A 43,277-nucleotide genomic window follows, 5' to 3' on the forward strand; every position below is an offset into this window, starting at 1 on the left:
CCCCCCCCCCCCCCCCCCCCGGCGGCGGGGCCCGCCGCACACGGCGCGGCACCCGCCGCCTGAGTGTCTCCCTGTATATCCAGACCTCAGCACGAAGTGGGGCTAGTTGATCGCGAAGCCGCCGATGCCGACCGAGATGCGGCCGGTGTAGGTGGAGTACGAGAGGGTGACGTCGCGCTCACCGAACATGCGGCTGAGGGAGAGCTCCAGGTCCTGGTACTCGCTGCTGGAGAAGTCATAGTAGGTGGCCAGCAGGCCGGTACGCCACTGCTTGCTGAGGAAATAGTCGAAGTTGAAGCAGCCGTACAGGTCGCTCTCGGTGAGGTCATAGGTGGCCGTGAAGTAGCTGGCCCACCGCTCCGCCTGGCTCGCGCGGGCATTGAAGCCGACGCTGTGGTCGAAGCCATCGCCACCGGAGTTGCCCTGCTGCCACTCGGCGCTGTAGTCCAGCCCCAGCGTGAACGCCTGCTTGACTTCGTGATCCAGTCGCAGTTGGGCCCGCAGGCTGTTCTCGTGGTAGCCGCCGCTGTCCCAGGCGTAGACGTTGGTCAGCACCGGGGAGAAGCGCGTCTTCTTGCTCCACGCGCGGGTCCCCAGGTCGAGTTCCGAGTACAGCTCGTTCACGAACAGTGGTCCGTCGGTGTCGCTCGCGTAGTCGCGGACCCCCAGCGAGGTCCCGACGCGATAGGTCAGATGGCCGCCGCGGCCGAGGGGATGCGGGTCGCGCAGCCAGTCCCCCACCAGTCCGAAGTCCTCATTCGAGGCCTTCGGGTCATCGAAGTAGGCCTGCAGATTCAGGCGCCCCCCGGCCATCTCACTATACGTGCTGCTGTCCATGAACATGCTCTGGTGGTCGGGCATGTCGAAGCTGAAGTAGCCATAGCCGCGGCCCATGACCGGCCGGGCGTCGCGCCACTCAAAGCCCCAGTCGTCGCGCGGCAGCCCGGCGACGACGATCGAGCCCTCCGTCCCCGCGCCGTCGCGGTACTCCTCCGACACCGCCAGCGACCAACCCCGGCGCGACATGACGCCGCCCGCCATGGTGCCGTGCTGGATGCGGATGGCTCCGGTGCTGCGGTCGGTGACGCGGTAGAAGAAGGGGAAGTCCAGCGCCAGGCCCCCATCCGAGGTCATGCCCAACGCCTGCGAGTTCGTGGCGCCGCTGTAGCCCGGCAGCCCGATGATCCAGTACGGCGGGAAGCTGAAGAGCTTCTGCTCCTGCATCCACAGCGAGGCCTGGCGCAGCACGATCTTCTCGTGCACGAAGAGGCTGATGCTGCGCGCCACCATCCACCCATCCGCTTCTCGCTTGTCGAGCTTGAAGGCATCCTCGGGCACGTCCCACTGGCTGTCCAGCGGCCGAAGCCCCACGGCGTCGAAGAACACGCGCTCGAGGTGCTCCTCGCCGAAACGGCGGAGCACGCCGCGCTTGGCCAGCAGGTCGAAGTACAGGTCTTCACCGGTCAGCTTCGTGTCGCCCCGGCGGATGACCACGTCCTGCGCCCGGATCGTCATGTTCTGGACATTGACCTGGGCGACCGTGCCGCACTCAATGACGAGCTTGCCGAACTTCAGGCGGGCGCGGTCACGGGCCTCGATCAGCCCCAACTCCATGCAGTACCCCACCCAGCCCCCGGTCACGTCCAGTACGCGCGCCTCGGGCGTGGCGGCCTCACCCTCGGGCAGGAAGTCCACGTACGCCAGGCTGCGGCTGCCGCCCACCTGCACGGTGATCGTGGCCGTACCGGCGTCGGCACTGCTGGCGTAGAGCAGTGCGAAGCCCCCGGAGGTCCGCACGGTCAGGGCCGCCTGCTGCCCGGTGCTGCCGATGCTCAGCAGTCCCAGATCCGTGTGCACGACGACCTGCGTGCCCTCCGGAGCCGCAGAGCCGTTGGAGGCCTTCACTTCCACGCGCAGGCGGGCTTGGCTCTTGCCGTCCGCCGGCACCTGTCGCGGCGTGATCGACACCTGTACGCGGTAGGTGCCGACGCGCTCGGACTGTGCCAGGAGCAACTGACAGGGAAAGGCAACGAGGGCGAGGATGAGCAGCCGTCGCATCATCGGCGTGTAACACACCAGGATAATGGTGCAGCGCCCTCGCCGGCGAGACGACGAGGGCGCATGACGCACATCACGAGCAACCGGGCGCTGGCAGCGACAGCCCGGGACACGTCACACCGTCTAGTCGAAGTCCACGGTCAGCGTGCCGGACAGCGTGTACGCCGAAACGTCCCCGTTCCGGTAGATCACACGGATCCGGTACTGGTACGTACCGCTGCTCACGTCGTAGTCGGAGTAGGTATAGTGCGTCTGGCCCGTCGTGCCGCTGATCCGGATCAGCCGCTGGAACGTACCGCCGTTGAGCGACCGGTCAATCTGGTAGCGCAGCACGTCGAGGGTGGTGTCGGGAACATTCCACGAGAGGCCGATGTAGTCAGCGCCCTGCGACATACCCAGGGACGTGACCGGCTTGGCCTCCGGACTCGGGGTCCCGCCACCGTTGTCATCGCTGCCGCCACCGATCGCCATGGCTGCTCCGGCGATGATGAGTCCCAGCAGCAACCACTTGTAGCCGGAAGTCGTCTTCTTCTTGGCGCGCGCCTGGGTCAGGTCGGTGCGCCCGGAAAGGGTCTGCGCGGCCTTGTCAGCGGCATCCCGCAAGGCCTCCTGGGTCAGCACATCTTCGCGCCCGGTGAACTTCGCCCGCGCGCTGCTGGCGCCTGACACACCGAAGGCGCGGAACACCTTCGGCTCGGCCACCGGCTCGCCGGTGGTGGGGTTGATGTTGCTGCCCACCTCATACATCCGGCCCGACAGGATCAACTCCACATGCGCGGGGCTCGGGGTGTAGGTGTATGACTGGATGGTGGCAAGGACGATGTAGTCGGCGCCCAGGGCCGAGCCCATACTCAGCGCCGTACCCAGGTCCTTGACGCCCTCCTGCACATCCACCTGCCGGATGCGCCCTTCGCTCACAGCCCGACGCACGCTGGGCGAGGTCGGGGTGAACTGCATGCCGTCGAACTCGCGGGCTCCATCGAGCGCCATGGTCAGGACGCCGCTGGCGCGATCGGCCATTGCGGCCGGGGCGTTCTCCGAGGCGTTGGTCACGGGGAACACCAGGACCGTCTTGGCCGCGGAATCGGCCCAGGCGACCGAGAGACACGGGGTGATCAGCCCCATCACCAGCACCATAATCAGGCCCCAGGAGGTGCTACGACACAGGTAGTGCGATCGGATGGCCTTCATGACGGGTTACTCCCTCCACAAACACAGGGCTAGTGCCCCTCGGTTGCTGCACGACACACGACCACGCCCCGAGCAGGCGTCGCGGCGGACGGCTAGCGTTTCAGCGTTAGCGGCTGTACCACACTCAACGACTGGCCGGTCAGCGGCGACCGCGCCGTGATCTCGCACAGGTACCGTCCCGTCGGCACCAGGGTGCCGTGGGTGCTGCGACCGTTCCACAGCACCGTGTTCTGTCCGGCGGCCGCCACCTGGCCCGAAGCGACTTCGCTGACTACTCGGCCAGCGATGTTGCGCACGCGTACATCCACCGCGGCGTCGGCGCTCAAGGTGTAGCTGAGCATGACGCCCTGGGCTGTCTGCGCTGCATGCACGCCCGAAACGTTCAGCATGACGTCTGAGCGCGGCTGCACCAGCAACTTCAGCACGCGCTCGGTCACGGCCTCACCCGTGCGGAAGGTGTAACTCGTCGTCGTGCGCATGTACCGCCGCTGGCCGGCGACCTCATCCACCAGGGTCGCCACCAGGTTCGAGGGCAGCGACTGCAGGGATGGCCACGTGACCGTGATGGGCGTGTTGATCGCGTTGGTCTTGACCACCAGGTTCCACTGCTGGCTGGTCTGGCTGGCGTCGCGCGTGTCCACCAGGTAGGGCATGCCCAGCGCGCTCTCACCGGGATAGAACGCTGAGCGCAGGTAGGTGGCCTCGTCCTTGAGGCCGGCGGGGGGTTGGGGCACGTCATACTCGTCCAGCCCGCGTGTGGCGCTGGCCCGCGCGGCGATGGACTGCGTCGTCGCGTTCAGCCCCGGCGCCGCCACGTGCAGGTCCACCTTCCAGTTGCCCGGCCCGCCGGTCTGCGACGAGGCGACGGTCTTCGTCTTCACCGCCGCCGGCGTATACGTGGTCGGCGGCGTGAACATCATGGTCAGGTCCTGGCGCACCAGGATCCAGTAGCCCATATACGGATCGAGGAAGCTCTCCTCGGGGGTCAGTTGCCAGGTGTACTCCCCAGCGGCCGTGTCGTACGCATAGACGGTCGGCAGGAGCATCTTGCGCGAGACCGCCTCGTCGAGCGTCCAGTCGCCACCGTCCGGAGCCGATATCCGCACATCCGCCATGCACAGCGACGTGCCGAAGGGATTGCCGATCTGGTTCCAGCCTGTCTTCAGTTCGACCGCGTAGGTCTGGGTGATGTCCGTCGGCACGGCGTCGTCGGGTAGCGTGATGGTCTCCCGGTTGCGGTTCAGCAGCCAGTAGCCCTTGCCGGGGGCGATATTCGTCACCGCGGCGTCCGGGAACCATCGGTAGTCGGTGATGGTCGGGTCATAGCGGATCAGCGCGGCCGATCCACCGGGGATCAGCGACCCGAGGCTGCCAAACACCCACTCGGCGTCGTTGTTGTCGAACTCGTACGGGACGGAGACCATCTCCAGGCCTCTGAGGCTGTCGGGCCAGGGGTTGAGCACCGGCACCGCCGGGATGCTGATGGTGCGGGTGAGGATCTTCCCTTGCGGCCCCGTGAACCTGATCTGGGCCCGCCCGGGCCGCGCGCTGGTGGCCAGTACGTCCCACGACAGGCTGTCAATCTCGTTGCGGGTGATGTCGCCAGCCGTCTTGGTCGTCGTCTGGCCCGACGCGAGCTCCAGGCCGGTCGGCATCCGCACGCGCCCCGTCGCGTCGTACATGGTGCTCGTGCCGAAGTTGTCCATGAACATGGACACCTTGAACGGCGAGTTGCCGTTCTCGTCGGCCAGGTAGTAGCTCTCGACGGTGTCCGGCGTGGCCGGGTCGTCTCCGTTGCGCTGCACCAACTGGAACGGCGCGTACGCCATCAGCGCATACGGCGGCTCATAGTCGCCAGCGGAGCTGCCCAGACCGAAGTAGGTCACATAGCGACGCGACTCCCCGGCGTTAAGCTGCTCCGGCTTCCAGTACACTGCGTAGGCCCAGTCCTCACCGAGGATCGAGGCCCGCGAGTTCGTGGACGGGTAGTACTGCAGGTCGGCCCCGATGTTGCGCATCTGCCCCCACGAGACGGCGTCCGGCATCCCTCCGGAGGAGTCCGCGATGCCTGGGTCCGTCACCTCGCTGGTGTTCAGCACGCCGCGCACCGCGACGTTCGGCGAAGAGGGATCGTCGTACGCGACCCACCGGTCCGGAAGCGTGTCATCCGCAACCGAGGCGTCGGGGATGGTTCGCTCGGTGTCGAAGGTAGAGCCGTCCGGCAAAACGATAGCCTGCCCATCGAGCGACGAACCGCCGCCAAAGGTCGCGTCAATGAGCACCCGCAGGCCGACGGTGTGCCGCGTGGTGTCCTCGTTGGTGACGATGTACTCGAACTGCACCACGTCGCCGACCACGGTGAGAACCTGCCGCACCCGGATCCACTGGTCGGTCGTGGTGTCGAAGTCCTCCACCGCCGGCACCTGGAACTCGCCGGAGATGTCCCGCACCCCGACCGTCGGTACCAGGGGCCAGAAGCTGATGAGGTCGGCCCGGTCCGCTTCGTCACCCAGGTCCGCTGCCAGGTAGTGCGGATCGTAGAAGAGCCCCACCGTCTCATCCGCCGGGTCCGCGTCTACCGCCACCGTCACTTTGCTGCTGTACTCGTAACCCCAGTCGTCGTCGCTATACTGGTTGGCCACACTCGCGAGCAGCCTGTTCTCGTCCCCGGTCCGGGTCGGGTTGCCGCCGTACGGAGCCAGGCTTGAAGTCTGGATCTGGAACCGGCCCGCTGGCTGGTACATGTACGTGCGCGACGTGGTGCCGAACGTCATCAGCGTCGGCAACTCCATGCGCAGCTTGATCATCGCATGGCTGATCGTCGGCACATCCGACGTCACGAACGTCGGTTGGTTGCCCACCTGCCCCCAGGCGCCCGTGAGCGCACACAGACCTCCGAGCATGAGCGCAAGAGCCGGACGGATCGGGCAGCGGTTTCGGTTGCGGTACACAGCTTCAGCTCCTCTCGGCGCTCAACGCCTAGCGGCTCACGCTAAAGGGACGGATGGTCTGGACGCTCTGGCCGTCCGTCGCACGAGCCGTGATGCGAGCCAGATATCTCCCCGCGGGCACCCGCGTTCCCCTCTCGCTCTGGCCGTTCCACAGCAACGTCTGTGTCGTCCCGGGCGCCGCCGTCCGCTCCCCCAGGTTGCGGATCAGGACACCCGATATGTTGCGGATCTCCACCGCGACGTTGGCCTCGCGGCTGACGGTGTAGGCGAACACCGTCTGACCCGAGGTCATCGCCGCCGCCGATACGCCGCTCACCACGAGTGCGTTGCTGGCCGCCGCATCCGCGACGACCTGTAGGTGGCGCACGCCCGCTTCTGCCATCGTGAAGGTATACCCCGTGGTTGTCCGCATGTAGACGCTGCTCCCACTGTCCTGGTCCACCAGGCGCAGGCTCACGTCCCGCGGCACGCTGGAGTTCAGAGACGGCCACGAGACCGTGACCGGCGTGTCCGCCAGCCGGCACGACACGGACACATCCCATGTCTGTCGGGTGGACACGGCGCTGCGCACGTCCTTGGCCAGGTTGCCCTCGCTCGCCGGCATGTACAGGCGCAGCGTGTCCACCAGCGCCGGCGGCTCAGCGACATCCAGGCCGACGTCGTAGCCGGCCGTGGCCGCGGCGGCCACGCCGAGGTAGTTGGCGGGATCCTCATACTTGCCCGCGACGGCCTTCAACTGCAGCGTCCACCGGCTCGCGCTGGGCGCCGACGACTGCGCTGACGTCTTGGCCGAAGACTGCCGCTTCGTCTTCGTGCTCGCCGTTGTGCTGCCGGTGTTGTAGACGATCAGCGTGGCGTCCTTCAGCACGTGCACCCAGTAGCCGGTCAGCGGGTCCATCGTGGACTGCGTCGGGTCGGAGTCGAAGCTGTAGTAGCCGCCGCCCGTGGTGCTCACGTAGTCGAAGAGCACACCGTCAGTCACCGGGTCCCCGTCGGGGTCTATGGCCTCGCTCAGGTCCTGTCGCCCACTGTCACTGAGGAACTCGACACTCCCCCAGTCTACGTAGCTCCCGTAGGGGTTGCCGATCAGGTTCCAGCCGCGGGGGGCGCCGGTGCCGTAGACCAGCGAGATGTTGTAGCTATCGGCGGTGACACCCTTGCCACTGGCCGACAGCGTGCCGGTGGAAGCCAGACTCAGGAAGTACCCCAGGCCAGCCGGGGGATCCGACACCAATTCGTCCGGCGGCTCGAAGCTGGCGTACTCGTCCGGCCAGATGTGATACTTGCTGGTGCGGCTGTCGCTCGGCACCCATCGCACCAGTGCCACCTGCTCAACGGTGACCCCGAAGACCGTGCTGGGCCAGTCATCAATCGTCAGGTCGGGGTACGGCAGCGCGATGATGTGCAGCCCGGTGCTGACGGTCTGCGTGGTGATGCGGAAGTTTGAGACCGCGATCTCCGAAGCGTTCCCCGCCAGATCGCTCCCCTGGATCTGCAGCCTATGGAGCGTGCGCGTCAGCCCGCTCAAGCCGAAGGTCAAGTCACCGGTGCTACTGTCGAAGGTGTAGTTCGTCACCAGCGTGGTGTCCCCCGGCACACCGTCGGTCACGATCTGAGTCCCATCCAGCCACACCTGGATCGTGTCCGGATCCACGCCGTTGGCGTCCTCGACGGTGGCCACGACGCTCGGCGAGGCCATCGTGATCGTCGAGTTGTTGACCGGGTACTCGATGGTTACCACCGGCGCCTCGCCATCCGAGCTGGCCCCCACCCGCAGGGAGACGCGGCCCAGCCCGTACCCATTCACATCCGTCGCGGGGATGTCGCCTGGCACGCTGTACGTCCGCGCCATCTGCTTGAGCAGCATCCGCACCGTCGTCGCGCTGCGGCTGTCATCCTCCGAAATGAGCAGAGCGGCAGCCCCCGCCACGTGCGGCGCAGCGGCCGAGGTCCCGGTAAACGGCACATAGCCGGCGAGCGACGTGGTCACGGCGTCCGGGCCCACAATGTTCGGCTTGTCGCTGCTGCCCAGCGAACCGCGGGAGCTGTACGGCTCCAACTCGTCAATCGCGATGCCCGTGTAGCCCGTCACGACCAGATTGCTGCCGCGCGTGGCGCCCACTGCGTACGCACCGCTCGCCTCGGCCGGAATGGCCAGGCTGTCCTCCGAGTGCTGCAGCGAGGTCTCGATGTCATACTCGGGGGTGTAGAGCTGGAACCTGTCAGGCGTGCTGCCCGCTAGGGTAGACATCCGCTGCAGCTTGAGCCGGTATGTGCCCGCTGTGCCGATGTAGGCTACCAACTCCTCTTCCGGCACATCGTCCCCGTTCTGCGTGACGGCCGAGCGCGCGATGATGGCGCCGCTGCTATCGAGCAGCACCAGGTCGTAGTCGTTCGACGTCTGTGTGCCGGCGTTCTCGTACCACGACAGATACACGTCGAACACGCCGGCGTTCAGGGCGAAGCTCATCGTGTCCTTGGTGCCGCTGAACTCCAGGTATGTGTCGCTGTTGGTGTCCGTCCAACTGCCCTGCCAGTGGCGCTGGGCCCAGTTCCCCGCTGAGTTCACCCACAACACGCCGGCAGCGTTAGCGTCGTTGACCGCCTGCGACACCTCGTGCGTGCCGTCGAAGGGGCCGGTCGCGATCCCCAGTGACATGTTGGCGACATCGAAGCCCTGGGCCGCAACATACTGCGCCGCATCCACCACGGACTCGACGGTGTCCACGAGGATGAGCGTCATGTCGCACTCTTCAGCCATGTCGGCAACGATCTCGGCCACCGCGGCGCCATGGCTGCCGCTGCCCAGAGCCGCACCAGTGGTCCCCAGGCGGAGGTCCACCAGATCGGTCGTCGTATCAACCGGCACTTCTGTTGTGCTCAGGCTGTTGAACCCCGTATCAATGATGGCGACCTTCGCGCCATTGCCATAGATGCCCGCGAGGTGGAAGGCCGTCGCGTTCGTCAACTGCACGCCCTCGCTGTCTGCTGCCCCGTACCCCTGCATCGGGAACACTCGCTGGGTGGGCCGCACCTGCGCAACCTGCGCGAGCGACGCGATCGCGGCCAACTGGTCGACCGGTACCATCGCCTCGACACAGCGCCCGTGGCGGCTGTGGGGAGTGATCCCAAAGCGGCTCAGGCCCGTGGCGGCGGCGGCGGCCTCGCTGCGGAACATGATGTCCACGCCAACTTCGTTACCGCGCGTGATGAGCCCGAGCCGACTGACAGCCGAAGTGCTGACGCTGCCCACCGTCGCGCCCGCGGCCAGTGACCGCAGCGGCCCGGCCAGGTCCTGAACGGCCTTCGACTGCGGCCATGCTCCCGCGGCCAGGACCAGTGCGACGATACTGAGGGCGAGCCGGCTGCAGGTTGATCCTCGATGATGGCTCACGCGAACGCCTCCTCCCGAAACGGGGCCACTGGCCCTCCCCCTCCACACCGATGCGCCGAACTGGATGTGCTTCACGTCCACACTCCATGTTACCCCGGGTAGGCTTCCCCGGTGACCCGCGATGCGACCCATTCCCAGTATGCCCGCAAGAACCCGTACCAATCGCTGTCAGCGGCGAACGTCAGCCGCTCGTAGGCGGGTGGGACCGCCTCCACGGTGCGCGGGAAGTAGATACCCACGCCGCTGAGGCTCTCCACTGTCGGGGTCACGCCCGACCAGCGCCCGATGATGCTTGACTTCACGGCTTCCTGCAGTCTCACGGCGCCGGCCTGCAGGCTCTCATCGGGCGCGTGCCGCGCCAGTCCCGCGGCAAACTCACCCAGATCGCACAACTCCTGGCGACGCCCCCACGTGTGCGCCTGGCTACGGGCCAGGGTGACTACATGCCCATCCCGTGCCATCTGTGCGCGCCACTGGGCAGCCACACCCCGCAACTCCTCCACAACCGCCGTCAGCCTCGATGTCTCCAGGGACACCAGCGCCGCCTCGCGGCTGCCCCCTGTCATCCCCAGCCGTGCCGCCTCAGCCGCCACCGCCCGGGGCCCGTCGTGCCCGCGTCTGCTCAGGGCCTCATCCCACCTCAGGCCGGGGCTATACACGAGCCCTGGCGCGGCCGAGATGTACCGCGCGCACTGCCGCAAGTCCCACAACTTCTCAAGGGCGCCGCTGAAACACATGTCCAGTCCCAGCACATCCAGCGGCTGCCCGCGCTCCTGCACACTGGCCGCCAGTGTCTTCCCCAGCTCGCCGCTGTCCATCCCCAGGCCCTGGTCGCCGTCCAGAACTCCCCCGCCATGCTTCACGATAAGGAGCATGGCGTACCGCGCGGGATGCAGACGGAGAGCGGTCGTTGCCGCTCGCCCGATCGCCTCCGCCGCCCCGTCGGTGGCGCGTCGCCCGCCCTCACGCCAGCCCTGCTTGTCAAGCATCAGGAGGCGGCTCGTCACTCGTCCCGGGCGCCCCGCCTCATCCTCCAGCCGCAGCACCGCCAACGGCACACCCGACCGACGACACACGACCGCCATACGGTGCTGATACCCATCCGCCGCCACCGTCAACCCGCCCCGTGTGTCCAGGCAGACCAGCACCGTCCATTGTGGCTGCGCCTCGGCGCCGGAGGGAGACACCCCCGCGGCCACCGAGGCTAACAGCGCCAGGCCCCAGCAAAGTACACGTACGGCGATTAGCGCTTTCTCCTGTCACTACCCCACCACGACGGGTGGCGCGACGGCACCTTGATCGTCCCGGACCCGGAGGACTTCGTCGTGGCACCCGATCCCTTGGCGCCGTTGGTGGTCCTCACGGCATCCGGCTCGGTCGGCGGGGTCTCCGCGGTCGTGAAGCTGCGCATGCTGCTATACAGCCACTGCCGCACACCCGTCAGCAGGCTCAGCGGCATGATCGGGTCGCTCGACTGGTGCGCGCCGACCCGCCACCAGTAGGTCGTGGTTCCCTCGAAGTCCTTGATGTCTGCGCTGAGGATGGTCGAGCCCGTGTCGCGCACCAGGGTGCTCTGGTACAGCGGGGTGCCGACACCGCTGGCGTCGTCACTGCCGAACACCTGCACACGGTACTCGTTGGCGCCCTCCGACGGCTTCCACGCGAAGGTGACCTTGTCGGTCGGCTGGCTACTCGAGCCATTCGCCGGGGTCGAGAGTATCGGCGACGTGAAGAAGGTGACCGGGCCGCCCGTGTTGCTCGGCTCGCTCAGGATGCTGTCATCCGGATCGGTCTCAATGTCGGGCTCGGTCAACTCCTGCGACGTGTCGGCTGCGGGCGGGTTATAGCCCGGGTCTGTCAGTGGCTCGATGACCCGCTGGACACGGTAGTAGTATGCCGTACCCTCCTCCAGCGCCTCGTCGTTGTAGGACACCGTGACGCTGCCGTCGGTCTCATCATCGTCCTCAGGGTACGTAAATGTGATCTCGTAGTCCTCGACCACCCGCGTCTCGAAGGGTTCGTCATCCCACGAAGTCAGGTTGGTGGCCTTGATGGCCTCAACCAGGTTCGCCGCGATACACGAGAAGCCGGCACTCATGGCTCGGAAAATCAGCCAGCCATGCGTCTTGGCCTTCGAGGTGCTGTTGGTGCTGATCGTCAGCCGCACCGAGGGGTCGTCGCCCGGGGTTCTCTGCACCAGGCCGCACTTGACGTTGGAGCCGCTGGCCGTCGTCGGTCCGGTCGCCACGGCGACCAGGCCCAACAGCAGCAGTGCGGCCGCGACCAACTGCACCCCCGACTTGATCTTCTTCTCCCGCGCTACCGCCTGCTGCGCGGATACCGGCTTGTAGATGCGGTACAGACGGTCGCCGGTGCTCGGCGCCGCCCCCTCCACCGTCCGCGCCACCGCCATGTCGGACTCGATGTCCGTCAGGCGAATGATGCCGATACGGCGCATGATGACCTGCTCGACATCCGGCTGCCACGTCGGCCGCATCACCAGCAACTCGCTGCCGACCAATAGCCCGTCGTCCGTACCCAGGTTGATGTTCACGGTCCCCTGGTCGTCCACCAACTGCACCGTCCCCCGGCGCACCGTGCTGCTGAGCATCTTGCCCACGGCGTCCTCGGCCGCCGCGCGTAGCGCCTCATGCGTCACTGCCGCCACATCACCGGTGAAGCCCGGCACCGTCTTCGTCTCGATGGATGAGTTCGCACCATCCAGGTACTCGCCGATGCCTACATCCAGCAGCATCAGGTGCAAGCTTGCGCGGGCCCGTCCGCTCTTGGCGTCTACGGCTAGCGAGGACAAAGTGCCGACCAGCACCTTGTCAGCATGCAGCCGCTGCCCAAGACGCGCCTGCTCGGCGGTGGACAGCGGCGGGGTCAGGCGGAGCGCCGCCAGTTCCCGCTCCAGGTCAGTCGTCGAGATGACGACGTATTCCTTGGAGTCTTCCAGGGCGAGAGCCGCCGCCGCCGTCGCCTCACGCATCAGCGCTGTGCCCGCGCGTCCCGTCCCATCCTGGAACGGTACCACGGCCACGGCAGGGACGTTCTGCCCGGCCGTCTGCGCTTGCGCCGGCATCAGGAAGAAGCTCTGCGGGGCGAGCATCACCGTCACCAGAATGTACGATATCGCTCGGCTCACCGTGTTCCGACGTAGCTGCTGCATTGGGGCTGCTCTCCCTCCGACAGATCTCGTGCGCCTAGGCGCTGGCTGTGCGGCTGCACGGCCGCAGTATAGCACAGACTCTTGCGGGGCCGCAAAGCTCTGACGCCCGCCGAGTCCAAAGGTCCCGAAGCTACCGGCTCTGTATGCTCAAGGGCAAGACTGCCCGGCACTCCTGCCCGCTCTCGGTGCGGGCGGTCACCGTCACCAGATACCGCCCGGACGGCACGCGCAGGCCCCGCTTGTCCCGGCCATCCCACAGCAGCGTGTTGACCCCGGCGGTCTGCGCTGCCGCAGTCGTGATCTGCCGGATCTGGCGCCCCGCGATGTTCGTGATGTTCGCCTCCACGCTGGCCGGGCGCGACAGCGTGTAGCTGATCGCTACGCCGGCCGACGTCTGAGCCGCGACCTGCGGGCTGATCGTCAGTTGCCCCACTCCGGCGGCCGACACCGTCAGGGTCAGCTTCCGCGGCTGGTTCGAGGCCTCAAACACGAAGCCCGTGCTCGTCCGCATGTACACCCGACGCCCCGTCAGCGTATCGGTCAGCACGGGTCGCACCGTGTTCGGCAGGGACGACAAGTCATCCCAGGTCAGGGCCACGCGCGCGCCCACCTGATTGGTGTACACCGTCAGGTCCCAGGTCGAGGAGATGCCGGACGGACGCACGTCCACTGCATAGTCACCGGGGTTCTTCGTCCAGTCCCGGTTGTCAATGGCCGTGTACACGTACGGTCCCATTGTCGGTGCCGGCGGCTTGAACTCGTCGAGAGCGAAGTCACAGCCGTCAGTCGCCCCGCTCGCCCACCCGAGATAGGTGGCCGTGTCCTGCATCTCGCCCACCTTGGTCTTCAGGCGCAGCAGCCACCCGCTGGACACCTCGGGCGTCGTCTGCGCGACCTTGGTCCCGGCCGCGAGGGCTCCCGACGACTCGCTGAGGATCAGCGAGCACGGCGCGTTCGTCTTCAGCCAGTAGCCCGTGTACGGTGACAGCACGCCGACCGTCTGGTAGCCGCCCAGCACATACACATACAGCGAGGACCCGACGATACCCTCGGACAGGGCCTGCTGCAGCGTGTAGGTCGTCCCGCCTTCCTTGACCTTCGCTGTGTAGATGTCAATCTGCTTCTGGTACGGGCAGCCGATGAGGTTCCAACCCGAGTCCAGCGGGAGAGTTACCGGATCTTCCGCCGCCAGCCCCTCCTGCGACAACTCCGCCTTGGCGCTCAGGTTCATCCAGTAGCCCGTGCCGATGCGGAAGTGGTCGGCCGGAGCCTCCGGGTACATCGCGTAGCTCTGCAGTCCGGTCTGCCACGTCGCCATCTTCCACGTGCTGCTCGTGAGGCCCAGCAGGTCCTGCGGGTCCTCGCCGCTGTAGTCCCACGGGAACGACACGAGCTGCAGGCCCGTCGGGAACGTGTGCAGGCTGTCCATGGCGAAGTTGACGCCCGTTGCCGTCACGCCGCTCTCGATCTGCACCGTGCGTGAAGCCGGCGTCGGGGTGAACCCGCTGGCCTCGGCCGTAACCGTGACCGTTCCGGTGTCCACGTCGGCGATCTCGTAGTTGTACTGGACACCGCTGATGGTCTTCACGACGCTGCCACTGGTGGTTGTGGACGCGATCTCCTCTTCGCCGAAGAACACGTGGATGGTCACACCGCTGACGAACGACCCGCTGCCGGAGGTGACGACCCGCCCGACGATGCTCCCGCCCGGCTGCGGCTGCAGCGCGAAGGCCAACGTCTCGGTGGCCGCCGGCGCGATCGTGACGGTCTGCGACGCCGAAGCCTGGTAGCCGGACGCCGAGGCCGTGACCGTGTAGGTGCCCGGCGCCAGGTCCTGGCTGGCGAACCCGGCGTCGTCGGTGTAGATCGTCGTGGTCTCGCTGGCCGCGCTCACAATCGCCACGGCGGCATTGCGGATCTTGTCCGTGGTCTCGGCGTCGGTGACAGTCACTTCGAGCTTGCCATCGGCGGCATCGAGCTGGAAATCAGCCGTCGTCGTATCACCCGCGTTGACCGTGACATCCTGGCTCTTCTTGCCATACAGAATGGCCGTGCCATCGGCAGTGACAACGTAGTTGCCCTCGGGTATCGAGCCCAGCGTGTAGCTGCCATCCGCACCGGTCTTGACCGAAGACGGCAGCGTCGGCACGGTCCCGGTGTAGTCATCCGGCACGGCGATGGCCACCGTGACACCGGCGAGCGGGTCGCCGGTGGCGGCCGAAGTCACCTTCCCGGTGACAGCCCCCGGCTGCGCGCGCTTGGTGGTGAAGTCCACGGTCCTGGGAATCTGGCCACCGTGGACGTACTGTGCGTCATGGTGGTCAATCTCATACCCCGGTCGCGTGGCCTCCAGCACATAGTGCCCCGGCGCCAGGCCCTGCATGATGTACGTGCCATCCGTCTGGCAGCGCACTGCGTATACGACCTCGCCGTTGTCCAGCGCCGACACGATCGGCGCCGGGTCGTTGATGGGCTGCCCGCCATCGCTGATGGACAGAACCTTCCCCTGGAAGCCGCCCGTCCGCGCCCAGCACAGCGCGTTGTGCATCAGGTGGCTGCGCGCGTTGCGGCAGTGCGCGCCCGTGACTTGCGAGCTGGTGTGGTACCCCCGGTTGAACTGCTCGAACCCCGCCGAGAGGTACACCACCGTACCGCCATTGATGCTCGCGTCGGCATACCGTACGCCTACCGTGAGGCCGTTGAAGTTGCTGGTGTTGTTGCCCGCCGTGGCGCCATATATCTTGATCGAGCCATTCGCCTCGATGGCATCGGGCCGCATGGACCAGTCCGAGCAGTCGTGGAAGTCCGACTGCGGCGTCCCCGACGGCGGCGGCATGAAGTTCCAGGAACTGTTGATGGGTATGGGGTCATCGCAGGAGGCGAGCCAGTTACCCAGCTCCTCCAGGTCGCCGGCATGGCCCCCGGCGGCGCCCCAGGCGTCCTGGGCCACCACGTCATTGGCGAGGCCGGTCAGCCCGAACCCCAGTGAGGTGTTCTGAATGCGCCACGTCTTCCCCAGGAAGTTCAGCCACAGGCTGACGTTGCCGCTGATGTTGTCCGAGACGAAGTTGGCCCGGAGCGTGTTGGCCAGGAAGGTGTTGGTGCGTGTGCCGTTCATCGTGAGCGCCCACGCCAGGTCCTCGCCGCAGATAAACAGACGCCCCCCGCGTTGCACGAACGAGGCCACGGCCGCCTGCGTTGAGGCGTCCATGATGCCCCCGTCAGCGATCCAGACGTCGCCGGTGTGCGGGGTGGCCCACACGACGGCGCGGTCCGCCACCGGCACGGCGCGATCCGCCGTCACGCCCAGGCTGCCCTCTTCGTCGAGCTTGGCGGGGTCGAGTTGGTACTCGATCGTCGGCAGGTAGTACTGGTAGACGCTCGCGGGCACCGCCCCCCGGCACAGGATGCGCCAGGTGTCATATTCACAGTTGGCGTAGCAGTCACTGATGGTGTCGTAGTCAATCATGCCCGCCATCGTCGGGTACGTGCTGGGGTTGTACGTGTAGTAGCTCTCTACCGGGTACGCGGCGCAGTAGTCGTTGTTCCAGCCCAACAGGGCCAGGAAGCTCTGCCCCTCGCAGTAGTCGTCCACGAACAGGATGTTATGCGTGGGCGAGAACATGTGCGTTGAGAAGCCGTAGACATCGTCGTAGGTCAGCGAGTTGCCGGAGTCATCCGTCACCATGATGTCAATGATGTAGTCTTTGCCACCCGCGACCGCCTCGGTCGTCCACGTGCCCTCGAACGTTCCGTCCCCGTTGTCGTCAAACAACTCGCACTGCCCCACCCGCGTGCAGTCGGTCTCCAGCCAGCGCTCGCCGTCGTTGTAGTTGACGTCGAAGGACTCGTCCGACGTGACCAGGTATTCCTTCTGGTCCGGGTCCTTGATGTACGCCATGACCTGCTGGATGTTGCTGGCCTTGTCGTAGACCGGCACGGAGATGGTCACATCATCGCCGGCCGCCGCCAGACGGTTCACTACCGTCGGCAGCGCGGTCAGCAGCGGCGGAACCTGATCGTCCTGCTGCATCGCCCAGATGTCCGATGAGCCAGCCCGCGTGGAGGTGAAGCAGATGCGCATCGGCGTGGAGTCGATCTCCAGCGTCCACGTCGGATCGGTGTCGTCTGCGGTATCTTGATTGCCCGGCGCGGTGTTGGAGACGAGCGTCGTGGCGGCCCCGTTGGCTTCGCCCGCCTGGCCCATCGTCCAGATGTTGAAGTCCGGGGTAGTGTCGTTCCCGTCAACCGGGCGGTCGGAGGCGAAGGCGATCTCCGTGCTGTTCTGGCGCCACGCTGGTTGCTTGTCGTTGACCGTCGCCTGCTCATCGCCATCGCTGAGCTGCTCGACGTCGGCGGCGTCAGGCGTGACGCTGTAGATGCGGCTGATGCCCGCGTTCTCACGCGTGAAGGCGATGACCTTGCCGTCCGTAGACCAGGCCGGATCGCTGTCGTTGGTTGCTCCGGGAGTGAGTTGCACCGGGTCGGCGGCGCCGGTGGAGATGATCTTGTAGATGTCCCAGTTCCCGTTCACATCGCTCTGGAACGCGATGTAGTTGCTGTCGGGAGACCAGGTGGGGTGGCGCTTGTTGCCTGCGCCAGTGGTGATCTGGGTGACGATCGTGGGATCGGCGACTTCCAGCGTGAAGATCTGCCAGACGCCGCTGACCTTGCTGGCAAAGCAGATCAGGCGGCCACCGGGATCATAGACCGGGTCCACCTGGTCGCCGGCTATGTCCCTGATCTTGTACTGCTCGCTACCATCTGAACGCATGATCCAGATGTCGTAGTCGGGGTCGGTGGGCAGAGTCGCGTCAATCTGGCCGTTGGCGTCCGCGTCCTCCCCGTTGCTGCAGAAGACAATCCGGTTCTGCGTCGAGCCGGGAGAAGCGTTCGGGTACGCCTCGGTCGTGCCGGTGGCGCTGGGGGTGAGGTTGTCGTCCGGGTCAGGCCCCGAGGCCTGCCGGGTCGTCACCGTCTCCCGCATCATGATCGGGGGGGTGGGGAGCGTATGGCCGAAGACAGGGCGGGCCGCCGGATCGCTGGTTACCAGGCTCAGCCCGTTGACAGGCAGCAACGGTCCCACCGCGCGCTCTGAGCGCTTGGCGTACAAGGCCCCGGCGGACAGGAGGCAGAGGATGATGAGGGCGGAGAGCAGGATAGGGACCGGGGACCGAAGCTGGCCCTTCCTCAAGCGAATCACTCCCTTGGCGGGTGCTGTGAAGAAGTGTTGCTGACGCCTACCGGGCACAGCGGCTGCCTTGCGCGCAGGTGGGCACCAAGGCGATGGCGTGTTCGCTCCCACGTCAGCTACCCGCGACGCGGCTCCGGAGATAAACACCCCTCCATGGGCACACTCGCGACCACTCGCACGGGACCTCTTCCGTCCCTGCGCCGCGAGCCGAGAGCGCCCCGCTGGACAACCGTTGGCATTATAACACCCGACTCCGTCTTTGACAAGCACGTCAACTGGCCCTCGCCTGGACGCCCAAGCCCGTCGCGCTCATGCCTTCGTGCACCATCGGGCAGCCTCGCCGACAGGTGTTCGTCAGGCCTTCCCGGGGCGCCAGACGCCAACACAGGTCCCCCCACGGTTCGCGGAGTCTGCGCTCTGTGTTCAAACAAGCTGGTTCCACAGATGTTCCACCTGCGCCCGCAATTCGTCGCGGTCCCCGCCGTTCTCAATCACATAGTCCGCCGTCGGGCTGTCCAGGCCCAGGCGGCGGTGCGCCGCCAGCCGCTTGCGGCCCCCCTCCTCACCCATGCCGTCCCGGGCCATCAGCCGCTGCAGCCGCGCCGTCTCGGGAGCTGTCACGAGCAGGACCCGGTCCACGAGCGGCCGGGCCCCCATCTCCTCCAGCACTGCCGACTCCACCACCGCCACCCGCACACCCTCGTCCCGCCACTGCTCCAGGCGGCGCCGCAGCGCCGCGGTCATCAGGGGGTGAACAATGCCATCCAGCCGACGCCGGGCCGCCTCATCACGGAATACCAGGTCGCCCAGCTTCCGTCGTTGCAGGTTCCCCGCGGCATCAAAGAACTCCTCGCCGAAGGCCTCCCGCACCTGCTCCAGGGCCGGCTGGCCGGTGGCCAGCACTTCCCGCGACAGTGCGTCAGCAGCCATGGTCCGCGCCCCGTGCTCCTCCAGGAGGCGCAAGACCTCGGTCTTCCCTGCCCCGATGGGCCCCACAATGCCGATCACAAGCATGTCTTCCCGCCCCTATGCGCCGACCGGGGCAGGCATTCCTGCCTGCCCCGGAGACATTCACCTACCGTCTGCGGGGGGCACGTGGCGCCTGCCCCGCGCCTGTCGCCTTACTGCTCGTCCGACGAGGTCTCCTCGCTCGCGGGCGTACCCGCCTCGGCCTCAGGTGCATCGGAGGGGATATCCAGGCCCTGCAGCAGGTCGCCGAAGCGGTCGCCCAGCGTGACCGGCGCCTGCTTCTGGCTCTTCATGTAGTCCCGGTACTCCTGGCGCTCCTTCTCCTGCTCGGCGGCCGACAGGGACAGCGTCATGCGCCGGGCCTCGACGCGGATGTCGTTGATGCGCAGGTCCACGGCCTGCCCGACCGACACGACGTCGTTGGGGTCGTTGATGCGGCGGCTGCTCATCTCGGAGATGGGAATGAACCCCTCGATGCCGGCCTCATCAAGCTGGGCGAAGGCGCCGGTGCGCACCACCCGCGTGATCCGTGCCTTGACCATCTGGCCGGGCCGCAGCTTCCGTGCCGCCTCTTTCCAGGGATCGGGCAGGATCTGCCGCCGTGACAGGGAGATCTTCTCTGTCTCGGGGTTGATCTCCAGCACCGTGACGGTGATCGTGTCGCCGACCTTGAGGACCTCGGAGGGGTCCTTGATGCGCGTCCAGGACATCTCCGACACGTGCAGCAGGCCGTCCACACCGCCCAGATCCACGAAAGCGCCGTACTTGGTGAGATTGCGGACCTTACCCTCGACGACGGCTCCCTCCTCCAGCTTGGCCAGAGTCTCTCCGCGGCGCTGCTCGCGCTCTTCCTCAACCACCTGGCGGTGGGAGAGGATGACCTTCTTGCTGCGCCGGTCGGCCTCCAGCACCTTCAGGCGCAGGGACCGCCCCACATAGCGCTCCAGGTTGCGCACGTCGCGCGTGCCCACCTGCGAAGCCGGGATGAAGCCCGGGACGCCCACATCCACCCGCAGGCCGCCCTTGACCCGGTCGGTGACCATGGCGTCTACCAGTTCGCCGCTCTCGGCGGCCTCTGCCAGGCGATTCCACGTGCGCGCGAAGTCCGCGCGACGCTTAGATACCTTAATGATGCCAGCTTCGTCATCAATGCGGACGATACACACGTCAATCTTGTCGTCCACCTGGGGCAGGTCCGCCTCGGAGGCGAACTCGCCCCGGGGAATGAGCCCCTCGAGCTTGGCGCCGATGTCCACGCTCACGCCCTCGTTGTTCAGACCGGCTACCAGGCCCGTGACGATGTCGCCGGGCTTGACTTCGGCCGGGCCGGCCTCGGCCAGCTCCGCCCAGTTCTCGACCCCGATTTCCTCTTCCGGCTCCAGGTCGCCAGCTTCCTCTTGCTTGTTCTCGTCGTCCGGCTGCTCGTTCTCGCTGCGGTCCTCGTTGTCGTCGGCAAACATTAGGATGAACTCCTCTCGGTCGCCACTCCGGCGGCCGATACAGGGTGTGAGCGCCCTCGCCAAACGAGAGCGCCAGGCCAGGTTCATAGGGGCGCCCTTGCGGCGCCCGCGCACAAGAAGGAGACCTGCCTGTTGGGCATGAGCATCATGCCCATGGGGCGCGGGCTACAGAGCCCGTGTCCGTACGTCCTGCGGGCCTGCCAGCCCGCGCGGGCGCGGTGAACCGCGTCCCTACTCCACATCCCGCCAGTTCTGTCCCCACGCCACCTCGACGGTCAGTGGCACATCCAGTGCCACGACCTGCTCCATCACCTCGCGCACCAACGCCGCCACCTGCGGCGCCTGCGTGCGCGGCGCCTCCAGTACCAACTCGTCATGCACCTGCAGAAGTAGCCGCGCCTGCGGGAACTGCTCGGCCAGGACCTTCGCCGCCTGCACCATTGCCACCTTCACAATGTCGGCGGCGCTGCCCTGCAGGGGCGTGTTGGCCGCGGCCCGTTCAGCGTAGGCAGCCACCTGCCGGTCGGGCGAGTGCAACTCCGGCATCGGCCGCCGGCGGCCCAGCAGCGTCGTCACATAGCCCTGGCCGCGCGCCTGTTGCACCGTGCCTTCCATGAAGGTCTTCACCGACGCCAGCGACCGGAAGTAGTGATCAATGAACTCCTGCGCCTGGGAGCGCGGGATGCCCAACTCCTTGCTCAGCGCCAGCGACCCCATGCCATAGAGCACCGCGAAGTTCACGGTCTTGGCAGCCCGCCGCATCTCGGCAGTGACCTGCTCGGGCGCGGTGTCGAAGATCATCGCCCCGGTGCGCCGGTGGACGTCCTCGGACTGCCGAAAGGCCGTCACGAGGTTCTCGTCCCCGCAGAAGTGCGCCAGCAGGCGCAATTCGATCTGCGAGTAGTCCGCCTTGATGAGCACATTCCCCGGGTCGGCGATGAAGCAGCCGCGGATCTCCCGGCCGGCTTCCGTCTTGATCGGGATGTTCTGCAGGTTGGGCCCCCGACTCGACAGGCGCCCCGTGGCCGTCACGGTCTGCTCTAAGGTCGTGTGGACGCGCTGGGTGCGCTGGGCCAACTCCCGGAGCAGCCCCGCCACGTACGTGGACCGCAGCTTCGCCAGCTCGCGGTAACTCAGAATCCGGGCCACGACCTCATGCTCGGGGGCCAGTTCGTCCAGCACCGCGGCGCTGGTGGACCACCCCGTCTTGGTCTTCTTGCCGCCGGGCAGGGCCAGCTTCCCAAACAGCACCTCGCCCACCTGCTTGGGGGAGTCGAGGTTGAACTCGCAGCCGGCCAGGGCGTGGACCTCCGCCACCATGCGCTCCAGATCGCCCTGCAGTTGCGCGTCGAGGTGCTGCAGGCGCGGCACATCCACGGCGATGCCGGTCCGCTCCATCTCGGCCAACACGCCCACCAGCGGCATCTCCACCTCGGCGAACACCGACAGGACCTCCTGCCGGTCAAGCTGCTCGAGCAGCACCCCGCGCAGGCGCTCGACGGCCATGGCCTCCACCGCCGGGCGCACCTGCCAGACGGGCAGATCCCCGGGCAGGTCTGCGTCCTTCTGCGGCACCCACCAGCCCAACTCCGCCGCCGCCAGCAGCATCACGCTGTGATCGGGACGCTGGGGCGCCAGCAGGTAGTCGGCGATCTCCGCGTCAAAGTCATAGCCCGCCAGCGTCGCTGGAGCGTCCCACAGCGCCCGAGACGCCTCCTTCAGCCGCGCCCCCCACTTGGGCAACGCTGCATCCTCGAGGACCTCGCGCAGGCACTCGGGCAGACCCGGCTGCTCCTCGTCGAACAGGCCCTGCGCCGCTGTCGGCTCGGCTGGCGCCTCCGGCAGCGGCCACAGCCAGGCCCGCGCCGGGTCGGCGCACAGGGCCAGCGCCCTCTCCCCCTTCGGCCCGACCGCCGGCGCCAGCGTCAGGTGCTCGACCTCCCGCGCCCGGCGGCATAGCTCCGCCAGCGCCGCCTCATCGGCCAGTCGGACGTCCCCCTCCCAGTCATGTCCCCAGTGGCCGGTACGCTCCAGCAGATCGCCGAACTCCAGCCGCGCAAACAGCCGCCGTGCGGCTGCCGCGTCCGGGCCGCGCCATGCCATCTGCTCGTCCGTGATCTCTACCGGCACATCGGTGACGATGCGCGCCAGTTGCCGCCCCAGCAGTGCTGACTCCCGGCCCGTCTCCAGCTTTCGCCGCAGCGACTCCTGCTTCACCTGGTCCAGATGGTCGTACAGCTCAGTGACGCCACCGAACTCCTGCAGCAGCTTTGCCGCGCCGACGGGCCCGACCCCGGCGATCCCCTGGATGTTGTCCGACGGGTCCCCGGCGAGCGCTTTGAGGTCGGCAATCAGCTCCGGCCCCACGCCGTACTGCTCGCGCACGGCGGCCGCGTCGTACACTTTGACATCGCTCATGCCCTTCAGCGGCGCCATCACGGCAATGCCGGGCTGGATAAGCTGCACCATGTCGCGGTCGCCGCTGACGATGAGCACCTCGCGATCGTGCTCGCGCCCGCGCACGGCGAGCGTGCCGATCAGGTCGTCCGCCTCGACGCCGCTGACTTCAAGCCAGGCCAACCCCAGGGCGTCCACCACCTCCCGGGCCAGGTCCATCTGCGCCCGCAGCTCAACTTCGGTCTCCTTCCGCGTTGCCTTGTACGTGTCCGTCATCTCATGGCGGAAGGTCGGTCCGGGGCCGTCAAAGGCCACTGCCACCTGCTCGGGCTGTTCAGCCTCCAGCAGTGGCAGGACCATCTGTACGAAACCGTACACGGCGTTGGTGGGCTGGCCGGCGGAGTTCGACAGGGGGGGCAGCGCGTGATAGGCGCGGTGGATCAGATTGTTTCCGTCAATGAGTATGAGTTTGCTCGACATGATGGGCACGACGGCTCAGCGTTGTCTCTTGGTTCTGTTCCCCGGCAATCACGGGCCATCAGTAGGGCAGGCGGCCTCGCCTGCCCGTCGTCCGGAGCGCGGGCGGGGCCGCCCGCGCTGCTGTAACGGGAATGCGGCGAGCAGAAGCCCGCCGGTCCCGCTCCCTACTCCTCGATCCCCAGGCCCCAGTCCGGCAGCATCAGCAGGGGCCCCCGCAGCGGCGTCTCCGTCCAGTTGCCCGACCCACGCAGGATGCGCCCCAGATCGCTGTGCGTCCCAGCCAGCTCGTCCAGCAGGCCCTTCGCCTGACCGTAGTACTTGACCTTGGGTTCGCCGCGGATGCCGCCGAGCTTCCCGGCCAGCTTCACGGCGTCATGGAAGTTGCCCAGTTGGTCTACCAGGCCGCACTTCTTGGCCTGCGCCCCGGTGTAGATGCGCCCCTGCGCCAGTTGCCGCACCTTCGCCGGATCCATCTTCCGCCCCTCGGCCACGGCATTGATGAACTGTGTATAGATGTCGTCGAGCATGGACACGACGATGGCGCGCTCCTCGGTCGTCATGGGCCGGGAGCCTCGCCCCATCGCCTTGAACTTGCCCGCCGTGATCGTCTCGTCAGTCAGCCCCAGCTTCTTCATCAGGCCGGCGTAGCCGATGCCCCCGAAGATGACGCCGATGCTGCCGGTGAGGGTAGACCCCTGGGCGACGATCTGGTCGCAGCCCGAGGCGATGTAGTACCCGCCGGAAGCCGCGACATCAGTCATGCACGCCACGACCTTCTTCTTCTGGCGCAGCCGCGTGAGTTCCTCGTAGATGGCCGCCGAAGCGGCCGCGCTGCCGCCAGGGCTGTTGATGAGCAGCACCACAGACTTGGTGGCATCGTCATCGCGGGCCTGGCGGATCTGCTGCATGATCCCCCGGGCGCCGGGCGGCCCGGAGAAGAACCCGCCGGCACCGCCGTCACGGATGACGCCCTCGACGGTGATGATGCCCACATGCTCCAGGCTCAGACTCGGGCCATCTCCGAGTTGCGACATGAAGGCGATGGCGACGCCGAACACGACGAAGCCGACGAACACAAGCACCAGTACGAGAATGACCGTCACAACCGGGGAGCGATGGGGGCGCCCGGGCGGCGGCACCTGCGCCACCCAGTGCGGCGGCACGGCGACGCCGGGGGCCTGGGCATAGCCCGGGCGGTAGGGCGGCGGGGGCGCGGCCGCAGGCGGCCCTGGCGGGGGCGGCGCAGCGGCAGCGCCAGAGGGTGCCGCAGGCACCGCCGGCGGCGTGGCCTCGGGTCGTTCGTCAGGCGGCGGCGCGCCACTATCTTGCTGGGTATCGTCAGTCATGGCCCAACACCTCGTGGGCAATCGGCGTGGTAGTCCTGTGAGTGTACCATGCCCCTCTCCTGCGAGCAAGGACGACCTCACCGCCACTGTCCCCGTTCAGCTTGACCCGCGCCCGCCCGCGCCCGTATAATGCCGGCGTGTGCCGGAGTGGCGGAATGGTAGACGCACGGGACTCAAAATCCCGCGAGGCTCAAACCTCGTGTCGGTTCGAGTCCGACCTCCGGCACCATCCATGACGACCCCCGTGGAGGCCCCTCAGGTGGCCTCCACGTTGTTTCCGGCGGCCCGTACGGGCGCCTGACGCCACAGATGATGGCCGAACGCCGCCGCCCTCCGCAGCCGGGGGGCGTCTGCGGTTCTGGGGGCATGGCGCCCGCTGCGATGCGGCTGGCTGCCCGTCCTGCCCCCGTGCCCCGGGAGGCAGGGGAAAGGCCGCCCCCGGCGAACCTCTCTATCGTAGGCCCTTGCCTGATGGGGCGCGCCACCACCGGCGCAGCCACTGCTCTGCAGGCGCCGGATGCCATGTCTCATCCGACTTCACCCTCCCCACGTGCCAGTGGGGCAATGTTGCGCTGAAGGGCGGAAGAGTCAATGTCCATTGCACGACGAGCGGTAGCTGAGTGCGTCGGGACCTTTTGGCTGGTGCTGGGCGGTTGCGGGAGTGCCGTGCTCGCGGCGAAGTTCCCGGAGGTGGGTATCGGGCTGGTTGGGGTGGCGCTGGCCTTCGGTCTGACGGTGCTGACGATGGCCTATGCCATCGGCCACATCTCCGGGTGCCACCTGAACCCGGCGGTGACCGTCGGGCTGTGGGCCGGGAAGCGCGTGCCGGGCCGGGATGTGCTGCCGTACATCCTGGCGCAGGTGATCGGGGGGCTCATCGGCGGTGGGGTGCTCTACTTGATCGCCACGGGCAAGGCCGATTTCACCGTGAGCAGCGGCTTTGCCGCCAACGGCTTTGGCGACCACTCTCCGGGGGGATACGCCCTCGGCGCCTGTCTGCTCACCGAGGTGGTGATGACCTTCATGTTTCTGGTCGTCATCATGGGGGCCACCGACAAGCGTGCTCCCGCGGGCTTCGCTCCCCTGGCCATCGGCCTGTGCCTGACGCTCATCCACCTGATCAGCATCCCGGTGACCAACACGTCGGTCAACCCGGCCCGCAGCACGGGCGTGGCGGTGTTCGCCGCCGACTGGGCGCTGGCGCAGCTGTGGCTCTTCTGGCTGGCCCCGCTGGTCGGAGCGGCCCTGGCCGGGCTGTTCTACCGTCTCGTCGCGGGCGAAGCGGAGGCCTGAGCCACTGACGCCGCGCCACGCGGCAACAGCAGAGGAGTCGCCTGTACGGCCGGCACGTGTACTCCTGCCCGCTGGTGGTAAGGATGCATCGTCTGGTTGCGTTCAGGAAGGGGGATGCCCGTGCTTCGCTGAAGGTATGCCTCGGCCGCCGCGACGGCGACCGACCTGTGGCTGCTGGATCACATCAGGAGAGGATGATGAGCATGAGTCGTCTGCTTCCGGTTGTCCTGCTGGTGAGCCTGCTGGCCTTCGCCGGGTCTGCCCTGGCCCTGGAGAAGCCCACCGTCAACGCCCCCAGTGCCGGGGATACCCTCGGTCCGAACTACGACATCTCGGGCTCCATGCCGTACAAGGCCGTCTTGGTGGTGATCACGGACTGTGTCCGCACGGACACCAACGAGGTGGTCGGGTCAGTGCCGGGGATCCGCCACTGGACCAATGCCAATGGCAGCTTTGCCTTCCGCTGCGCCAGCCCCCGGATCTTCATGGGCGACGACGTGCCGCTGGTGTACCGCGTCCGCTGCTATGAGGTCAGTCGGGACCAGGGCAACGGACCGGAGACCGTCGTGGAGTGCCGCAAGGCCCAGTGACGTCCCCCCATGGCCGGGCCCCTGCCGAGTGCCCGGACCGACCTCGTAGACAACCCGGCGGCCAGCCCAGGGCCGCGCAGCGGTCAGAGTGCATGACCCGCGCCGCGGCGTTGGCTGGCCGCCATGTATCTCCTACGCCCCGCGACTGCCATTCCCCCCGCTGCGCCGCCCGTGGCGCCTGGCCAGGGCGGACGCTCGTCCTGTCGCGTCGAGCCGCGCTGGTTCTACGGCAGATTCCAGTGGACCGCCGTGTTCTTGGCCTCGCCGGCCTTCAGCCACTTGGCGTGACCGTCAGCGAAGGAGTAGTTCGACCCCTCGTTGTGGCGCCCCAGTGACACGCGAGCCCACGGGTTGAAGCCGGTGCTGGCCGACGGACCTGAGGTGCCCCAGGCGTACTGGCAGTCCGGCATCAGGTTCGTGGCCGCCCCGTCGGCGTTCTCGGCCATGGTGATGATCTCGGCAGGCCGCTGCACTTTGGCCAGCGGCACGCCGGCCGCCCCCACATAGTCCAGCGGCGGGTGCATGTTGTAGTTGGGGATGTAGCTGATCGGCCAGTTGGTGAGGCCGTACCAGGGGTCCTTGTCACTGGGGCACGACGTGATCTGAGTGCTCTTGGCGTAGGGCTGGAGCAACTGCGGCCACACGACTGTCGGGAGGACGCAGTACGCAGGCGGATAGACCTCGTCGAAGTCCTGAGCGTACTGCATGATGGCCAGGGCCAACTGCTTGGTGTTGCTCAAACAACTGGCCTGTCTGGCTTTCTCGCGGGCTTTGGCGAACACGGGAAACAGGATCGCGGCGAGAATGGCAATGATGGCGATGACGACCAGCAACTCAATGAGGGTGAAGCCCCGACGCATGGTAGCTCATCCTTTCCGGGATTGGGACACATCCGGTACTATGATACCATGTTTGGGAGTATAGAGAAACGCTAGTCTTTGCGCCGAGGCCACTGATCACCCCGTCGCTCCCTGCTGTGCCTCCTCAAGTTCAGGTGCCCCGGCCCGATATAGGTGGTGTTCGGACCCGCATTCCCGCAGACAAGGTGTGGAGGCGTCCCTGTTGCAAGTGCTCGTAGCCGCTCCCAGTGACCTGACCCGCCGGGCTGTAGCCAAACTGCTGCGTGAGCTGGGCCACGAGGCTGTCGCCGCCGGCTCGGGGGCCGAGGCCTGGCGGCTGCTCAATGTCGCCCAGCCCCCCGCGTTGGCGCTCCTGGACTGGAGTCTGTCGGACCTCAGCGTCGTGACGCTGTGCGCGCGGCTGCGCGACCGCCAGGACGCCCCTTACGCCTACGTGATCGCCATGGGCGCCGGGCAGGGCGGGGATGAGCTGCTGGCGGCCCTGGATGCCGGCGCGGACGACGTCCTGCCCCGCCCCCTGGACCCCTGCACACTCCGGTTGCGCCTGCGCGCGGCTGAGCACATCGTGGCGTTGCACAACGACTTCCGCGAGTCCCGCCAGGCCCTGACGTACAAGTCCACCCACGACGCTCTCACCGGGACGTGGAACCGCGGCGAAGTGCTGGGCATGCTCGAACGCGAGGTGGCGCGCAGCCGCCGCGAGGGCTGGCAGGTCGCCGTCATCATGGTGGACGTGGATCGCTTCAAGAGCGTCAACGACACCTATGGCCACCTGATGGGCGATGCGGCACTGCGCGAGATCAGTACGCGCCTGATCGGCTCCCTGCGGCCTTACGACATCATCGGGCGGTATGGTGGGGAGGAGTTCCTGGTGGTGCTCGGCGGGTGCAGCCCGCGCAATGCCCGCGCCCTGGCCGAGCGTCTGCGCGAGACGGTGGCGTCTGAGCCGGTGAGAGTGGCCGAGGGGGAAGTGACTGTCACCATCAGCATGGGTGTGGCGGCGTGGGAACCCAACGAGTACGGGGATATTCAGGCCCTGCTGCGCGCTGCCGATGTAGCTCTGTATGAAGCGAAGCGGGCCGGGCGGAACGTGGTCCGCACGGCCTGGGAGCACAATCCGCCCCTGGCCAGGGCGGCCCGGGTCGCCTGACGCAGACACTCACGGGCAGGCCCTCCCTCCTGTCCGCAGTGCGATGCCCCTCAACACGCTCAGGGCCTAGCGCCGCAACGTACCCGTCGCACGCGGCCGGCCCTGAGCGCCCTTTTTTCCCCCCTCGACGCCACTACTTCAGCCCGGCCACTATGCCGCTCGCGATGGCCTTCGCCATGGCCGCCCGGCCACTCTCGGTGGCCATGAAGCTGTCATCGCTGCGGTGGCTCAGCGTGACCATCTCAATGCACACCACCGGCACACGCGAGAAGATGGAGCCGGTGAGCGCGCCCCCTTGTCTGCTGCCGACGTAGGTCGCAGCATCGGTGCGCAGCCCCTTGGCCTTCACTCGCCCCGCGAGCGCTCTGACAATCACCGGGTACATCGCCTTCGCCACGCGGGCGCTGGCGGTGATCACCTGCCGGCTGGGTCCGGATACGCCCTGCACCTTGCCCTGCCGGTCCGGGTAGTAGATCGCCAGCCCGGCACCTCCGCCCGAATCGCAATGCAAGCGCACCATCAGCGCGGCCTTCGCGTTGTTGGCGATTGTCGCCCGCCGGCGGTTGGTGACGTTCTCCTGCTCGCGCGTCTTGGTCAGGACGACCTTCGCGCCCCGGTCCTGGAGCAGCTTCTTAAGCTGCACCGCGACGAGCCAGTTGGCCCGCACTTCGCCGATGGACTTCCCGCGTGCGCCCGACCCGTTCTCGGATGGGTGCCCTGGATCCAGGCAGATCACCTTGCCCGCCAGGGGCTTCTGGGGCGCCGCGGGGGCGAGCGCGACGGCCAGCACTGCTGCGACTGTGAGCCACCAACGCATCATGGAGTCCTTTGTGCGGAACAGAGGCTGTGCGCCGTTGGAGCGCGGCTCTCCAGGGCCGCACGCGCCTCGCGACGGATGCGGCTCGGGAGAACCGCGCTCCCATAGGGCGGCCTGATGGGGCGCTACCGCTGGTACCGCCGAATCAGCTCCGCGTTGCGCTTCTCCAGTGCCGACAGCCGCCCCTCGGTGAAGCCGGGATCCTCGTGGTACCACGACTTGCTGCGGAAGTAGTTGCGCAGATCGGCGCGCTTGAAGGGCCGACCGTGCCGCGCGTAGATCTCATTGCGCGCAACGTCCAGTTGCCAGTTGCTTAGCGGGTACAGGTCGTTGTAGGTCACCGCGCGCGAGGACGAGAAGGGCAGGACGAACCCGCCCGAGCCGCCTGACGTCCGCCGGCCCGACCCCGACGAGCCGGAGGTGACGCCCCGGCCTTTCTGGTAGCGGGCAATGAAGTCGGCGTTGCGCTTCTCCAGCGCCGACAGACGCGCCTCGGTGAAGCCGGAGTCTTCGTGGTACCAGGACTTGCTGCGGAAGTACCGGCGCAGGTCCGCGCGCGCAAAGGGCCGCCCGTGGGCCGCGTAGATCTCGTTGCGCAGGATGTCCAGTTCCCAGGCGCTGCGCCCGGACAGGTCGGCCGTGGTCAGGGCCCGCTTCGCCCCCAGCGGCACGTAGCGCGCCCCGCCGCCTGAGGACCCCATGGCTCTGGGGGCACTCGGCGCGGGGGCAGGCTTCGAGGCCACGGGCGTCTCGTCCTGCGCCTGCGGCGTAGGCTGCGTGTCGGCAGTCGGCGTCGCAGTCTCGGTCGCAGAGCCGGGGTCGGCCGGTTCGCCCTTCTCCCCTGCCCTGGCCCCGGCGGCGACCGAGTCCGGCGCCGCGTTGGCCTCGGTGGTGCTCTGCTCGGACGGCTGCTTCTGCTGCTGGGCCGGCGGCGGCTCGATCCGCACGCGCGGCAGCCTGCTCGCGATGAACCCGCAGCCCGACAGGGCCGCAGTCAGGAAGACTACAACCACAAACAGCCCGATCGTCTGGCGCATGGTCACACCTCTCGCTGAAGTGGCGGGCGCCGGGCGCTACTCCGGCTCTCCACCCCGGATGCTGAACTCGTGCCGGTGATGCTCGCAAAGGCCGGGCCGGCCCAGCACCTGGGTCTGCATCGTCGCCCGGTGGGTGGGCGCCAGGTGCAGCCGGCACGCCGGGTCCACACAGCCCGTCTCGCCGGTGAGACGGTAGAACACTGCCTGCATCAGGTAGCCCTTGCAGACCTCGTTCAGGCGCGGGTCGCCATAGCCGAGCGTCTGGTCGGCGAAGGCGTCGTCCACGGTCTCCTCAATGCCCATGACAGCCAGTTGCTGGCGCATGAAGTGGTACTGCCGGGGCAACTCCAGGGCCTCGACCAGCCCACTGCTCGAGATGATGTTCGGGGCCCCGAGCACCGCCGCTCGCAGACGCAGGTGCGACTCGTTCTCCCGCCAGGCCCCCACGTAGTTCGCGGTGAACATGATGTGCAGGTGCGAGAGCTTCGCCTCGGCCGGGTCCAGGAGCAACCCCAGGAGTGTCTGCAGCGCCACGGCTTCGTACACGACATCGAGCCCGCGCTCCTGGGGCGCCAGTGGTGGCAGCATCTGCCGCTCCTCCGGCCGCACCAGGTTGTCCACTTCCGCCCGCGGCAGCTGCTCACCCAGCTCCGCGACCAGCGTGTCACGCTGCTCGTCGGTGAACCGCCCCAGTTGGTGGGTCAGGTAGTCGCTGCGAACGACGACATGGGCGTGTGGCAGACGCGCCGCCAACCAGTGGGCCAGCGCATCCACGTCCAGCGCCGCGCTGTCGGGGTCGTCGTACAGATAGACGCGCTCGATACGGACTTCCTTCACGACATTTCTCCCAACAGTCGTCGGCGTGCTTCTGCCTCAGTGAGCCCCTCGATGCGCAGGCGCTTGAGCCGCGCCGTCTCCCCGCCGACAATCTCCAGGTCGCACTTGGGCACCCCCAGGCGCTTGCTCAGCAGCGCCAGCAGAGCCTTGTTGGCCGCGCCCTTCACGGGTGCCGCGGCCAACTTCACCTTGATCGCCCCGTCGTGCTCGCCCACGCACTCGTCGCGTCCGGCCCGCGGCGTGACACGAATGCTCAGTTCACATGATGGCATAGCCACACCTGCCCGGGGACACAAACACATGCGCGGAAGGAAAATGCTCCCGACAGCGCCGGGAGTGCGTGGGGACGAGGGGGCCAGGGAAGCGTGCGGTCCACTTGTCCCCGATCAGGCACGCGTCGTTCGCGCCACCCTCACAGCCGCGGAAGTCGCGGCAGTAGCCCCAGTCTTGCTTCGCCCACACGGAACCGTGGCGGAGACAGCAAGATGCGTCGCCCGGCCAGAGGAAGCCAGGGGGGCGCCGCCGTCACACCGTCAGCAACATGAGGAAGAACACGAGGGTGTTGTTCAGCGCGTGGCAGATGATCGAGGGCACGATGGAGAGGTTGCGCTCGTACAGCACGGCCAGCACGATCCCGATCAGCGTGATCGGCACCAGCGCCGCGAGGCTGTTGTGCATCAGGGCGAAGAGCAGGGCACTCATCGTCACCGCCCCGCTCATGGTCATGCGCCTCCGCAGCCCCGGGAAGACGAACCCGCGGAAGATCGTCTCCTCCATGACCGGGGCCAGCACGCAGATGAGGACGAACAGACCCACGCGCGCCGGCACGCTGTGCGCGCCCGACAGTAGGCGCTCGCCCGTCTGACCGGGCACCAGGCCCAGGGGGTTGCCGCCCGGCAGCATCACCGTCGTCAGCACCAGCAGCACCACCAGCACGGCATACCCGCCGATGCCGTGGGCCGCGAGCCACGCCGGCCGCCGCAGACGCAGCCCCAGGATGCTCAGCTTGCGGTGGTTCGCGCCCGCGATGCGGGCCCACATGACATACATCGCGCCGCCGGTGGCCAGCAGGTACTGCACGGCGATGACCGCGACGCGCACATAGTCCGGCGCATGAGGCAGCACACGTGCCAGCAGCAGCCCGGCCAGCACGCCGGTCACGGCCATGGCGAAATACAGGAGCGCGACGATCTCCAGAGCGTCCAGGGGCTCCCAGGGGACCAGCAGCGGGGGACGGGCGGGGCGCGGCTCCTGACGGACCCAGAAGGCCCAGCGGATCGTGGCGACGAGCAGGATGATCAGCCCGATGAGGCCCAGCCCGCCATAGACGCTCAGCAGCAGCACCAGGCGGTTGCCGAACTGGCGGGTGAGTCCGGCCGCCCACACGCGCGTCTCGGCCGCCGCCGGCGCTTCGCCGAGCCGGTCGTAGTAGGTCGCCAGCGCCAGGCCGGCCAGCCATTGCTCCTGGTGGCGCAACCGCGTGATGGCCTGCGGACCGAGGGGGCGGGGCCTGGGACCGGGGGTGTAGACCGCCGCGAGACTGAAGAACAGCCCGGCGTGCTCCTCGTCCAGCGTCGCGGCCCGAACCAGCGCCTGCCGCGCCTGCTCCAGGTAGCCACGGTCACCGTAGATGACGCCGAGGCGATAGAGGGCCACCGGGTTGGGCCGGCCCACCAGCACCTCGCGCTCATAGTCGGCGATGGCCTTCTCCTTGAGCTGGCGGGGCCCCCCCACACCGGGCAGCTCCTCGTGGGGCATGACCAGGTCCAGGTACATGCCCATCCGGTACATCAGGTCGGCCTGGAGGATCCGCTGTCGGGAGATCTCGTACCAGTCGCTCTGCGGCAGGCGACCGCCCCGGCTGCCGGTGAGCACCAGCGCCGCGGCGATCGCCAGCATCAGCAGGATCGCCGTCAGCCGGGTGGCTGCCCCAGACTCGCGCACACTTCTCAACATGATGGGAGTATCTTCTCCCCCCGCTACAGGCCTGCCGCCCGCAGGACCGCCACCACGACTGTCTCAACCACGCTCAGCATCAAGATGAGCAGCACGGGCGAGAAGTCAACGGGCGCGTTCCCCAGGTGGGGGCGAAGCCACCGCCGCACCGGCGCCAGCACGGGCTCGGTGAGCGCGTACAGCATGGGCGCCACGCGGTCGGCCAGCACGGTGCCCCGCCGCAGACGCAGCCAGCTCAGCAGCACGCGCGCGATCAGCACCGCCTCAAACGCCCAGAACAGCCCCTCCACCATGGTGCTGATGCGGATCACGCTCAGTGCCTACTTCCCCAGCTCTCGCGAGCGGTCCGCGGCGGCCACAACAGCCTCGATGACGGCGCTGCGCATCCCGCCGCGCTCCAACGCGCGCAGCCCCGCAATGGTTGTGCCGCCCGGCGAGGTCACCTTGTCCTTCAGGCGGGCCGGGCCAGGATCTACCTCCAGCAGCCACTGCCCGACGCCCTTGATCGTCTGCGCGGCCAAGGCCGCTGCCTGGTGGCGCGGCAGCCCGGCCGCCACGCCCCCGTCAATCAGCGCCTCCGCGAAGGCCGCGACGAAGGCCGGTGCGGAGCCGGACAGCCCCGTCACGGCGTCCATCAGCTTCTCCTCGACCCGCACCGCTGTGCCCACGGAGGAGAGTAGGCGGTCGGCCAGGTCGAGGTGCTCGGCGGTCGCGAACTCGTTGCCGGCATAGGCGCTGGCGGCTGCCGAGACGGCAGCCAGGATGTTGGGCATGACGCGAATGATCGGCCGCTCTCCGCCCAACAGCTCGCCCAACCGCGCCAGCGGTACCCCGGCGGCGATGGAGATGACGAACTGCCCCGGCTGCAGGCGCAGCCCGGCCGCGACCTGGGGGAGCACCTGCGGCTTGACCGCCAGCAGCACCGTGCGGGACTGCTCGACCAACTGCTGGTTGTCGTGTGTCGTGGCCAGGCCGCGTTGGGCGTGGGCCTCCAGCAGGTCATCCCGCAGGTCGCTAACGATGATCCTGTCGGCGGCCAGGCAGCCACTGCTCACGAAACCCGCGGCCAGGTTGCCGCCCATCTCACCGGCGCCAATGATGCCCAGTTCGTATGCTTCAGTCACGTGTCGCCTCGTCACAACTCCTGGATGGAGCGTCGGTCCGCGTTCTCGTAGCGAGCTTCGTTCGAGCGCGGGCCGTCCAGCATCAGCTTCTCAACCGGCATGTCGAAGGGGGCGCAGATGAAGACCCAGTCGGCGATGCGCCGCATGTAGCCATTGAGGCCATAGGTGACACCGGCGAGGAAATCGCGGATGCGCTTGGCTTCGGGCTCCGCGGCGCCCTGCAGGTTCAGCAGCACGGGCCGCCGACGCTTGATCTCGTCGGCCACGGTCGTCGCCTGGTCCATGTTCGCGGGATCGGCGCGCACGATGCTGACCCCGGCGAACTCGGCGCGCTCATGGCGGAGGGGGATGACGCCGCTGTCATGCCCCGGCGTGTGGTCCTCTACGCCCCCCAGGTCGTCGTATCCGTCCGGATCAACCTCTTCGCCGTCCAGGTCGTCGGTCTTCCACCCCAGGTAATCCAAGGCCTGCTGCAGTAGTGACATCGTACTCCTCCCGAGTGCTGTGGTGTGTGCTGTAACTGCTGGTGCGTGATGTCAACATGTTGTCGCGGGCGCCGCGCGCAGGCTACGCGCGGGGTCCGAATATGGCCGTACCTATGCGAACGATCGTGGCTCCTTCACTTACGGCAACAGCGTAGTCATGCGACATGCCCATGGACAGATGCCGCAGGTTCTGTCCCGGGTACTGCGCGGCGAGTTGCTCACGCAGCTCGCGCAGCCGGCGGTAGTACGGACGTGAGGCCTCGGGATCGTCCGCCGCCGGCGGGATCGTCATCAGCCCCTCCCACGCCACACCCGGCAGCGTCGCCAGGCGCTCTGCCACCTCACCCACCTGCTCCTCCGGGCAGCCGAACTTGGTCTCCTCGCCCGCCAGGTCCACCTGCAGCAACACCGGCTGCACTCGGCCCAGCCCGATCGCCCGGCCGTCTATCTCCTCCGCGAGGCGGACGCTGTCCACACTCTCTATTAGGGCGCAGAAGGGCGCCAGGAAGCGTACCTTGTTGCGCTGCAGATGACCAATGAAGTGCCAGTGGAGGTCCAGGCCGCTGTCGGCCAGCGCCTGCTGCTTGTCCACCAGCTCTTGTACGTAGTTCTCGCCGAAATGACTGGCGCCGGCCTCGGCGGCGTGGGCCACTTCCTCGGCGGCGCGGGTCTTGCTGACGGCCAGGAGCGTCACGTCAGCCGGATCGCGTCCGGCCTCGGTGGCGGCGGCATCTATCCGGTCTCGCACCCGGCGCAGGTTGGCGGCTACATCAGGCATACTCGTCGCGGGCTGCGGACTCCCCCTTCGGTCGAGCCGCACCTACTCCTTCTTCGGCTCCTCGACCTCGAGCGACCAGTCGCCGAAGTCCTCATCATTGCCGGCTTCCGCGCTGGCCTGGGCCAGCGGGTCTATCAGCCCCGCGGGCGCCGAGGGCGCTGCGGGGGCGGGCGCGGGTTCCTCCTCCAGCGCCGGCGGCGGAGGCGGCGGGGTCAGGTCCTCTTCCTCGAGCCCCGGCGGGGGCGGCGGGGGCGCCGCTTCCTCTTCCTCGACCAGCCCCGGCGGCGGAGGCGGCGGCGCGAAGTCCTCGTCCACCTCGGGGGCCGGTGTCGGCGGCGGAGGCGGAGGCGCTTCCGGAGCCGGCGGGGGCGGAGGCGGAGCGAAGGCGTCTACCACGTCGAGCGCGCTGGGCGGCATGCCCATCGCGTCATCGGTTTCCTCGACGACGGCCGCGGGCGCTGGCGGCGGGGGAACGGGCTCGGGCGGGGGCGCCGCAGCGACTGCTTCCGCCGGCGCGCCACCCAGGAACCCGGACTCCTCCTCGTAGTAAGCTTCCTCGCCCTCTTCCTCGGCCGTCAGTGCCGCCACGCCACCATGCAGCACGCCCATCGCCACCTCAGTCAACGTCTTTGGGCGCGTTGCGCCGGCGCTGAAGGGGTTGCCACACTGGCGGCAGAAACGGGCGTCCTTCGGGCCTTCCGTCCCACAGTTGGGGCAGGGCAGCTCGTGCGCGTCCGGCTGTAGCGGGGCGAAGCACATCAGGCAGGCCCCGCGCTGGGGCGGGTTCTCCTGTCCGCACTCGGAACAGTAGATGGATGAGATCGCGACGGGGGCGGCTCCGGCATCTGCGGGTGGTGCCATGGGGCGCGGTGTCTCCTTCGGCAGTTCGCGGCGCGTGGCCAGAGCATCCCACGGCGCGAACGGTTCACGATGCCACGATCAGGCGGCGTGCAGACGTCCGGAACGACATACGGCAAGACAGCGCCGCGGCGCTGTGGTGGTCGTGCGGCCATCTTGGCACTATCGGGCAGTATAGTCAAGCCCCAAGGGCCTTGTCAATGTGGTAGTGTGGGCACCGGGTGACGCCGTGCGCATCTTGGTGTATCATGCGCCCGAAGGTCTTCACCGCGCGCCCACTCTCGCCCATTCGGAGGGCATCATGTGCCGCCACCTGGGCCTCCTGTGTCTCCTGCTCCTGCCGGCCGCCGGCGTGCAGGCTCGTTCCCTGTACTGGGAGCGGATTGACGTACGCATTATCGTCCGGCAAGACGGTGTGCTGGAGGTCACCGAAGACCAGGAGTACGTCTTTGACGGCGAGTGGAACGGCGGCTACCGCGACCTGGACCTCAGCCGGGTGGACCACTACAGCGACATCCGCCTGTTCGAGGGGGCTCAGGAGTATCGCCGGGGCAGCATCGCCCACCAGGGGGGCTATGTCGTGCAGCGCTGCGGGGACAAGCTCCAGGTCAAGTGGCGCAGCCGCGAAGAAGACGCTCCTCCCTACGACAACACCCACGTCAAGTTCGCCCTGCAGTACAACGTCCACGGCGCCCTGGACCATCCGGCCGGCGGTGAGGAGCTGTACTGGAAGACGATCTTCCCCGACCGGGTAGCGGATGTGAAGCTGGTGACAGTCAGCATCCGCCTGCCCTCCTCCCTGCCCCAGAACGCCGATGTCAAGGCCCTCTGCTACGCCTTTGGCGCCACCAGCGACCTGAGGGTGCGGCCGGACAACCGTATCACCTTCCGGGCTCTGCAAGTGCCGCCCGGCGAGGCGCTGGAGGTGCGGGTGCGCTTCCCCCGGTGCGGGCTGCCCCAGCGTCTCTCCCCCACACGGCTGCTCAACGGCGGCCTCGTCCATCTCGTCTTCGGGCTGACACTGTTGGGCCTCTTCCTGACCATGCTGGTACACTACGCCGAGCACGGGGCGGACCCGCACGTGGAGGGAACGGTGCCGCATGTCACCGACCCACCCTCGACCCTCTCCCCCGCCATGGCCGGCACGCTTGTGGATGAACGCGCGGGGATGAAGGAAGTCGTGGCCACGATCATGGACCTGGCTGCGCAGGGGTACCTGCGCGTGCAGGAACTGGAGGTGAAGCCCCGCGAGACCTCCGTCACGCTCCTGGCCTGGCCGGAACAGGCCGAGACCTTTGAGTGGACGGCGCTGCGCGGCCTGGGCTTCTCCGGGCCGGAGAATGTCGGCCAGGCGATCTGGCTCTCGTCACTGCATGACAAGCTCTACACCACGGCGCAGGAGATGCAGAAGCAGATGTATGACCGGGCGGTGGACTACGGCTTCTTCCGCACCAGCCCCAACCAGACCCGTGACACCTACACCGGCTACGCCTTCGCCGCCGGCGCGCTCGTGGCGCTGTTCTACCTGGACCCGGCGGTCTTTGCCGGCGCCTGGCACGTCGTCATCCGGGTGGTGGCGGGCCTGCTCGCCTTCGGCTGCGTGTGCGCCCTCGCGCAGGGCAACCGCAACGCCCTGACAGTCATCGCCGCCGTGATCGGGGCGCTGTATGCCGCCGGCCTCAACCCCGGTGGCCTGTTCCACCTCGTCAGCGTCGCGGGGGCCATCACTACCGCCGTGCTCTCGGCGATCATCGTCGGCGCGTTCGTGCCCCTGATGCCGGCGCGAACGGTCCTGGGCGCCCAGGAGCGCGCCAGGTGGCAGGCCTTCCGCGAGTACCTGGCGAACGTACGCCAGTACGCCGAGATCGCCCGGGCCCAGGAGATCGTGGACCGGTTCCTGCCCTACGCCATCGCGTTCGGGGTCGAGCAGCGGCTCATCCACCAGCTTGAGCGCGCACCGACCGAGGTCCACAGTCCCGGCTGGTATGTCACCTCGTCATCGTTCGACTCGGGCGGCGGAACCATCGGCGATACCGGCAGCAGTCTCAGCCTGCCGTCCCTGCAGAGCATGAGCGACGGCTTCTTCAGCACGCTCAACTCGATGTCGTCCACCCTGTCCAGCTCGCCCAGCAGTAGTGGCAGCGGAGGGGGCGGCGGGGGTGGTGGCGGCGGCGGCGGAGGCGGCGGCTGGTAGCGAGCCGTGCCCGAATCCCGAGTCCCGAATCCCGTCCCACAGGAGCCCGCCATGCCCTACGTCCTCGGTCTCGACTCCGGCACCCAGAGCCTGCGCGCGGTCATCGCCGACCTCAGCGGCGCGATTGTCGCCTCGGCCACGCGCGCCTATCCCATTGACTTCCCCCATGTGTCCTGGGCGGAGCAGAACGCCGAGGACTGGTGGGCGGCAGCCAAGCAGATCGTCCCCGAGGCGCTGGCCGCCGCGGGCCTGACCGGCGACGACATCGCCGGCATCAGCGTGGACGGCACCGCCTGCACCGTCATCGCCTGCAAGCGCGACAGCACGCCCCTGCGCCCCGTCATCCTGTGGATGGACCAGCGCGCCTACGACCAGGCCTGCCGCGTCACGGCCACAAAGGACCCGATCCTCAAGTACGTGAGCTGGCAGGAGTCGCCGGAGTGGATGATCCCCAAGGCCCTGTGGCTGCGCGAGAACGAGCCTGCGGTCTACGAGCAGGCTGATCTGATCATCGAGGGCGTGGACTGGCTCATGTACCGCTTGACGGGCAACTGGGCCGCTTCGCTGAACAACGTCACGGCCAAGTGGAACTACGCCGCCCCGGCGGGCGGCTGGCCCGACAGCCTGCTGGACGCACTCGGCTTCAGCGAGATCAAGGACAAGTGGCCGACCACGGTGCTGCCGATGGGCGAGTTGGCCGGGGAGCTGACGCGGACCGCCGCCGAGGAGCTGGGCCTCAAGCCCGGCATCCCCGTGGCCGAGGGTGGCATTGACGCCTACTGCGGCATGCTGGGGCTGGGCGTCGTCCGCCCCAACCGCATGGCGCTGGTCATGGGCACCTCCACCTGCCACGAGGCGCTCTGTGCCGAGGGCCTCTTCGACTCGCATGTCTGGGGGCCGTACCCGGACGCCCTGCTGCCGGGAACATGGGTGCTGGAAGGCGGGCAGACCGCCACCGGGGCTATCGTGACATGGCTCGCGGACAACTTCGGCTACCGCGAGCAGGTCGAGGCCGAGCACAGGGGCGTGGACCGCTTCACCGTGCTGGATGAGAAGGCGGCGGCCGTGCCGCCGGGCGCGGAGGGCCTGACGCTGCTGGACTACTGGCAGGGGAACCGCACGCCGGTCCGCGATCCGCTGGCCCGGGGCGCCGTCTGGGGCCTGAGCCTCAAGCACGGGATCGGCCACCTGCTGCGCGCCGTCTACGAGGGCACGGCCATGGGCAGCCGGCACATCCAGGAGGACCTGCGGGCCGCCGGCTTTGCGCCCGACGGCGTGTATGCCTGCGGCGGCGGCACGCGCAGCGCCCTGTGGCTGCAGATCCACGCCGACGCCTCGGGCGTGCCGATCTACCTGACCGAGGAGCCCGAAGCCACGGCGGTGGGTACAGCGATCCTCGCCGCCACCGGGGCCGGTTTCTTCGGCAGCCTCGTCGAGGCCGCCGACGCCATGGTGAAGGTCTCCCGCGAGATTCCCCCGGACCCGAGCACGAAGGACTTCTACGACGCCCAGTTCGACCGCTACGTCCGGACCTACCCGGCATTGAAGGACATGATGCACGAGACCGCGGCGGAACAGAAAGCGGATTGACGACGTTGCAGAGGGAGAGTAGAATGCCGTCGCCGCCCCCCGGGGACCTCTGCGACTGTGGGTCGTAGGGGCGGGGTCTGCGGCAGGGAAGGACCGCCCGCGCGCATCGCTGTTACGCCCGGGCAGCGCCCAAAGGACTTATGGACTCATTACCTGGCAGTACCAATCTAGAACCCGCTAGACGCGCTGTCGTGCGGATTCATCGGAGTTCCCCCCGCAGGGAGGTAGGCCTGGTGCTCGCGTAGCACCGCCTGCCTTCATGCTGTACCCCTGTGGCCCACCCCGGTGAATCCGAGGTGGGCCTTTCGCTGTCCCCCGGCTCCTCTGGCCGCGGTAGGCCCCCGCTCTCTGACAGATTGCGGCTTCGCACCCGGACGTCCCGGCACCATCGCCGGCCGGCACGGGGTCGGAACCGTCGTCGCGGCTGAAAGGAGGACGACCATGGTCTTCTTCGCCGAAGCCTACTTCGCCGGCCTGGTCCGCGAGGTGCTCTATGACGCCCAGGGCAAGCCCCTCGGGCGCATCGTGGACCTGGTCATCGAGCCCCGTGAGCGCTATCCGGTCGTGACCAAGGTCGTCGTGCAGCCCCCGCACGGCGGCGAGCGGCTCATCCTGCCCTGGCACTTGATCCGCTCCGCCTCCTATGAGGGCTTCCGCCTGGCCGGCGCGCTGGATCACCTCCCCCGCTACGACATTGACGACAACGAAGTCAGCGTCGCCGATCGCATCCTGGACCGACAGATTGTGGACATCTCCGGCCAGCGCGTCGTGCGGGTCAATGACCTGAAGTTCGGCGGCATCGGCAATGACGTGCTGCTGACGCACGTGGATGTGGGCACACGCGGCTTGCTGCGCCGCATGAACTGGGAGCACTTCACCCTCGGCGTGTGTCGCCTGCTGCACATCCGCCTGCCCGAGCGCCTGATCGCCTGGGAGCATGTCCAGCTCCCGCACGAGGGCGACGAACTGCATGTGGACGAGAGCCGCGAGGCCCTGCGCACGATGCAACCGGCCGACCTGGCCGACATCGCCGAGGCCCTGCGCGCCCCCGAGCGCGCGGCCCTGCTGGGCGGCATTGACGAGGACGTCGCCGCCGATGCCCTGCAGGAGATGGAGCCGGACCTGCAGGTATCCGTTGTCAACGAGCTGACCGACGAGCAGGCCAGCGACATCATCGAGGAGATGGAGCCCGACGCCGGCGCGGACCTGCTGGCCGACCTGTCCGAGGAGCGCGCCGCGAAGATCCTCGAGTTGATGGAGCCCGAGGAAGCCGCCGACCTGCGAACCCTCATGCGCTACCATCCCGACTCCGCCGGTGGCCTGATGACCCTGGAGTACGTGGCCGTGCAGGAGAGCATGACGGTGCGCGAGGCCATGCGGAAGCTGCGCGAGGAGGCCCAGGAGATCGAGATCGTCTACTATGTCTATGTCCTGGATGAGCACGACCATCTGACGGGCGTGATGTCGCTGCGCGACCTCATCATCGCGTCCGGGGACGCGACTGTCGGCGAGACCATGGAGCGCAACGTCGTCCGCGTCCACGTGGACACCGACCAGCAGGACATCGCTCACACCGTGGCCCACTACAACCTCCTGGCCGTGCCGGTGGTGGATGATGACAACCGCCTGCTGGGCATGGTCACGGTGGATGACGCCATTGACGCCGTCGTGCCGACCGCCTGGAAGAAGCGCATTCCCAAGGTCTTCGGCCACAGCGTCGCGCCGTCCGAACGGGCGGCTCATCCCGCACCGCCCGGCCCACGCTCATGAAGCTCATCGCCCGCCGCCTCAAGTCGCGCTGGGCCTCGGTGGCGCTGCTGCTGGCGATCATCGGGCCCGGCATCATCACCGCCAACGTGGACAATGACGCCGGCGGCATCACCACGTACTCGCTGGCCGGGGGCAACTTCGGCTACCGCCTGCTGTGGGTCCTGATCCCCGTCACCGTCGCTCTCGTCATCATCCAGGAGATGTGCGCCCGCATGGGCGCCATCACCGGCAAGGGTCTCTCGGACTTGATCCGCGAGCGTTTCGGCCTGCGCCTGACCTTCTGGGTCATGCTGGGGGTGGCGCTGAGCAACCTGACGAACACCATGGCCGAATTCGCCGGCGTCGCCTCGGCGTCCGAGATCTTCGGCCTGTCGCGCTACATCGCCGTGCCCCTGGCCGGGATCGCGGTGTGGTTCATCGTCGTCAAGGGGTCGTACCGGAGGGTTGAGAAGGTCTTCCTGGTGGCCTGCACGTTCTACGTCTCGTATATCCTGTCGGGCTTCATGGCCCGGCCGGACTGGGCGGAGATGGGCCGGCAGATCATCCACCCGACGCTCACCTTCGACGGCCCCACGATCATGATGGCGATCGGCATCGTCGGCACCACCATCGCCCCCTGGATGCAGTTCTACCAGCAAGCCTCCGTCGTGGACAAGGGCATCCGCGCCCGGGACTACAGGTTCACGGTGATTGATGTCGTCGTCGGCTGCGCCGTGGCGGTCGCCACCTGTTTCTTCATCGTCGCCACCTGCGCCGCCACGATCTTCCACTCCGGCCAGCACGTGACGACGGTCGAGGCGGCGGCGCAGGCGCTCCGGCCGCTGGCCGGCCCCTACTGTGCCGGGCTCTTTGCCTTCGGTCTGCTGAACGCCTCGCTGTTTGCGGCCTCGATCCTGCCGCTGAGCACGACCTACCTGGTGTGCGAGGGGATGGGCTGGGAGCGGGGCGTGAATCGCAGCTTCGCGGAGGCGCCGGAGTTCTACTCGCTGTACACGGGCATGATCGTCGTCGGCGCGGGGATTGTGCTGCTGCCACGGGCGCCGCTGCTGACCATCATGTACCTGTCCCAGGTCCTCAACGGCATCCTGCTGCCGGCGGTGCTGATCTTCATCCTCATCCTCATCAACGACCGCAGGCTCATGGGGGAGTACCGCAACAACCGCTTCTACAACGCCGTCTCGATCACCACGGTCGTCATCATGACCGGGCTGACGGTGCTACTGGCGCTGACAACGGTCTGGCCGGGGCTGCTGGGCGGGGGCTAGTGGGCTGTCCCGGTGATGGTCAGGGGCTGTGCAGTAGGGCAGGCGGCTCGCCTGCCCGCGC

29 protein-coding genes and 1 tRNA gene are annotated in these 43,277 nt (G+C 67.8%); 8 read left to right on the forward strand and 22 right to left on the reverse strand.

Going from position 1 to position 43,277, the window contains the following annotated elements:
* Positions 1–102: 102 nt before the first annotated feature.
* From LLH23_08970 to sppA, 11 genes are all read right to left on the reverse strand, one after another.
* Complete coding sequence (locus LLH23_08970; protein ID MCE5238611.1) at positions 103–2,061, reverse strand: Ig-like domain-containing protein; 1,959 nt, start codon at positions 2,059–2,061, stop codon at positions 103–105.
* A 120-nt stretch (positions 2,062–2,181) separates the two neighbouring features.
* Positions 2,182–3,249: a hypothetical protein gene (locus tag LLH23_08975; protein MCE5238612.1), complete on the reverse strand. Its 1,068-nt coding sequence runs from the start codon at positions 3,247–3,249 to the stop codon at positions 2,182–2,184.
* A gap of 92 nt (positions 3,250–3,341) precedes the next feature.
* Entirely contained in the window at positions 3,342–6,200 is a 2,859-nt protein-coding gene (locus tag LLH23_08980; GenBank protein ID MCE5238613.1) for a hypothetical protein, read from the reverse strand.
* Between the two features lie 28 nt (positions 6,201–6,228).
* The gene (locus tag LLH23_08985; protein MCE5238614.1) at positions 6,229–9,594 is read right to left on the reverse strand and encodes a S8 family serine peptidase; all 3,366 of its coding nucleotides are present in this window, start codon (positions 9,592–9,594) and stop codon (positions 6,229–6,231) included.
* Positions 9,595–9,683: 89 nt separating this feature from the next.
* Positions 9,684–10,781, reverse strand: coding sequence for a clostripain-related cysteine peptidase (locus LLH23_08990; protein ID MCE5238615.1), 1,098 nt, complete (start codon positions 10,779–10,781; stop codon positions 9,684–9,686).
* Positions 10,782–10,837: 56 nt separating this feature from the next.
* On the reverse strand, positions 10,838–12,766 hold the full coding sequence (locus LLH23_08995) for a hypothetical protein (protein MCE5238616.1): 1,929 nt from the start codon (positions 12,764–12,766) through the stop codon (positions 10,838–10,840).
* A gap of 130 nt (positions 12,767–12,896) precedes the next feature.
* Positions 12,897–17,843, reverse strand: coding sequence for a carboxypeptidase regulatory-like domain-containing protein (locus LLH23_09000; GenBank protein ID MCE5238617.1), 4,947 nt, complete (start codon positions 17,841–17,843; stop codon positions 12,897–12,899).
* 540 nt (positions 17,844–18,383) lie between these two features.
* Positions 18,384–18,974 carry a dephospho-CoA kinase gene (gene coaE / locus LLH23_09005; GenBank protein MCE5238618.1) on the reverse strand — a complete coding sequence of 197 codons (591 nt, stop codon included), beginning with the start codon at positions 18,972–18,974 and terminating at the stop codon, positions 18,384–18,386.
* A 107-nt stretch (positions 18,975–19,081) separates the two neighbouring features.
* Entirely contained in the window at positions 19,082–20,389 is a 1,308-nt protein-coding gene (rpsA, locus tag LLH23_09010) for a 30S ribosomal protein S1 (protein ID MCE5238619.1), read from the reverse strand.
* Positions 20,390–20,620: 231 nt separating this feature from the next.
* Positions 20,621–23,266: a DNA polymerase I gene (gene polA / locus LLH23_09015; GenBank protein ID MCE5238620.1), complete on the reverse strand. Its 2,646-nt coding sequence runs from the start codon at positions 23,264–23,266 to the stop codon at positions 20,621–20,623.
* Positions 23,267–23,430: 164 nt separating this feature from the next.
* Complete coding sequence (gene sppA, locus LLH23_09020; protein ID MCE5238621.1) at positions 23,431–24,612, reverse strand: signal peptide peptidase SppA; 1,182 nt, start codon at positions 24,610–24,612, stop codon at positions 23,431–23,433.
* Positions 24,613–24,753: 141 nt separating this feature from the next.
* On the opposite strand from sppA, the gene LLH23_09025 reads away from it, so the two are divergent.
* The 3 genes from LLH23_09025 (at position 24,754) to LLH23_09035 (ending at position 26,495) form a co-directional block, all read left to right on the forward strand.
* Positions 24,754–24,841: transfer RNA gene (locus LLH23_09025), tRNA-Leu, on the forward strand.
* A gap of 362 nt (positions 24,842–25,203) precedes the next feature.
* Positions 25,204–25,905: an aquaporin Z gene (gene aqpZ, locus LLH23_09030; GenBank protein MCE5238622.1), complete on the forward strand. Its 702-nt coding sequence runs from the start codon at positions 25,204–25,206 to the stop codon at positions 25,903–25,905.
* Positions 25,906–26,108: 203 nt separating this feature from the next.
* Positions 26,109–26,495 carry a hypothetical protein gene (locus LLH23_09035; GenBank protein MCE5238623.1) on the forward strand — a complete coding sequence of 129 codons (387 nt, stop codon included), beginning with the start codon at positions 26,109–26,111 and terminating at the stop codon, positions 26,493–26,495.
* 224 nt (positions 26,496–26,719) lie between these two features.
* Here LLH23_09035 and LLH23_09040 read toward each other — a convergent pair whose 3' ends face one another.
* Positions 26,720–27,355, reverse strand: coding sequence for a prepilin-type N-terminal cleavage/methylation domain-containing protein (locus LLH23_09040; GenBank protein ID MCE5238624.1), 636 nt, complete (start codon positions 27,353–27,355; stop codon positions 26,720–26,722).
* Positions 27,356–27,563: 208 nt separating this feature from the next.
* On the opposite strand from LLH23_09040, the gene LLH23_09045 reads away from it, so the two are divergent.
* Positions 27,564–28,505 carry a diguanylate cyclase gene (locus LLH23_09045; GenBank protein ID MCE5238625.1) on the forward strand — a complete coding sequence of 314 codons (942 nt, stop codon included), beginning with the start codon at positions 27,564–27,566 and terminating at the stop codon, positions 28,503–28,505.
* 133 nt (positions 28,506–28,638) lie between these two features.
* Here LLH23_09045 and LLH23_09050 read toward each other — a convergent pair whose 3' ends face one another.
* The 10 genes from LLH23_09050 to LLH23_09095 all read right to left on the reverse strand — a co-directional run bounded on the left by LLH23_09050 (position 28,639) and on the right by LLH23_09095 (position 36,400).
* Complete coding sequence (locus tag LLH23_09050; GenBank protein MCE5238626.1) at positions 28,639–29,322, reverse strand: N-acetylmuramoyl-L-alanine amidase; 684 nt, start codon at positions 29,320–29,322, stop codon at positions 28,639–28,641.
* A gap of 125 nt (positions 29,323–29,447) precedes the next feature.
* Positions 29,448–30,359: a YARHG domain-containing protein gene (locus LLH23_09055; GenBank protein ID MCE5238627.1), complete on the reverse strand. Its 912-nt coding sequence runs from the start codon at positions 30,357–30,359 to the stop codon at positions 29,448–29,450.
* Positions 30,360–30,395: 36 nt separating this feature from the next.
* Positions 30,396–31,196 (reverse strand): hypothetical protein, encoded by an 801-nt coding sequence (locus tag LLH23_09060; protein ID MCE5238628.1) that lies wholly within the window; start codon positions 31,194–31,196, stop codon positions 30,396–30,398.
* Positions 31,193–31,468 (reverse strand): DUF167 domain-containing protein, encoded by a 276-nt coding sequence (locus LLH23_09065; protein ID MCE5238629.1) that lies wholly within the window; start codon positions 31,466–31,468, stop codon positions 31,193–31,195. Before LLH23_09065 ends, LLH23_09060 begins: the two co-directional genes overlap by 4 nt.
* 253 nt (positions 31,469–31,721) lie before the next feature.
* Positions 31,722–33,152 (reverse strand): CPBP family intramembrane metalloprotease, encoded by a 1,431-nt coding sequence (locus LLH23_09070; protein ID MCE5238630.1) that lies wholly within the window; start codon positions 33,150–33,152, stop codon positions 31,722–31,724.
* Between the two features lie 23 nt (positions 33,153–33,175).
* Positions 33,176–33,463, reverse strand: a complete 288-nt coding sequence (locus tag LLH23_09075) for a YggT family protein (GenBank protein MCE5238631.1) — start codon at positions 33,461–33,463, stop codon at positions 33,176–33,178.
* Between the two features lie 9 nt (positions 33,464–33,472).
* Positions 33,473–34,276, reverse strand: coding sequence for a pyrroline-5-carboxylate reductase (gene proC, locus LLH23_09080; GenBank protein MCE5238632.1), 804 nt, complete (start codon positions 34,274–34,276; stop codon positions 33,473–33,475).
* A gap of 11 nt (positions 34,277–34,287) precedes the next feature.
* A complete protein-coding gene (locus LLH23_09085) occupies positions 34,288–34,761 on the reverse strand; it encodes a cell division protein SepF (protein ID MCE5238633.1) in 474 nt (157 codons plus the stop codon).
* 82 nt (positions 34,762–34,843) lie between these two features.
* The gene (locus LLH23_09090; protein MCE5238634.1) at positions 34,844–35,539 is read right to left on the reverse strand and encodes a YggS family pyridoxal phosphate-dependent enzyme; all 696 of its coding nucleotides are present in this window, start codon (positions 35,537–35,539) and stop codon (positions 34,844–34,846) included.
* 42 nt (positions 35,540–35,581) lie between these two features.
* Complete coding sequence (locus LLH23_09095; GenBank protein MCE5238635.1) at positions 35,582–36,400, reverse strand: zinc ribbon domain-containing protein; 819 nt, start codon at positions 36,398–36,400, stop codon at positions 35,582–35,584.
* A gap of 298 nt (positions 36,401–36,698) precedes the next feature.
* On the opposite strand from LLH23_09095, the gene LLH23_09100 reads away from it, so the two are divergent.
* The 4 genes from LLH23_09100 (at position 36,699) to LLH23_09115 (ending at position 43,216) form a co-directional block, all read left to right on the forward strand.
* Positions 36,699–38,591, forward strand: coding sequence for a DUF2207 domain-containing protein (locus LLH23_09100; GenBank protein MCE5238636.1), 1,893 nt, complete (start codon positions 36,699–36,701; stop codon positions 38,589–38,591).
* 51 nt (positions 38,592–38,642) lie between these two features.
* Positions 38,643–40,181 (forward strand): hypothetical protein, encoded by a 1,539-nt coding sequence (locus tag LLH23_09105; protein MCE5238637.1) that lies wholly within the window; start codon positions 38,643–38,645, stop codon positions 40,179–40,181.
* A 441-nt stretch (positions 40,182–40,622) separates the two neighbouring features.
* Complete coding sequence (locus LLH23_09110; GenBank protein MCE5238638.1) at positions 40,623–41,951, forward strand: CBS domain-containing protein; 1,329 nt, start codon at positions 40,623–40,625, stop codon at positions 41,949–41,951.
* Entirely contained in the window at positions 41,948–43,216 is a 1,269-nt protein-coding gene (locus LLH23_09115) for an Nramp family divalent metal transporter (GenBank protein ID MCE5238639.1), read from the forward strand. The genes LLH23_09110 and LLH23_09115 overlap by 4 nt, the downstream gene beginning before the upstream one ends.
* Positions 43,217–43,277: the final 61 nt, after the last annotated feature.

The organism is bacterium (assembly GCA_021372615.1).
Lineage (GTDB): Bacteria > Armatimonadota > Zipacnadia > Zipacnadales > UBA11051 > JAJFUB01.

Bases quoted from the DNA above. Each gene is read 5' to 3' on its own strand.
- LLH23_08970 (MCE5238611.1), bottom strand. From the start codon at position 2,061: ATGATGCGACGGCTGCTCATCCTCGCCCTCGTTGCCTTTCCCTGTCAG.
- LLH23_08975 (MCE5238612.1), bottom strand. From the start codon at position 3,249: ATGAAGGCCATCCGATCGCACTACCTGTGTCGTAGCACCTCCTGGGGC.
- LLH23_08995 (MCE5238616.1), bottom strand. From the start codon at position 12,766: ATGCAGCAGCTACGTCGGAACACGGTGAGCCGAGCGATATCGTACATT.
- coaE (MCE5238618.1), bottom strand. From the start codon at position 18,974: ATGCTTGTGATCGGCATTGTGGGGCCCATCGGGGCAGGGAAGACCGAG.
- rpsA (MCE5238619.1), bottom strand. From the start codon at position 20,389: ATGTTTGCCGACGACAACGAGGACCGCAGCGAGAACGAGCAGCCGGAC.
- polA (MCE5238620.1), bottom strand. From the start codon at position 23,266: ATGTCGAGCAAACTCATACTCATTGACGGAAACAATCTGATCCACCGC.
- sppA (MCE5238621.1), bottom strand. From the start codon at position 24,612: ATGACTGACGATACCCAGCAAGATAGTGGCGCGCCGCCGCCTGACGAA.
- aqpZ (MCE5238622.1), top strand. From the start codon at position 25,204: ATGTCCATTGCACGACGAGCGGTAGCTGAGTGCGTCGGGACCTTTTGG.
- LLH23_09035 (MCE5238623.1), top strand. From the start codon at position 26,109: ATGAGTCGTCTGCTTCCGGTTGTCCTGCTGGTGAGCCTGCTGGCCTTC.
- LLH23_09040 (MCE5238624.1), bottom strand. From the start codon at position 27,355: ATGCGTCGGGGCTTCACCCTCATTGAGTTGCTGGTCGTCATCGCCATC.
- LLH23_09050 (MCE5238626.1), bottom strand. From the start codon at position 29,322: ATGCGTTGGTGGCTCACAGTCGCAGCAGTGCTGGCCGTCGCGCTCGCC.
- LLH23_09055 (MCE5238627.1), bottom strand. From the start codon at position 30,359: ATGCGCCAGACGATCGGGCTGTTTGTGGTTGTAGTCTTCCTGACTGCG.
- LLH23_09065 (MCE5238629.1), bottom strand. From the start codon at position 31,468: ATGCCATCATGTGAACTGAGCATTCGTGTCACGCCGCGGGCCGGACGC.
- LLH23_09070 (MCE5238630.1), bottom strand. From the start codon at position 33,152: ATGTTGAGAAGTGTGCGCGAGTCTGGGGCAGCCACCCGGCTGACGGCG.
- LLH23_09085 (MCE5238633.1), bottom strand. From the start codon at position 34,761: ATGTCACTACTGCAGCAGGCCTTGGATTACCTGGGGTGGAAGACCGAC.
- LLH23_09090 (MCE5238634.1), bottom strand. From the start codon at position 35,539: ATGCCTGATGTAGCCGCCAACCTGCGCCGGGTGCGAGACCGGATAGAT.
- LLH23_09095 (MCE5238635.1), bottom strand. From the start codon at position 36,400: ATGGCACCACCCGCAGATGCCGGAGCCGCCCCCGTCGCGATCTCATCC.
- LLH23_09100 (MCE5238636.1), top strand. From the start codon at position 36,699: ATGTGCCGCCACCTGGGCCTCCTGTGTCTCCTGCTCCTGCCGGCCGCC.
- LLH23_09105 (MCE5238637.1), top strand. From the start codon at position 38,643: ATGCCCTACGTCCTCGGTCTCGACTCCGGCACCCAGAGCCTGCGCGCG.
- LLH23_09110 (MCE5238638.1), top strand. From the start codon at position 40,623: ATGGTCTTCTTCGCCGAAGCCTACTTCGCCGGCCTGGTCCGCGAGGTG.
- LLH23_09115 (MCE5238639.1), top strand. From the start codon at position 41,948: ATGAAGCTCATCGCCCGCCGCCTCAAGTCGCGCTGGGCCTCGGTGGCG.